This window comes from Lichenihabitans psoromatis (genome assembly GCF_004323635.1).
Lineage (GTDB): Bacteria > Pseudomonadota > Alphaproteobacteria > Rhizobiales > Beijerinckiaceae > Lichenihabitans > Lichenihabitans psoromatis.
The window spans coordinates 1,880,957-1,938,627 of record NZ_CP036515.1; the positions used below are offsets into that span (position 1 = coordinate 1,880,957).

A 57,671-nucleotide genomic window follows, 5' to 3' on the forward strand; every position below is an offset into this window, starting at 1 on the left:
TAGGCCCGGGGCGGGCTGGCGCCCTGGATATGGGTCGGCGCCGAGGTCCATTCACCGGAACGATCCAACCATGTCAGCCTCCTCTGACAAGTCGCTTGGCCTTTCGTCGCCATCGACGATGAGGTTGCCGACCCAGCAAACCGGCCCGACTCCCGATGACCAAGCCTTCCCGGCTCTTCCGGCGCACTGCCATCCAGAGGATCGACGAGAGATGGCCCCGCCCCGAGGTTCGGGATCCAACTCCCTCGACAATGACGGGAGGACGTCGACTCTCCGCCCCTACATCATCGGGCGGCTCGCTTCCCTGAATGCCCATGATCGCAAGTTGCTGCGACTTCTGGAGGACCTCGCCCATTAGCTACCGATGACCCCAAGGCCGTTCTGCTGCGGCCGAATGCGGGAGCTTTGACCGACCAATGGCACTACCAGGGCTCGCGGCGGAGCTTCAGCTCGGCTTCGTCCCATCCCGCCGCCGCCGCACTGGTCCATCATCTGGTACGGTGTCCTGCTTTGGCGAACGCCGCCTCCGGCACGCGTCGCGGAAACGACGTTGGCCACTTACACCGGTCCACAGGGCCTGGAAGGATCGACGATGAGCCGCCTCCATGCCGAGAACCACTTGATCAACCGCGTCGGATGGCTGCGAGCCGCAGTCCTTGGGGCCAACGACGGGATCATCTCGACCGCGAGCCTCATGGTCGGGGTGGCGACGGCGGCGAACTCGTCGAGCGAGGTCCTGCTCACGGGCATCGCCGGCCTGGTCGCCGGCTCCATGTCGATGGCGGCGGGCGAGTACGTGTCCGTGAGTTCGCAGGCCGATACGGAGCGGGCCGACCTCGGGCGGGAGCGCATGGAACTGGAGACGGATCGCGACGCCGAGCTTGAGGAGCTTGCCATGATTTACGTCGATCGCGGTGTGGAGCCGGCGCTCGCGCGGCAGGTTGCCGAGCAGTTGATGGCCAAGGACGCGTTAGGGGCCCATGCGCGTGACGAGCTGGGCATCTCCGAGGCGATCTCGGCGAACCCAATCCAGGCGGCCCTGACCTCGGCTGCAACCTTCGCCGCCGGCGCTGCCCTGCCGATCCTGGCGACGCTCGTAGCGCCCAGGGCCGCCCTGGTGCCGTCCGTGTTCGGCGCGTCGCTGGTCGTGCTGGCCCTGCTTGGAGCGATCGGCGCGAGGGCCGGTGGCGCCGAAATGGTGAGGCCGACGATACGCGTCGCCTTCTGGGGAGCCTTCGCAATGGGCGTCACCGCCGCGATCGGCGCGATGATAGGCAAGTCAGTATAACAGACGCAGTTGACCTTTGTCGCAAAGCCGCGCAGCTGGCTGACCTACATCGTCAGCGAAAACCGGGCGAAGTTCGCCTCGAATGCCATTCGGGGCCGAGCCACTCGGCGACGCCCGCATGCGCGACATATCGAGCCAAGGGGGCTCATTCGGCAACCATTAGGGTCTTTCGCCTTCCTTGGTCAGAAGAGGCGTGAGAGATCGCGCTGCCGGGAACGGCAACGCTATCGAAGGGATCACGGATGGGAGCGGCAAGGCACAAGCACTGGTGCTCTGCCATGCCCGCCATGCTGCATTCCATGGATTGGCAGGGGCAGTTCCTTGCGGTGAGCGACATGTCACTTTCGAAACTCGGCTATGCGCGGCTTGAGAACGGCAGCTTTCTGGATCAACTCCGGAGCCGCTAAAGGTCGTGAATGGGCGCAAAGCCGAACGTCCGCTTCCGGATAAGAACCCAATGTCAACTCCTGGCGCAATCTGGCCGAAACGAGAATGGCCGCTTTCCGCCGTGATAATCTCAGATTTGCTGTTTGTCGGCTCCGTACTTCCGGCCATTGGAGCTAGATAATTGGGGTGGAAGGGCTACAGCGGTCGAGTACTATGGGGGTAGAGGGAGAAACTACCGATCAGACCAACTTGAATTTCTACCAGGTCACTGCGATCGTCGGAACTCGCATGGTGGAGGTCAGGGCCCTCGCGCAAGCCGAGGCGAGCACGGGGTGGGAGGCGTGTGCGACGGGCAAGGCGATGCCGGCCCTCGATGCTTTCACGAGCGAGCCACTACGGCGCCGCGTCGACGGTCGACGCCGGTCCGCGCGAATCGATGATTGCAGGACGGCTCTCGTTTGGGACGGGCGCCTAAAGGCCTGGACTGCCTACGCATGACGGGATCGGAAGCGCGCAAAGCGGCATCGCAGGAGGATACGGACATGCCGCGAACGGTCGATGCGGACGGGGGTCACGGCGGGATCTGTGCGTTTTAGGGGACGCGGGTAAGACCCGATTACATCACGTGCACGGGGTGCGGGGCCACATGGCGGCACCGCGTCACCGCGTGGGGGCTACTGATGATCAGGGGTGTGTGGCCGTCCGGTCTGTTCCTCGGCCTTGTCTCTGTTAGTTTCTTTCGCTCCTTCGGGGCCGCTATTGTTGTGGTGATAGGCGGTACGCTCGAACTGGCGTTCCTTGGTGCCAACCTCAGGACGAGTGCATGGTACCGCTGAACGGCCGAACCGGTGTGCCTGGCCGCCGCATGCACCATTAGCCATTGAGGTTTCGCGTAGCCAAAGTCTTCACGTCCTCGCAAGCGGTGTCAGCCCCCCGGGTGGCAAGCGGCCCCGTCGCACGGTCAGCACGATTTGGATCGCGACGACGGATCCGTAAACCGCGAGCAGGAAGTATAGGCTCAGGCGGTCAACCTGCCAGTCGTGCCAGAGCAGCAGACCGAGGCTGGCGGTGGCGAGAAGTCCGCCGGCGAGCGGGATCGACGGCGACAACCCGATGCGCCCCGAAAGCCGCAAGGCGGAAAAGTTGACGGCGGCAAAGATGACGAGGAACGTCGCGCTCGCGAAGCCCGAGATCGCCGGCAGCGGGACCAGCAGCGCGAAGGCGAGCGACAGGACGGTGAGGGCGAGCAGCGAGACATAGGGAACTGGACGGGTGCGCTCCTGGAGGGCAAAAACCTGGGGAAGCGCATGTTCCTCGGCCATCACCATGGCAAGCCGTGCGGCGCCGAACAACGTCGCGTTGATGGCGGACGCGGTTGAGAGCAGCGCGGCGATGCCGATCAGCACGAATCCGGCCTCCCCCAAGGTCGGCCGCGCGGCCACCGCGAGCACGTATTCCTGGTCCTGCTGGATCTGCGCCGGAGTAAGGTTGCCGAGTGCCGCGACAGCGACGACGATGTAGATGATCGTGGTGAGAACGATCGCGATGACGATGGCGCGGCGCAGGTTGTGTTCCGGATCCGCCATCTCGTCGATCGCGTTGGGAATGAGTTCAAACCCCTCATAGGCCACGAATATCAAGGCAACTGCGACCAGGGGCGAAGCTATGCCGCGATCGAAAAGTGGGACGAAATGGGCGGTGTGAATGCCGATGAAGCCGGCGGCGGCGAACACGGCGAGGATAACCAGCTTGATGGCAACGACGCCAAGCTCGACGCTGCCCGACGTGCGCGCGCCACGGAGGTTGATGCCGAGAAACCCAATGAGCACCAGCCCCACTAACACCGCCGTGACCGGCCGTGCGCCGCCAAGACCGAACAGCGTCGCACCATAATCGCCGAACGCCGTCGCGTAGAGCGCGAGCGTTCCGACGTAGCCTACGACCAAGAGCCAGCCGGCGCAGCCCGCGACCAAGGGTGAAGCGAAGGCCTTCTCAATGTAGGTGAAGCTGCCGCCGTCGCCGCGAAAGTGAAGGCCGAGATGGGCGTAGGAGAGGCCTGTCAGAAGGGCGATCACACCACCGCCCGCAAGCGTCAGGACAACGGCATGTCCCGCGGTGGCGATGGCCAGGCCAAGCACCGCGAAGATACCCCCGCCGATCATGCCGCCGATGCCGATCGCGCTGACCTCGGCGAGATTCAGCTTGTCCTTGTCGACCCTTGCCATGCTTCGGTTTCCTGGCTGCGGCCGGCGACGGCGCGATCACGTCGATCAGGAAGCGACATTGATGCGCCCAGGCGGGTTTCTTGTCGACGAGGACGATCGGCGTCACGCGACCCGACGCAGCGTAATTCGGATAAGTTCCGGCGGGCGCCCCAACCGTAGCGCGAAACCGGGCCACAGGGCGCTGCCGTTGTTGACGTAGAGCGTTATTCCGTCGACGTCGTAGCGCCCCGACACGAACCCGTCGTTCATGCGCGCGACGAGGCAGTCCAGGCCCCGGATCATGCCGCCGAGCGTATGCCAGTTAGGACAGTGCAGCGAGACGCCACGCGCGGCCGCCGCCCGGGCCTTCCCCGGTTGATGGTACAGGAACACGATCGGGACCCCTTTGGGGGCTCCGGCGAGCGAGGCGGTTAGGTCGGCTCCCGGATTGCCCGTACCCGCCGCGGATCGGTCCGTCACCCCAGCGAGAACTAATCGTCCCTCAGCCCGCGTGAGGACCGCATGGTCGTTGAGGAGCATGGTCATTCCCATCCCGGCGAGGTGCCCCATCCATTCGCGATAGCCGAAGTAGTATTCGTGGTTGCCCGGGATCGCGTCGACGCCGTCCGGTGCGTGGAGACCGCGCAGGGGCTCGACGTCCGCCCGCCGCTTGGCGAGGGTGCCGTCGATGAGATTCCCGGTGACGACGATCAGGTCGACGCCAAGCGCGTTTGACCGCTCGACCAGCCTGCGGGTCCAGGACGCCGGAAACAGGCGGCTACGACATCGTGGGTATCCCGCCGATCGAAGTGCGGCCTGGCGATGCGGGAAAGACTCCGACAGAATCGTGAGACCGATTGCTCACTAAAAAGCTGCCGGTCGAACACGACGACCGGCAGCGAAAGCTTACTCCAAAGGTGAGCTTGAAAGGCCCTTTCGGACCTTCGCGATCACTTAGGCATCAGGACGCTGTCGATGACGTGGACAACGCCGTTCGATGGGAAGACGTCTGCAGTCTCGACCAGCGCGCCGCCACCCTTAGCGTCGATGAGCGCGACCTTGTCGCCGTCCATCTTGGCCGTCAGGGTCTCTCCCTCGACCGTCTTCATGTTGTAGCTGCCGCCGCCCGCCTTGATGCCCTTGACGATTTCGGCGGCGTCAACCTTACCGGCGACAACGTGATAGGTCAGGATCTTGGTGAGGTCGGCTTTCATGTCGGGCTGCGTCAGCTTCTCGACCGTGCCCTTAGGCAGCTTGTCAAACGCGGCATTGGTGGGTGCGAACACCGTGAACGGGCCGGGGCCAGAGAGCGTCTCGACGAGACCAGCCGCCTTCACGGCCGCGACCAACGTGGTGAGGTTTTTGGCCTGTGAAGCGTTCTCGACAATGGTTTTGCTCGCCATCATCGGCGCGCCACCGACCATAGGATCGGCGGCATATGCCATGGATACGACGCCGGTCGCCAGCGCCGTCGCGAGGGTCAACGTGCGAAGTCCAATGAAGATTTTCATGTTTCTCTCCCTTCAACGCCACGGCCTAGTCGGACGTGACTTGAAATAGAGCTACGAATGTCGGCGATATGGGTTTCTAGTATGGGCAAAACTTAACGTTCGTTGACGGCCTTTGCTGGGATGCCGCGCTGAGTCAGAACCGTTTCGATCGTGGTGGCGCTCTGGGCGAGCACAGTGAACATCACGACCATGTATGTGGCGGCGAGGATGACTGAGGGACGGCAGGTAGGCTCAACGCCGCAGCCACCGATATCCCGCCCACAAGCCCCCCCCAAATCAGCGCTTCCCGGTGCTCGGGAGCCCAGGTGAGCGGGGGGGCGAAGTGCCCTGAGAGGAGGCATAACGGGCACGACGCGACCGCAGCCAGCCTCTCCATCATGACGAATTCCAGCGGTGCATGCATCACGGCGCGCACGTGATCGCCCGAGCGTTATCTTCGTCCAGCCCATAGAGGGCATTCACATCTCGATCAGGGGCAGGAATGGCGGTTACCGTCGTAGCCCAGGTAAGTGCCGCTTGAGCGATCGTAGGACTTGAAGCGCCTTTCGCAGTAAGCCGTTACATCCCCACCCGCATAACGGGCTTGGGAATTAGCGACTGCGCCTCCGATCAAAGCGCCTGCAGCAAATCCAGCGATCCCAGCTCCGATCCCGACCCCTCCGTCAAACCTTCGATGTCCACCGTACCCGCCTCGGAAGCCGCGTCCGCCATACCCGTGATGGAAACTCCCGCGACGAAATCCGCCGTGATGGAAGCCCCCATGACGGAAGCCGTCACCGTGGAAACCGCCGTGATGGAAACCCCCGTGATGGCCGCCGCCATGGAAGCGCATGCCGCCACGCGCTGAGGCTGGCGTCACGATCGGGAGGGCAAGCAGAACGGCTAGCCCGGCACTCAGTAAAGCTCGCATAGTTCACGTCTCCGTTCTCTGACTTATACATTCGAGCAAGGCCCGATTATGTGAGAGGCAGGTTTAAAACGTTTCAAAGGGGAAACTGTTCGACGGCAATGCCGAACCGGTTAGCCACTGGGATGATGCGGGGCACAGTGCGCAATTCCTACATTCCGCACGGGACTGAACGGCGGCTTCGATCGCAATCGCGAGAAGTGGCATGGCCGGGACGGGCGCGAAGCCGCGCAGCCCTATCCCAGGCTGCACTGAAGTCCAGATCTCTGTCCGTTCTGAAAGCGTCAAAGCGTCGTCGATAGCCGGCCGGAGCGCACGGCTTGGGCCATCTCGCGAGCGACGAAATATCCGGGGGGCGCGTGGAGCAGGTGGGGCTCCCTGTGGTCTACCGCGATCAAGCGAGTATCGCGAAGAAGCCGGGCAGCGGTCGACCTGCCAAGGTTCGCCGGAACAACCCGAGTGTGAGCCACGTCCAGCCGGCGGCAGCGACGCCGGCGAGGACCAGCGCAACCGTTGGTGGGAGCAGCCACGATCCTACCAGCGCGATGGCAGGTACGGCCTGCATGATGTGGGTCCCGAGGAAATGGGCAGGCCGAAGGTCTGCGGCGTTCACTGTCCATCCCGTCAACCACATTGTCCGTGGCGTCGCGGGCGGGGGCCCCGCGTAACGGCTGTTTCGTGAGCCCATCCGGAGCGTAATTAGCAGCGTCAACCCGGCCCCCACGATGAACGCGACAGGTACGGCCAGTCGGAGCGCGGGCGGCCACGCCGGAGGAGGCGATAGCGCCGCCACGATCCCGACCACCACGGCCGGTGAGAGCACCAAAAGCGCGCCAATCCCCAGCGCTGCATAGATCGCGGCCTCGATCCGCGTGTCCTGGTTGAAGTGAGACCGCCGCTGCCGACCCGCCTGCACGGCGATGTAGCCCACTTCGATCACGGCCGCTCCAACGGACAGCCACGCGACAGTGAGCAGAACGATACCGTCACCGAGAAAACCAGCAACCGACGCGAAGGTGGCGAAGTGCAGGGCGAGCGAGATGCCGAACTTGGCCGGCTTGTTCCAGACGTTCTCGCCATCCAGTCGACGCTGATCGACGCGCCCTGCCACGAGGGCGACGGGTGTCGAGGCAGCGAAGCCGGTGGCGGCATACCAGTAGAGGTGCGTGGGATCCACCATCGGTTCTACTCCGTGGCCCAAATTGCGCGAGGAGACTCTCGGCGGTTCCCCGGGGCAGTGGGCCGTTGCGTGATCGAATGATTGAATGGCGCCGGCGACCGCTGCGCTGGCTCGTTAAGGTTCGAGGGGAGGCACTGTCCCTCGCGAGGCGCGTGCCCCGGCAGTCGGGCCCGGGCAATCATACGGCGAGCCCCAACCGCGGGGCGACGAGGAAGCGCAGAGCCAGGAACGCAAAGAGGCCGACCGGAGGAAAGTCAGCAGGAGACACGGTAGGATCACAAGCGGCGACATGTCCGCATCGAGCCCGGCCTGCGCAACCCAAGTACCCACAAACAAGTCGAACGCGATGTAGTGCAACCAGCCGGCCGCGAGCGCGGCGTCGTTGGCAAAGAGCCGTCGGACAGACGCAATCGAGCCGAAGCCGCCGCCGGTACGGGCGCGCAAGCCCTGGGCGAGCAGAAGGGCGTAAGCCAGTCCGACGAGGACAGGTACGACAAGTGCCGTCCCGGCCCAAATGGGCACCCGGAGATTGTCGGGGACGAAAAGGCTCGCCGCAAGGCTGAACCATGACAGCGCCGCGACGCCGCCGTAGATCGAGAAGGCACGATCGGGGCTTGGCATCCTTCAACCTCTCTTCGTTCAGCCGATCTGCTGCCGGCCATCGCCGTAGGCCGGTGTCTCGCGATCAAGGTTCCACAGACGCCGATCATCGGAACCGCAATCGCTGACGCTTGCAGCGCTAGATTGTACGCGTATTTTTAATAGAACGCGTACGCAAAATTGGCGAGCCCTTGTTTCCTCGCATTCGGTCGTGAAGCCGGTTGACGCGCTGGCACTCGACCGGCCGAACTGACTGTTCACCCTCAGCGAGGCGGATCATGCCGACGCTGTTAAACATCCATCGGAGGCTCGCTGCTGGTTCGGACGACCCAGCGCACCGAATGTCACAACGTCGCGATGGTTTCGAATGCCATTCGCGTCTGCTCATGCCTGTTTCCCGGTCAGGGTAGGAATGATCCGGGACACGCGGGGTCTCGTGCCGGACGCAGCGGTCGCGCGCCTCCGCTGCGCGGCACCGGTTGATCCGACGCTCGCCGTGCGCATGCCCGGTTGACTTGAGGTGTCGCCAAATTCCGTGCGTCGTTAAGAAGAAGCGGGGACGCGCGCGCGATGTAAGCGGCAAGCCTGCGGCGCGACGGCGACGGCGTCCATCCCGCCGTACCCGCGATGCTGTAGGGTCCGCGCTAGCTTCGGAGTACGAGAGGATCAAGAATGATGCCAGCGCCGTACTCTAGTCCTCAGTTCCGCCGCGAGCGGCAGCGCTCAGCGTTCCGCGAGGACATCCTCGCCGAGGCGCGTGCGATCCTCGCGGAAGAGGGACCGGATGGGCTAAGCATGCGCAAGCTGGCGCATCGCATGGGCTGCGCGCCGATGAGCCTGTACGCGTACTTCCGCGACAAGCACGACCTCCTGACCGCGCTGGCGCATCGGGGCTTTGGCATTCTGGCCGAGCGCCTCGCGGCCGAGCCCGGGGAGGAGCCGCTTGCTGCCCTGCGCGCGGTGTTCCTGACCTACGCGCGGCTCGGGTTGGAGCGGCCGGACGACTACCGCGTGCTGTTCATGACGCCTCAGGTGCAGCTGGTGCGCGAGTTCGAAGGGCCGGAGGAGATCGCCCGGGAGAGCCCGGCTTTCGCCATCGGCCTGGATCGCGCCCAAGCTTGCGTCGCGGCGGAGATGCTGGAGGGCGACGCGCACGCCATTACGACGCTGCTATGGACCGCGGTGCATGGGGCGGTCGCGGCGGTTCTTACCTTCCCTGCGTTCCCGTTCGGCGACCGCGACACCTACGTCGCCCGGGTCGTGGACTGGACGATTGATGGGCTGAGAGCCACCAAGGTTGCGCCGCTCGCGTAGCAGGGACGCGGACGAGCGCAATCGAGGTGCACGGATTGTGCGCGTCCCGCAACGCTTTTACCGAAGCTGGGGGAAGTGGATGATCCGAAACGCATCGCTCATCCGCGTGCGAAATCTCGCAAGTCGCCCGCAATGGAATGTCTGCTTCTGGGAAAAAGCCGGAAACTCTTGAATGACGGGGATGGGCGCAATGCCGAATGTCCCCTATTCTGCGCCCGGGCAACGGCCGCTCCCGGCGCAAAGCCGAATGTCCAAGCAGGCACCTTACGTTCGATCATGAGCCGATAGACGCCTCGCCTCAATTGACGGCGTCAACAAGAACAAGCCTGAAGCGTTATGCAAGGCCGAAGGCAGGGAGCTTCTCTATCTCAGTCTTGAGCTGCGCAACGCCGGGAGAGAAATAACCGTCACTGGCATCCCGTCGCTTATTGTGGCCAGTGATAGCGTTGCTGTGCCGCTTCGAAATCCCCGCACCTTCGGCTCGTGTCACAAAAGTGTGCCGCCAAGAGTGATTGGGACTGAGCCCAGGCTCGAGATCGGCCTGCGTCCTGATCCAAGCAGCAAGCTCGGCCGCCCGAAGCTCCTGGGGGCTCCGGCTAGCGCCAGGTTTCTGCGCGACATCACCGACGAACAGAAGACCGCTTCCGGATGACTCGACGAAACGGATCAAGCCTTCACGCTCAAGTTCGCTGTGGACCGGAACGACACGCGCGAACCCGTCCTTGGTCTGTGGAAAGCGCATGACCCAGATGCCGGCCTGGCACCAGATGTCTTCCTTACTCAACCAGCACACTTCCTGAATGCGCGCTCCGGTATACGCGCAAATCCATGGCGTCCATCGACGCGATGCGGACGCTTTGGGATAACGAGGATCGCGATTGACGGCGCGAGCCGCGAGCAGAATCGTTCTGATCTCGTCGGGACGAAAGGTTCGCTCGCGAATCGTCTGACGTTTCGGCAGCTCCAGCTTGACCCCAACGACCGGGTTATCCAGTCGCAGCCGACCACCATCCCTCGTCATCGCCCAGCTAAACAGCGTTGCAGCAGCAACGAGATCGTTCCCGTTCACCGTGCCAGCGCCGATCCCTTCGACATCGCGACGATGCTTCGCCCAGTCGTGCATGTCATCTTGGGTCACAGCGCGGATGTCGCGCCCTTTTACGAACTTATTGAGACTGGCGACGGATGGGCCGTAGCGCCGGATCGTGCTGGGCGCGCGCTTGTCAGCGTATTCTGCCTTCCACCGTTCAAAAAGGCCGGCAATAGTCTCACAACCAGTCAGTCCAGGGACTTGCGATGGCGGAGCGGCGAAGGGCGGAAACCGGCTTAAATTGACGTCGGGGGAATAATCGCCATCGCTGTTGCGCCCCAACTTGCCGATCAACAGGCGATAGCTCTGCCCGATCTGATCGAGAAGCTTGCGTCGGGTCACTCCGTCAACGAGCACGCCCTTTTCGGCGCAGATGCGGTCAGCCCGCCACCCGAACAGATCTTCCATGGCTTGCTCAAGCGTCATGCTGACGCCGAGATAGTCGATGTCTTGCTGAAGCTTCCAGGCCAGCACCTGAGGTCCGTTGGGGAAAGAAGCGGTCGCCAGGTAGATCGATTGTCCTTCGGAGTCCTCACACGTCGGATCGCCCAAACCTTCGTGCAGAGCCGCGACCATTTGCTTGAAGGTGGCCCGCGCCCCGTTGATGCCGTCGGGCACCATATGCGGATCGCTGTCAAAATGTTCGGAGCGATCCCGATAGACCTCGCCTGCCAGCGCGACGATTTCTTTGTGCGTCAGTGCCTTGGGCCCGGCTCGCATACCGGCGAGCTGTCTCATCAAGTCGCCGTAGGCCCGCGTGAAGCGCTCCTTGGCGAGGGCTGGGTCCTTTGTCCTCAATGAGCAGAAAACCTTATCGGTCACCGCCGTGGTGACCGTCGCGGCTCCCACGGTCAGCATGACGACGGCACCCTTTACCCGCGGTGGCAGGTCAACCGGCATGCGAACGTTCAAATAGAACGTGCCGTTCTTATGCTCGAAAGGTCTGGGCATGGGGAGGGCCATGTGTGAAACCGCTGTGTGAAAGCGGGTGTCCCAAAAGCCCTGATCTACCAGTAAGATCTTGCCAAACCATCAAAAAATGATGGTGCCCTGGAGAGGACTCGAACCTCCACCACTTGTGATGACTGGTACCTGAAACCAGCGCGTCTACCAATTCCGCCACCAGGGCCGCAGGTCGCCCTTCTACGGGGCGGGGTGTTGCATTGTCAACGCCGCTTTTGCCGTTGGGGCGGGCGAGACGCGATTGGTTGTCGCGTCGCGGTCGATCGGCTGCATCGATCTGTACAGCAATCTCCCATTTGACTATGCGTGTCTGGCGCGCCAGTGGCGCGCGGACTTAGACCGATTGCGGTTGCGGTCGGGGCGGCCTACGGGCGGCCGGGTCGCGACGAGGCTTGAAAGAGGGCAACATGGCCGGTGTCGATATCGCTCACGACCGGATCGTCACGGTGTTCGGCGGCTCGGGCTTCCTGGGCCGGCATGTCGTGCGGGCGCTCGCCCGCGACGGGTGGCGCATTCGCATCGCATCACGGCGGCCCGATCTCGCCATTCACACGCAAACCACCGGTCGCGTGGGGCAAATCACGGCCGTGCAGGCCAATTTGCGCTATCCGGCCTCGCTCGCGGCGGCACTGCGCGGCGCCGACGCGGTCATCAATCTGGTCGGCATTCTGGCCGAGCAGGGAAAGCAACAGTTCGAGACGGTTCACACCGCTGGCGCGGCGGCGGTTGTCAAGGCGGCGCGTGACGCCGGCATCGGAACGCTCGTTCATGTGTCGGCCATCGGCGCCGATCCGGAGGGCGCGTCCCAATATGCCCGGTCGAAGGGCAAGGCCGAAGCCATCGTGCGCGAGGCTTATCCGGATGCGGTGATCCTGCGGCCCTCGATCGTCTTCGGCCCGGAGGACGAATTCTTCAATCGTTTTGCCGCCATGGCACGGATTTCGCCGGTCCTCCCGCTGGTTGGCGGCGGGCTCACGCGGTTTCAGCCGGTCTATGTGGGCGATGTGGCTGAAGCGGTCGCGGCCGCCGCCATCGGCACGGCGCGCGCAAGAGGCACCTACGAACTCGGCGGTCCTGCGGTGCGGACCTTCAAGGATTTGATGGAGTATGTCTGTCGGGTCACCGGGCGCAAGCGCCTGCTGGTTCCCATTCCGTTCGATGCAATGCGGATCCCGGCCGGTCTGACGGAATTGGCCGACAGCCTGCTGCTCGGCGCCTTTCCCAAAATGCTGTTGATGACCCGCGATCAGATCACGCTGCTGCGGTCCGACAATGTTGTGTCGCCATCCGCGATCGCCAGCGACCTGACGCTCAAGGGGCTTGGCATCGAGCCGCGCGCGATGGAAAGCATCGTGCCGAGCTATCTTTACCGTTTTCGCAAGACCGGCCAGTTCGATCGGGGGCGTATCGCGCCCTAAGCGCGTTCGCCTCGGCGAATTCGCTTCAAAAGAAGCGGCGTTCGCCTTGGCGAATTCGCTTCACGGGACAAGCCGCGCTCGCCTAGGTGGCGCTGTGTTAGCGTGGCCGGAGGATCTGCCGAAGCGCGAGCCGCTTGTGGACCCGGACCATCAAGGCGGTGGCGAATAACGGCGTCAGCAAATTGAGGATCGGCACCGAGAGGAAGAGCGCGATCCAGAGCCCTGCCGCAAAGATCGTTCCGGCATGGGCGTTTCGCATAGCCCGCGTCTCTTCCGGACTGCGGAACCGCAAGGCTGCGAACTCGAAATATTGCCGACCCGAGAGGTAGGCATTCGCCCCGAGGAACGCGAGCGCGTTGATGCCCGGCACCAACAACAGCGCGAGCGCCACGATCATGACCGCGAGTGACAGCAGGGCGAAGCGGACCGACAGCCAGAGTGCGCTTCCGATCGGCAGCGCGCGACCGGGGGCTCGGGCTGGATCGATGTCGCGTTCGACCAAGCCCGCGAGATCGTCGATGAAGAAGCCTGCGACCAATGCCGACATCGGCGCAACGAGAAAGATCCCCGCGACCGCGAGGCCAAGTCCCTCGAGGATCGTCACAACCATGCCAAGCCACGGCGACGGAATGGTGACGAGACCACTCAACCAGGCGTGAGCTGCCGCGGCCGCCATGACGACGAGCGCCAGCGTGAGGCCAAGGATTTTGGCCGCAACGGCTCGGAACGGCGGCGTCCACATCTCCCGAAGAGCCGCAACGGCGTCGATGACGCTTGGAAGCATGATGTCCTATCGCATTATTTGCGCCGCTGCGGTGTCCGGTGCGGCACCGCAGGGGTCGCGGCTCAAAAGCCCGGTAACCCGGAAGTAATGATACCTAATTAGATTGTTAAAATTGTTAGCAACCCGGGGTCGGCATCGGCCGTTCGTCTTCCATGACTCAAGATGTCACAACTCAAAGAGCCTGCACGGTTCTCGTCGTCGAAGACGAGTTCCTGGTGCGTGAACTTGCGGTGTGCGAACTCGAAGAATCCGGGTTCCATGTGATCGATTTCCCAACCGCGGATGCGGCGCTGGTGCATCTCGAAAGTCATGTCGGAGAAACCGCCGTCGTGTTCACCGATGTGCAGATGCCCGGACGCCTGAACGGCCTCGATCTCGCCGACATCGTGAGCCGCAGTTGGCCGAGCATCGGGGTTCTTGTGACCTCGGGTGGACCGTTGGTCAATCCAACCAAGCTGCCGTCATGCGCGCGGTTCGTGGCTAAGCCTTGGCGGGCCGCCGACATCGTCAGTCGGGTGCAGGTGATCGCGACCCGGTGCGCCGGACATCCAGCGGCGTTGTAGCGACGCGCGACACGATACGCGAGCTGGCGCCTCGCGAGATCGCCAAACGACAACGGCCGGACACCATGATGGCGCCTGCCGAACGTCGTCGGGAAACGTGACGGGATGCGGTGGTTTTAGCCGGCCACCTTGCGAAGGGCGGCTTCGACGCTGCTTGAAATCGCGGCGCTCTTGTCGGCTGCCGGGATGCCGGTCACAAGCGCCTGGCGCGCAGCCTGGACGTCGGATTCGCGCTGCTTGACGACTTGTGAGCGGAGCGCGTTCCAGTGCTGGGCCACGAGGGTGCTGATCGCCTCGCTGAGAGCAGCATAACCCGGATGGTCGGCCTGTTCGGTCCACGACACAGTCACCGGGCCGGGCTCCGTCACGTCGGAGGGGAAGGACGAGATCGTTTCCAGATCGTCCAGCTTGTCCGCCAGGGCGCGGAGAAGGGCGGCTTCACTCATCATACTCTCCCATGCGACCGAGGGGCCGGAGATGGCCCAAAGGGCCGACACCGCGACGTGCGGCATGTTCAGGGCCGCGCTGTGCGGCATGCCCTTAAGGTGAAGCTGGAATGTAAAAGAATGGTTAAACGCGAGTTAAAGACATCGCATCAAGGCCGCAGAGCCGTTTCGACGAGCCGTCCCCAAAAGCTGATCCCATAGGGCAGGGCGGTGTCGTCGAAGTCATAGCCTGGGTTGTGCAAACCGGCGCTATCGCCATTGCCGATGAACAGGAAGGCGCCCGGCCGCTCCTCGAGCATGTAGGAGAAATCCTCCGCGCCCATCATCGGAGGGATCGCGGGGTCGACGTTTTGAGCTCCCGAAACGTCGGCCGCGACCGTGGCGGCGAAACGCGCCTGATCGGCATGGTTGACCGTGACCGGGTAACCATGCGCGTAGTTCACCGTGGCGTCGACGCCGCTGGCGGCCGCGACGCCCGCCACGATCTCGCGCAGGCGACGCTCCGCCAACACGCGGGTTTCCGCCTTGAGGCTCCGCACCGTACCACCGAGCCGGGCCGACTGCGGAATCGCATTGCCGGCGGATCCCGCGTTGAACTGGGTGACCGACACGACACAGGCGTCCAACGGATCCACGTTGCGGGCCACGATCATCTGAAGCGCCGTGGTGATCTGTGCGCCCGCCAGCACGGGATCGATGCAAAGATGTGGGTTGGCGGCGTGACCTCCGCGGCCGTCGAGGCGGATCTCGAATCGATCCGCCGCTGCCATGATCGGGCCGGGCCGGAGAGCGAAATGACCCACAGGCAAACCCGGCAGGGAGTGCATCCCGTAGATTTCGTCGATGCCGAAGCGGGCCATCAGCCCGTCCGACACCATCGCCTTGCCGCCACCGCCGCCTTCTTCCGCCGGCTGGAAGACCACCACGGCTGTGCCGGCGAAGTTGCGCGTCCCGGTCAGATATTGGGCGGCGCCGAGAAGCATCGCGGTATGACCATCGTGACCGCAAGCATGCATCCGGCCCGGCGTCGTCGAGGCATGCGGCAGCGTCGTGTTCAACTCGGTGATCGGAAGAGCGTCCATGTCGGCGCGCATCGCGATCGTGCGCGGGCCGGGCCGGTTGCCTCGGATGATCCCGACCACGCCGGTGCGGCCGATGCCGGTCACAACCTCGTCGCACCCGAAGGCGCGCAACCGATCGGCCACCAGGCCTGCCGTGCGGTGGACGTCGTAGAGGAGTTCAGGGTGGCGGTGGAAGTCCTGCCGCCACACTTTGACCTCTTCGGTCGCCTCGGCCACGCTGTTAATGACGGGCATGCGGGCCTCCTAGGACGAACGGGGACGTCGAGATCCCCGACATGGCGCCGGAACCGCTGACGCGTCAATGCGACAGCGCAGCTGAATCGTAGGTCGCTCATCGGGTGAGACGTAGTTACCGCTTGAACACGACGTCGTCGCCGTGTTTAGCAAAGACGATGAAGCAGATGAAGGTGCCCGAAAAGCGGACGCAGGATGGGCAGTCGTTTGCTCTCATCCGCAGATTGCTGGCCGAACATGGTCGCCATCACGGCTCCGCCTATGCGATCGCGCTCGGCCTGATGGCCGTTGCGGCGGGTACGACAGCTCTCTCCGTGTCATTGCTGGCCCCGATCGTTAATGGCATGACGGGGTTAAGCGTCGCCGAAGGGGGCGCGTTCAAACATCTGCGTTTTCTCGCTCTCAGCGTCGGTGCGCTCTACATCCTGCGGGGCTTGGCGACCTTCGGCCAATTGGTGATCATGTCGCGAACCGGCAACCGGATCGTGGCCGCCATCCAGGCGCGCGTCTACGATCACCTGCTGCGTCAGCCGGTCGCCTTCTATCAGCAGCGCCACTCGAGTGACCTGATGGCGCGTTTGGCGCTTGCCGCCAACAGCGTGCGCGACGTCGTTCAACTGCTGGTCACCTCCGCCGGGCGCGACGTGCTGACCCTGCTCGCGCTGCTCTGCGTCATGGTCTACAACGATCCGCTGATGGCCTTGATGCTGCTGGTTCTGATGCCGGTCGGTGCCCTGCTGCTTGGCCGCCTCATGCGGCGCGTCCGCAAATATGCGCGGCGGCAGTTCGATGGCTCGGCCCGCATCATGCAGACGATTCAGGAGACCGTTCAGGGCATCCGGATCGTCAAATCCTTCAATCTCGAAGAGGTGATGCGCGGACGCATGGCCGCGTCCATCAACGAGGTCGAAAAGGCAGCCAATCGGATGGCCAAGGGGGTCGCCATGGCGAGCCCCGTGAGCGAGACGCTGGGCGGCGTCGCTGTGTCGGCGCTGGTTCTTTACGGCGGCTGGCGCGTCGCCGTCGCGCATGCGGATCCGGGATCGTTCTTCTCGTTCATCGTCGCTATGCTGGCCGCCTATGAGCCCGCCAAGCGCCTCGGTAAGCTCAACCTCGATCTGCAAAACGGCCTCGTGAACGCTCGGATGATCTACGATCTTCTGGACGAGCCGCTCGCCGATGCCGACGATGACCTCAAGCCGCCGCTGGTCGTGACCCGCAGCCGCATCGTTTTCCAGGATGTGGGGTTCAACTATCGTCCGAGCGAGACGGTGCTGAAAGGTCTCGATTTCGTGGCCGAGCCGGACACCACCACGGCCTTGGTTGGTCCCTCGGGCGGCGGCAAGTCGACCATCATCAGCTTGATCCAGCGCTTCTACAATCCGCAGTCCGGGCTGGTGACGATCGATGGCCAGAGCGTCATGGATGTGCGGCTCGGCTCCTTGCGCGACAACATCGCTTTCGTGGCGCAGGACGTCTTTCTGTTTCGCGGCACGATCGCGGATAATATCGGGCTTGGCAGGCTGGGTGCGAGTCAGTCCGAGATCGTCGCCGCGGCCCGCAAGGCGCATGCTCACGATTTCATCACCGCCTTGGCCGATGGTTATGCAACCCCGGTCGGTGAGCATGGCAACAACCTCTCGGGGGGCCAAAAGCAGCGCATCGCGATCGCACGCGCCTTCCTGAAGGAAGCGCCGATCCTGCTGCTCGATGAGCCCACAGCGGCCCTCGATTCCGAGTCCGAGCGCGAGATCCAGAAGGCGCTCGACGACTTGCGGATCGGCCGCACCACGATCGTGGTGGCGCATCGGCTTCAGACGATCGTGGATGCGGATCGCATCTGCGTGATCGAAGGGGGCCGCGCGGTTGAGACCGGCACCCATTCCGAATTGATGCAGTTGCGGGGAGCGTATCACACGTTTTTCGCGACGCAATTCGGGGAGCGGCCGCGCCGCATCGCCTGACTAGCGCGCGAGTTCGGCCGGATGAGCGACGCAATTTCACAAAAGTTTGGCCCAGATTCTGCTTCTGTCTTTCGCGCGAACCGCTGCTGGTCAATACTGCGAACCGAAGGACCCGGATCGCTTGTTCGATCTCGCAGGGGTCCACGATTTGGGAAGGAATACTTGATGCGTAAATTCGTCCTCACGGCCGCTGCGGCCCTCTCGGTTTTTGGAGCCGCAACGCTTCCCGCCGTGGCAAAGGACTGGAAGGTGGTGACGATCGCCACCGAAGGCGCTTACGAGCCTTGGAATTTGACCAAGCCGGATGGCAGCTTCGATGGCTACGAGCCCGAACTGCTCCGCAATATCTGCGGTCGGATGAAGATCGAATGCAAGATCGTCTCGCAGGATTGGGACGGCATGATCCCGGCCCTGCAGGCCGGCAAGATCGACGTCATCATGGACGCGCTGTCGATCACGGACGAGCGCAAGAAGACCATCGATTTCACGATTCCCTATGCGGCCACGCCCGGTGTGTTCGTCTCCGACAAGAACGGCCCGCTCGCCAATGCGCCTGGCTCCGGCACGACCATCAAGCTCAGCAACGATGGCCTGACGCCGACGATGGACGACCTCCGCAAAGCCTTCAAGGGCAAGACCATTGGGCTGCAGACCGCCACCGTCTACGAGCCCTTCGTGGTCAATAACTTCAAGGATGTCGCGACCATTCGCGAATACAAGACCGCGGCCGAGCACGATATCGATCTGGTGACGGGGCGTATCGACCTCGCGTTTGACGATGCCACCTACTTCACCGCCGCCTTTGCCAAGCCCGACAACAAGGACATGGCCTATACGGGCCCGCAAATCGGCGGTGCTGTTTGGGGACCGGGTGAAGCTTTCGGCATTCGCAAGTCGGATGGTGACCTCATCGCCATGTTCAACACGGCTTTGACCGACGCCATCAAGGACGGAACCGTGAAGACCCTGAGCCTCAAGTGGTTCAAGATCGACGTGACCCCCTGAGGCAGGCGATCGAGCCGCCGCGCCCGTGAGCGCTTTCACGCAATTCGGCTTTGGGCCGACGGGATGGGGCGGCTTCCTGCTTCTCGGCGCGGGTGTCACGGTTGCCGTGACACTGGCGTCGCTCGCCATCGGCGCGGTGCTCGGCTCGGGTGTCGCAGCCGCCAAGCTGTCGCAGAGCCTGGCTCTGCGCCTCGTCGGCGACGTTTACACGACCGTGTTTCGCGGCGTGCCCGAACTCCTCATCATCTATCTCTTCTACTTCGGCGGATCGTCGGTGTTGTCGGCGATCGGCCGCCTGTTTGGCCATGAGGGTTTCGTCGGCGTGCCGACGTTCTTGGCCGGAGCCTTGGCGGTGGGCATCATCTCCGGCTCCTATCAGGCGGAGGTGTTCCGGGGCGCATTCCAGGCCGTGTCGCGCGGCGAGATCGAGGCGGCGCGCGCGGTCGGTATGAATGGGTTCCTCCGGTTTCGGCGCATCATCGCGCCGCAAGTGTTTCGCTTCGCTCTGCCGGGGCTTGGCAATGTTTGGCAGTTGAGCCTCAAAGATTCGGCTCTGATTTCGGTGACGGGCCTTGCCGAACTGATGCGGAATTCGCAGGTCGGAGCCGGTTCGACCCATGATTATTTCGGCTTCTACGTGGCGGGTGGTGCGCTCTACCTGCTGATGACGGCGGTCTCGAACCGCATCTTCGACGCCGCCGAGGTGCGGACCGGCAAATCCTTCCGCCGCCCCGTGCATACGGCATGACGATGGGTCTCGATTTTCCCTTTCTGCTCGATACGATGGAACGGCTGATCGCGGCTTTGCCGCTGACGTTGGCGCTGTTTGCGCTGTCGATCACGTTCGGGGCCTGTCTGGCGGTCGCCCTGACGGCGATGCGGGTCAGTCGCTATAAAGTGCTCGACAGGATAGCCCGGGCCTATGTGTTCGTGTTTCGCGGCTCGCCGCTGCTGATCCAGATGTTCCTGGTCTATTACGGCATCGCGCAATTTCCCGCCGTTCGCCACAGCATCGCCTGGCCGCTGTTGCGCGACCCCTTTTCCTGTGCCGTGATTTCGTTGGCGCTCTGCACCGCCGCCTATGCGACCGAAATTTTTCGGGGTGGTTTGCTGGCGGTGCCGCCCGCGCAGATCGAGGCGGCGCGCGCCTGTGGCATGTCGGGATTCCTGCTGCTCCGCCGGGTCATCGCGCCCATCGCTCTGCGGCGCGCGCTGCCAGCCTATTCGACCGAGATGATCCTGATGGTGAAGTCGACGTCGCTCGCCAGCATCATCACGGTGACCGAGGTCAGCGGCGTGGCACAGCGGATCATCGCGCAGACCTACCGGACCATGGAAGTGTTCCTCTGCGCGGCGCTGATCTATCTGTTGATCAACTTCGTGCTGGCTCGCTTGATCGCCTGGCTCGAACATGCGCTCTCGCCCGACCTGAGGGCGCCCCCCGTCGCGCTGATCGCGGCCGGAGCCGCCGCACCGATCGAGACGACGCTGCTGCACTGAAGCAACGACGTCGGTGCCGTCAGAACGGCGCCGAGCCGGCCATCATCGCGGCAGCGCGCCCAAAATCCTGCCCGAGCGGACGATCATCGGCATAAGGCGGAACGACGGCCCGGAGGCGGGCCGCTATTGCGGCCGAAACGGGCGAGCGGCGCGCGGCGACGGGATCGGTCGCCTGGATGGCGGCCAGCACTTCGATCGCCAGGATCGATGCGGCATTATCGATGATCTGGAGCGCCTTCAGGCTGGCCGGCGTCGCGTGGGCGAGATGATCCTCTTGCAGCGCCGATGTGACGCCGCCATCGAGGCTGGCGGGTGCGGCGAGCCGCCGGTTCTCGGCCACGAGCGAGGCGGCCGTATATTGAGCGATCATGAAGCCGGAGCGGCTGCCCCCCGCGGCGGCCAGAAAAGCCGGCAGGCCGCTCACCAGCGGATTGACGAGCCGATCGATGCGCCGCTCCGCCATGGCGGCGACCTCAGCGGTGAGAATCCCCAAGAGGTCCATGGCGAGGCCGACACCGGCGCCGACCGCATGGGCCGTGGAGGCGGCACGCGGCCGATCGGGTGGGCCGAGCAGCAGTGGGTTGTCGGTCGGCGAGGCGAGTTCGCGATCCACCACACCGGCGACATAAACCAGCGCATCGCGGGCGGCCCCATGCACCTGCGGCACCGCGCGCAAGCTCAACGCCTCCTGGGTGCGACCGGCCCCTGTCGCCGCGATGGCGCAACTGCCCGCGAGGACATGCCGGAGGCGGGCCGCGACGGCGCGCAACCCTGGCGAGGCATGCAACGCCATGCTGTCTTCGGCGAAGCAGGCGGGGTCGCCGGCGAGCGCTTCGAACGAGAGAGCTGCGCTCGCGTCAGCCCAATCGAGCAGCCGTTCGACTCGCGCCAGCGCCAGCGCCGCCAAGCCGGTGGCGCAGGGCGTTCCGTTGACGACGCTCAGGCCTTCTTTCGCGTCGAGGACCAACGGCGTCCGCCCGGCCCTGGATAAAGCCATCGCACCGGTCAGCGTTTCCGCACCGCATATCGCAAAGCCCTCGCCGATCAGCACGAGGCCGATATGCGCCATATGGCTGATGTAGCCGACGGAACCGCGTGACGGCACGAGCGGGATGCAATCCGCCGCCAGCAGCGCCAAAAGCGTGTCGACGACATCGATCCGCACGCCGGAATAACCATGCGCCCAATTATTGACGGCTGCCGCCATGATGGCGCGAGTTTCGGCTTTGCCGAGTGGAGCGCCGACCCCGACCGCATGGCTCATGACGATGTTCCTCGACAGCGATTGCTGATGATCGCGGTCGACGATGACGTCGCAGAGCGCGCCGACGCCGGTGTTGACGCCATAGGCCCGGATCGAGCGCACCACGATGGTGTCGACCAGGGATCTCGCCGCGTCGATGCGGGAGGTCGCGGCGCCTGAGCCGAGCAGGGGGGCTCCGTCGGCAACGGCCGCCACCATCCGCCATGTCAGCGGCGCATCGAGGATCACGGCCGCGACCGGGTCGCCGACCACCGGGGCGCTTGTCAAAGTGTCGCTTGTCCGCGCGGCAGCGGCGCGATGGACGGCTCGAGCCGGGCCATCGGGCGGCTGGTTCGATACTGGCCGCGCACGACCGTCGCGAAAGCGAGCGCCACGACGCCGAGCAGTGTGACCCACCACAGTTGCGTGGTGTCGAGGCCGCAGAACGCGATGGTCAGCACCGCGACGAATTCGGCGAGCACGAAAGGCGCGACGGTGGGCGACAGATGTCCGATGATCCGGAACGCGCTGAGTGAGAGCACAGCCGCCAGGACGGCGCCGATGACGCCAAAATTATACCAGATCTCGAACAAGAGGCTCTTGGGTGTCTGCGGTGGCAGAAAGCCGCTCAGCGGCGCCAGCGTCGCCATATCGAGACCGTGACCGGTGATCAGCCGGACAGGCTCGCTCACGACGATCGTGGCCCAGATCCGCATGGTTTCAGTCGCGGTCGTGAGGTCGGGGAGCCGATCACCAAACAGGGCGAGCAGCCCCTTGAATAGAAGGCCGACGCCGAACGGCACCGCGGGCGCGAACAGAAACAAGACTGCGACGATGACGCCGAGGAGGCGCCCGATGCGACCGGGGTCGATCGTCGCGATCGCAAAAGTCAGCGACCCGAGCGCCAAGGCCGCGAGCGCGACGGAGGTCCAGGCCGCCATGGCCGCGACCGCGACCGCGACGACGATCAAGCCTGCGGCCATCCAGCGGTCACGAATCGCCAATGCCCCGAGCGAGGGCCAAACCAGCACCACGAGGCTGACAACGGCACGTTCGAGGGTCGAGTCATCGGTCTGAAAGCTGAAGGCGCCCGGCGCACCGAGCGCGGTCGCGAGCGTGAAGGCGACGGCGGCCACGATGCCCAGCGGAAAAAGATTGAGGTTAGAGGTGCGGGTCCGCTCGGGAAGGAACGCGGCCGTCACAATCACGAGCAGCAGCGTCCCGCCGATCTTGGCCAGCCGCTCCGCCGCGTCGATCCCGACCGGGCTCCAGACGAGCGACAGCGCGCTCCAGGCGAGGAGCCCCAGGCCGCTGAGCCCGGCTGTCGAGAGCAGCGTGGTGCGGAGGCGGCGCAGGAGCGAGCGATCGGAGAGCAGCAATCCGGCCACAAGCAGGAGTCCCGCCCCGATCGGCACGAGGATGAACAGCGCCCGGCGCGACAGCACCATGCTGATCGGCACCGCCATCGCCAAAACCGCTAGTCCGATGCGGAGAAGCAGCACCGCCGCGTCTTCGGCCGGGTCCTCGTTAAATTTCTGCGTCGAATTGGGCATTCGTGGTCTGCACGAGCGGAAGTTACCCCGTTCGCCCCTGAGCGTGAGACGCCATCCTAAAGGTGCATGCGGCGGAGTTCTGTGCGAGTTTCGCCACACTTGCCGACGAAACGGTCCCAACGGCAGCCGGGTGCCCGCTCATTCGTCACGTGTCGTGTTGCGGCGCAAGGTTTTCACGACCGAGCGACGGTCTTTCGTTTCGAGTCGACGTTTCTTCGACGCCAAGGTCGGGCGCGTTGGCCGGCGGATCGGTTTGCGGATCGTGGCATCGCGGATCAAGTCGATCAGGCGGTCGAGCGCTTCCTTGCGGTTGAGCGCTTGGGAGCGATGCGTCTGGACGAACAGCACGATCACGCCGTCCTGGGTCATGCGCTGGCCCGCGATGGCGGGGAGGCGATCGCGCACGAATTCGGGCAGATTGGGCGAGTTGCGCGCGTCGAAGCGCAGCTGCACGGCCGACGAGGTCTTGTTGACGTTCTGACCGCCCGCGCCCGAAGCGCGGACAAAGCTCTCGTCGATCTCGTCCTCATCGATCGAGATGAGCGGCGTGATGGGGATCATGGCGCTCATGTGTCTGCTCCGATCCCACCCACTCGGCCACCTGCTCATGGACCCGTTCATTAGGCCGCTTGTGGGTCGCACGACAAGAGCTCTGATCGATGGCCTTGGTTAAGCAATCGTAGAGAAAGCGGGTCTAAGGCTCGCGGATCAGCCCCCGATATCGTTCAGGATCAACCGTGGCGTTCTCGTTATCCCGACCCACCCGGTCGCTAACCGCGCGCTCCGTCGTTGCGCCGTCGTTCTACCGGCGGGGGCTGCGGCGCCCGCGACACACGTCTCGTGTCGAGTATGCTCCGACAACGCTGCACCGCGAGGCGAGCGTGCCAACCGCGGACCGATCAGCCCTCGGCATCGCGGCCATTCTGGCGAGCACCATGGCGTTCCCCCTGTCCGACCTCGCGGCGCAATCGCTCATGACGTCGCTGCCACCGCTCGAGGTCGCGTGGCTCCGCTATGTCGTGTTTCTTCTTGCGACCCTGCCTCTGCTGGCTCGCGGTCGGCGGTCGGTCACGGCGGTGCGGCCCGGCCTGCAACTGTTGCGGGGCGGCATGGCTGCGCTATCGACCTTGGCCGCCATCCTGTCGTTCAAATATCTGGCCGTTCCCGAGACGACGGCGATCGGTTTCGTGGCGCCCGTCATGGTCACGGCCCTTGCGATGATCTTTTTGGGCGAAAAAGTCGGCATCAGACGCTGGAGCGCCGCCATCGCGGCGCTGATCGGCGTGCTCATCATCGTGCAGCCCGGTGGGAGTTCGTTTCGACTGGCCGCGCTGATCCCACTCGCGGGGGCGGTGGCGAGTGCCGTCGCGGTCATCGGCACACGCCTCAACAAGCAAGACACCGCGAGTACCTCGATCCTCTATTCGGCCTTGATCGGCACCGTGATGCTGTCGGCGCTCGTCGTCTTCGACTGGACGACGCCCGACCCGGCCCAAATCAAAGTCGTGATCGCTGTCGGCCTGTTCGGCGGCCTCGGCAGCCTGATGCAGGTCGTCGCCTATCGGTTCGCGCCCGCCTCGCTGCTCGCCCCGTTCACCTACATGCAATTGCTCTGGGCCAGTGGGCTGAGTTTCCTCTTTCTCGGCACGGTGCCGACCGTCGGTATGGTGGTTGGCAGCGCCATCATCGCCGCAAGCGCCATCTACACGGCTTACCGCGAGCGTGTGAAAGGCGTCGTCACCTGAGCATCGGCTCACGTCAGTCCTGACTCTTGCCGTAATTTCGCGACGATCGCGTTGCATCAGCCGATTGCGTCCTTCGCAATGAGGCGAGGCGCGGTCGAGGACTGCCGTGCTCAATCCGGTTCGCCGTTTGCTCTCGATGCCCAATCCGCGTGAGACCGTCACGCGGTTGATCGATCGAGCCGATCGGGCCAATGCGGCGCGCGCTTGGAGAGAGGCCGAGGCCGATTACGCGGCTGCGCTCGCGATCGATGCCGCGCAACCCGCGATCTGGGTGCAATATGGTCATGTGTTGAAGGAGCAGGGCTCCTTGGCTCAGGCCGAGGATGCTTACCGCTCCGCGCTCGCGCAGGAGGCGGGCGCAGCCGAGACGCATCATCACCTCGGCCATCTGTTGCTCGCGCGACATCGGGTGGAGGACGCCGTTGCGGCGTTTCGTCAAGCCTGCCTGCTCGATCCCGATGCCGCACAGAGCCGGGCGATGCTGGATCATCTCGGGGGGACGGTGGCGCAGGAACGTTGCTGCGAGACGCCGCTGCGGGATATCGACGACTTGCCGCCGCTTCAAGGGCGCGATCCGGAGGTTGCAGTGCCGGTTGAAACCTCGACGGATCGATTTCGCCTCGCCGTGGTGCCGCGACTACGCCGGCTTCCGGGCCCGCGCGCGCCCGCCGCCGTGGCCTTCATCCACTTGCAAAAGACCGGCGGTACGACGCTCTATGACATGCTGCAGCATGCTTTTCCGCCCCATCGGGTCTGCCCGGTCCACGACGATTTTCTGAACCTACACACGGCGGACGAAATGGCGGAATTCGATTATTTTTCCGGTCATTTCGACGTCGCGTCGCTTCGCCTCATTCCGAAGCGGCCGCTGCAGGTTATCAGCGTTTTTCGCAATCCGACCGATCGTCTGATTTCGGTGTACCGATCCCACCGCTCGCACGAGGTCACGTCCAAGGCCGGGGTGAACCCATTCGTTCGTCTCGCTAACGCGCTCTCTGCCGAGGAATTCTTCGAGCACCCCGCCGTTCGGAGCGCGCCCGAGATTTTCAACCATTATCTCGCGGCGTTCGGGCTTGGCTTTCGTCAGATGAAACAAGCCCATCGCGTTACCCGCGACGATGTCCCGGCGGTCGCCGTCGAGAGCGCGGTCGCGCGCATACGCGGCCTGGATGCGATCGGCATTACGGAGAAGTTCGAGGCAACGGTCGCGTTGATCTATGAGAGCCTGAACCTGCAGCCGCCGAAGGTGGTCCGTCCCCGCAATGTCACCGACGCGCTCGCTACGAAGATGAAGGGCGCTCCGACGCCGCGCGTCGACAAGACCCCGCGATTGCTCGCCGCCATGGCGGACCTGACCTGCTTCGACGAGACCCTCTACGCGGCCGCCTGCGAGGAAGCCGACCGACGCTTGAAAGCGCGCCGTGCGTGACGCATCGACCCGGGAGGTGCCGAGAGCCGCGAGGAGTGCGGCCAGCATCGTCAGGACTAAAGTCACCATTAACGCCGCTGTAATCAGCTGATCGCACATGCCGGTTTCGTCTCCCTAGCCCGGCGCAACTGTGCTCCCAATTTAGTCCAAGTCGATTCAATCTTTAACGAAAGGTTAACGCTCGCGACGGAGGGCAACGACCAGACCGCGTCGCTATGGATCGCCTATTCGGCCGCTTCCTGAGCGAGCGCTAGAGGATCGTAGTTGAGGATCGGCGACAGCCAGCGCTCGACCTCGCGGAGCGGCATTCCCTTGCGGACCGCATAATCCTCCGCCTGATCTCGCTCGACCTTGGCGACGCCGAAATAATGCGCCTCTGGGTGTGCGAGATAAAGGCCAGAAACGGACGATCCAGGCCACATGGCCACGCTTTCGGTCAGCCGCACCCCAACGGCATGTTCGGCGTCGAGCAAGCGGAACAAGGTGAGCTTCTCAGTATGGTCGGGCTGCGAGGGGTAGCCCGGCGCGGGGCGGATGCCGCGATAGGTCTCGTCGAGCCGCTGCTGGTCGGTCAGAACCTCGTCGGCCGCATAGCCCCAGAATTCGCGGCGCACCCGTTCGTGCATAAACTCGGCCGCCGCTTCGGCAAAGCGGTCCGATAAGGCTTTGACCAGGATCGAGGAATAATCGTCATTGGCCTGGGCAAAACGGGTCGAGATCGCGATCTCCTCAGAGCCGGCCGTTACCACGAAACCACCGATGTAATCCCGCTTGCCCGCCGTCCCGGGTGCCACGAAATCGCTGAGCGCTGTATTGGGGCGTCCGTCGCGCTTGCTCAATTGCTGCCGCAGCGTGAAGAAGGTCTCGCTGCGCGCGCCGGTTTCATCGTCAAACAGGTGGATATCGTCGCCGACCGACTGCGCGGGCCAAAAACCGATCACGGCGCGCGGCGTGAACCACTTCTCCTCGATGATGCGTGCCAGCATGGCTTGCGCGTCCGCGAAGAGATTGCGAGCGGCTTCGCCCTGCTTTGGATCGTCGAGAATGGCCGGGTAGCGGCCTTTCAGCTCCCAGGTTTGGAAGAAGGGAGTCCAGTCGATGAAGCCCGCCAGGGTCGCAAGATCGAAAGTCCTAAACGTCTGCGTGCCGAGGAACGATGGTCGTGGGGGCTCGTATCCCGACCAGTCGATCTTGAGCGCGTTGGCGCGCGCCTTGGCAAGCGGGAGCCGCTGCTTGTCGCGCTCGTTCTTGGCATGAGCGTCGGCGACGCGTCGATATTCGCCCCGAACGGTCTCGACGTAGCTCACCCTGGTGTCGGGCGACAGCAGCGCCGAAACGACACCCACGGCACGGCTCGCATCCGTGACATAGACGGCCTGACCGCGCTCGTAATGCGGATGGATCTTGACGGCCGTATGGACGCGGCTCGTCGTGGCGCCGCCGATCAGCAGCGGCAGGTCGAGCCCTTGGCGCTCCATTTCGGCGGCCACGAAGCACATCTCGTCGAGCGACGGCGTGATGAGGCCCGACAAGCCGATCGCATCCACTTTCTCAGCGATCGCGACGTCGATGATCTTCTGCGCCGGAACCATCACGCCGAGGTCGATGATCTCGTAATTATTGCAGGCCAGGACCACCCCGACGATATTCTTGCCGATGTCATGCACGTCGCCTTTGACGGTCGCCATCAGGATCTTGCCGGCCGAACTTCGGCCCGATCCGCCACCGCTCGCAAGCTTCTCGGCTTCCATATAGGGCAGCAGCACCGCCACCGCCTGCTTCATGACGCGGGCGGATTTAACCACCTGCGGCAGGAACATCTTGCCGGTTCCGAACAGGTCGCCGACCACGTTCATGCCGGACATCAGCGGCCCCTCGATGACGTCAAGCGGGCGTTTGGCCGCGACGCGCGCCTCCTCCGTATCGGCGTCGACGAATTCGGTGATGCCGTTGACGAGCGCGTGTTCCAGCCGCTTGGCGACCGGCGCCTCGCGCCATGTCAGGTCCTTAGCTTTGGCGACCTGGCCATCCTGGCCCTTATAGAGTTCGGCCAGGGCGAGCAGCCGCTCGGTCGAGTCGGCGCGCCGGTTCAGCACCACGTCCTCGCAGGCCTCACGCAAGTCGGGGTCGATCTCGCCATAGACCGCGAGTTGCCCCGCGTTGACGATGCCCATGTTCATGCCGGCCGTGATCGCATGGTAGAGGAACACGGCGTGCATCGCCTCGCGCACCTTCTCGTTGCCGCGGAACGAGAAGGATAGGTTCGAGACACCGCCGGAGATATGCGCGTAGGGCAGGTTGGCCCGGATCGCACGTGTCGCTTCGATGAAGTCGACGCCGTAATTGTTGTGTTCCTCGATGCCGGTCGCGACCGCGAAGACGTTCGGATCGAAGATGATATCCTCGGGCGGGAAGCCGACTGTCTCGGTCAGTATTTTATAGGCGCGGGAGCAGATCTCGATCTTGCGCTTCTGCGTGTCGGCCTGGCCTTCCTCATCGAAGGCCATCACGACCACGGCCGCACCGTAGCGGCGCACGATCCGCGCGTCGGCGATGAATTTCGCCTCGCCTTCCTTCAGCGAGATCGAGTTGACGATCGGCTTGCCCTGCACGCATTTCAGGCCGGCCACGATGATGCCGAACTTGGAACTATCGACCATCACGGGGACGCGGGCGATATCCGGCTCGGCCGCCATGAGGTTGAGGAAGTCGACCATCGCCTTTTCGGAATCGAGCAGGCCTTCGTCCATATTGATGTCGATGATCTGCGCGCCATTGGCGACCTGATCGCGTGCGACGTCGAGCGCCGCCGCGAGATCGCCCTCGCGGATCAGCTTGCGGAAGCGGGCCGATCCCGTGACGTTGGTGCGCTCGCCGACGTTCACGAACTTGATGTCGCTCGTCAGCGTGAAAGGCTCGAGGCCGGACAGGCGCAGCATCGGCTCGATGGTCGGCACGACGCGGGGCGCGAGGCCCTTAACGCGTGCCGCGATGGCGCGGATATGGGCCGGCGTGGTGCCGCAGCAGCCGCCGATGACGTTGACGAGGCCGGATTCGGCGAATTCGCCGACCAGCTCGGCCATATAGTCAGGGCTCTCGTCATACATGCCAAATTCGTTCGGCAGCCCGGCATTGGGATAGGCGCAGACCAGCGTATCGGCGGCCCGGCTGATTTCGCTGAGATGCGCGCGCATTTCCCGAGCGCCGAGCGCGCAATTCAGCCCCACGGTGAAGGGCGAGGCGTGCCGCACCGCGTTCCAGAACGCCGTCGGGGTCTGGCCCGACAGGGTGCGGCCGGAGAGATCCGTGATGGTGCCGGAGATCATCACCGGCAGAGTGCGCTCGATCTCCTCGAAGATTTCGTCGATCCCGGCCAGAGCCGCCTTAGCGTTCAGCGTGTCGAAGATGGTTTCGACGATGATGATGTCGGCTCCCCCTTCGATGAGGCCGCGCGCCGCGTCCCCATAGGCGATCCGCAGCTCATCGAACGTGACGGCGCGGTAGCCGGGGTTGTTGACATCGGGCGAGATCGACGCCGTGCGGTTGGTCGGCCCGATCGCGCCTGCGACGAACCGTTTGCGGCCGTCCTTCGCTTCGGCGAGATCGGCCGCTTCGCGGGCCAGCCTCGCGCCTTCGCGGTTCAGTTCGACCGCGATCGCCTCCATGCCGTAATCGGCCTGGGCGATGGTGGTGGACGAAAACGTGTTGGTCTCGACGATATCGGCGCCGGCCAGAAAATATTGCAGGTGAATGTCGCGGATCGCATCCGGTTGGGTCAGCGTCAGCAAGTCGTTGTTGCCGCGCAGGTCGCTCGGCCAGTGCTTGAACCGCTCCGCTCGAAAGGCCGCTTCGTCAAAACGGCGCTCTTGGATCATCGTCCCCATGGCACCATCGAGCACCAGAATGCGCTCGGCGGCTGCGTCACGAAGGGCTTGGGCTGTGGTGGTCACGGGCGGAACCTCTGCATGTGGTCGCTTTGTTGCTCGATCGGTCCGATCCCGCTTCAGGCGGCGGCTTGATCGAGCCTCGGTCGCAGTCCCAGAAGATGACAGATCGCGTAGACGAGATCGGCCTTGTTCATCGTGTAAAAATGGAAATCGCGGACCCCGTAATCGACGAGATCGAGGACTTGTTCGGCCGCCACGGCGGCTGCGATGAGCCGCCGCGTCGCCGGATCATCGTCGAGCCCCTCGAACCGATCGGCCAGCCATTGCGGCACCGAGGCGCCGGTTCGGGCCGCGAAATTCGCGGTTTGCTTGAAATTCTGAACCGGGACGATGCCGGGAATGATCGGGATTGTGATGCCCCGCGCCCGGACCCGCTCGATGTATCGAAGATATAACGCGTTATCGAAAAAGAATTGCGTTATGGCGCGCGTCGCACCCGCATCGACCTTCGCGGCCAAGACGTCGAGATCCACATCGATGTTCGGGCTTTCGGGATGGGCCTCAGGATAAGCCGACACGGAAACCTCGAAGTCGCCGGCGCGGCGGATCCCGGCAACGAGATCCGCCGAGGTCGCGTAGCCACCCGGATGGGGCGTGTAGGCCGTGCCGACGCCGCCCTGCGGATCACCGCGCAGCGCCACGATATGGCGCACGCCAGCGGACCAATAGCCGGCCACCACCTCGTCGATCTCGGCCTTGGTGGCGCCGACGCAGGTGAGATGTGCGGCCGGCTTCATCGTGGTGTCGCTGACGATGCGCGCGACAGTGGCGTGGGTCCGCTCGCGCGTTGAGCCGCCGGCCCCATAGGTGACGGACACGAAATCTGGCTCGAGCGGCTCGAGCCGCGTCACCGCATCCCATAAGCCCACCTCCATCTCGGCGGTTTTGGGCGGGAAGAACTCGAACGACACTTTGATGGGCGTCGCCTTCACGAGGCTATGCGAGCGGCTCGGGCGATGATCGGGCAGCATCAAGCAACCTCCTGATGGGGAAAGGCGAGCGGGGCATCCGACAAGGTGCGACGATCACGGCCAATCCAGATCGACACCGTCAGCGTATCGGCTTCGCCGTCTTTCGGCGTCAGGTCGCGATGCTGTTCGCTGGCGAGGCCCGCATCGGCCATGAAACCGTCGATCTCCTGCCGCGAGAAGCCGAGCCGGCGGTGAGCGTGATGGTCCCGCAAGGACTCATGGTCATGCGGTGCGAAATCCACCACGACGAGGCGGCCGCCCGGCCGTAAGGCTCGAGCCGCCTCGCGAAGGGCGCGGGACGGGTCGTCGAGGTAATGCAGCACCTGATGCAGGATGACGAGATCATAGCCGTCGCGCTCGACCGGCGGCGCATAGATGTCGCCCTGGCGGAGGTGGATATTCCGCAGACGGCTTCGCTCGATCCGGGTCCGCGCGATGTTGAGCATCGCATGGTTTTGGTCGATCCCGATGGCGCGGTCGGCCAAAGGCGCCAGAAGCTCCAGCATCCGGCCGGTGCCGGTGCCGAGATCGAGCAGGGCGCGAAACGGCCCCGGCCCAACCGCCTCGAGAATAGCGGTCTCGACGCGCTCCTCGGCGATATGCAGCGAGCGGAGCCGATCCCATTGGCTTGCCTGAGTAGCGAAATAGCGCTCCGCATTCTGATTGCGGGCCGTTCGAACCTCGCCGAGCCGGGCCCGATCGGCAACCAGAACCGGGTCATCGGGGTCGAGCCGCCGCACCAGGTCGCGGCCGCAAGAGGCCGTCGGCGTCCGAGCCATGCAGGAAAAGAACGCCCATGCGCCCTCGCGATGGCGCTCGACGAGGCCGGCTTCGACCAGCAGCTTCAGATGCCGAGACACGCGCGGCTGTGATTGACCGAGGATCGAGACGATCTCGGTCACGGTCAATTCCGCTTCGACCAACAGCGCGAGAAGCCGAAGGCGCGTGGCTTCCCCGGCTGCTTCAAGCGCCGCGAGGGCCGAGCCAAACGAGAGAGGGACCGCATTCGTCATCAAACAACCAGATCACACGAGATATAAAGATATCTTTATGCGTGTGTTTCTCTTTTAGCAAGCGGGATCGTGGTCGCGGGTCACCCGGCCGCGAGGTCTCGCCACAACAGATAAAGCGCAGGCTCGTCGTCCTCGATCGTCATCGGGCCGAACGGCTCCAGGAAGTAGTTGTCGGTCAGGTCGTCGTTGACTTCGCTGATTTCTCCGACCAATGACGTCCCGGTCCCGGGAATTCCATAAAAACGATGTGCCTGCAGCGGCGGCAGCGTCAGGCTCTCGCCCGGTGTGAGCACGACGGTTTGTCGCGCCGCGATGGTCGAGCGAGCGCCATCGACCAGGATCTCGACCGGTGCCTCGATCGGCTTGCCGGCCGCATCCACGTTGACGAGATCGATGCCGAGCGAGCCGCCACCCCGCACCAGCATGTCCTCCGTTTTGGCGCGGTGATAATGATAGGGCGCTTCCTGTCCCTCCCGCATCACGATGGCCTTCTCGGCATACACGCGCTGCCCCGCGCGCCCCGCGACACCATTGCGCGCAACCAGCAGGATGAGGCCCTGACGGAAAAAATCCCCGCTGCCGAAATCGGTGATGATCCAACCCATCTGATGTTCGGCACAGAAGTGCCGACGGGCGGGATCGGCGTCCCATTGCGCTGGCGACCAGGTGGCCCAGGGCGGCGGCACATAGCCGTGCCGCGCGAATGTCGCGTTGGCGTCGCGCATCTGCTGGTTGATAAAGGAGCGTTTCATGGTGAGGTCCCTCGGCTTATCGCGCCGGCTCGCCGAGCCGGTAGAGACCGCGATAGCGTCCGTAGGCTTCCGCGTAGAGGGGCACGAGCCGCGCATTTGGCTCGATGGTGCTTTGCACGGGTGGCGGCGTCATGATCGAGGCCGGGTCCGCCCCGGTGGCAGCCGCCATTGCGAGCCGGGCGGCGCCGAACGCCGCGCCCACATCCGCCTCGGCCGTGAGATCGAGCGGGCGATCGAGCACGTTGGCGAGGATCTGCAGCCAGGCGCGCGATTGCGCGCCGCCGCCGACCGCGAAAGCCCGCGCGAAGTCGGTGCCCGCATCGGCCAGCACGCGCTGGCAATCCTTGAACGCGAACGAGACGCCTTCGAGCACGGCCTGTGTCAGCGCGCGCCGATCCGTGCCATGCGCCAGTCCGGCCAGGAGCCCCCGCGCGGCCGCATCGTTATGCGGCGTCCGCTCGCCCGAGAGGTAAGGCAAGAAGGTCACGGGAGAGGGGCCATCCAACGCCTCGCCGACCTCGGCCGCGAGCGCCGGCGCGGGTTGCCCGACCAGCTTCGCCAGCCAATTGAGGCTATCGGTCGCCGACAGAATGACGCCCATCTGGTGCCAGGTCCCCGGTAGGGCATGGCAGAAGGCATGCACAGCACCCTCGGTGTTGGGCGAAAAGCGCGCATTCGAGACGAACAGAACGCCGGACGTGCCGAGCGACACGAAAGCAGAGCCGGGCACAACCGCGCCGATGCCGCAAGCCGAGGCGGCATTGTCGCCGGCGCCCCCCGCCAGCACCGGAGCCTTGGTCATCCCCCATCGCGCTTGGAGATCGGGGCGCAGCCGACCCGTCGCGTCGGTGCCTTCGGCCAGCGACGGCATCGCGCCAATCTCGAGACCCGTCGCGCTCAGCAGGTCGCTCGACCAGCGGCGTGCGCCAACGTCGAGCCAATAGGTGCCCGACGCGTCCGACATGTCGGACACATACTCGCCGGTCAGGCGCAGCCGGACATAATCCTTCGGCAGCAGCACCTTTCGGATCTGCTCGAACAAATGCGGCTCGTGCCGGCGCAACCAAAGCAGCTTCGGGGCCGTGAAGCCCGGCATCGCGATGTTGCCGGTGATGCGCCGCGCATCGGGGCAGGCGGCTTCAAGCTCCAGGCATTCGGCGGCCGCACGTCCGTCGTTCCACAGGATCGCCGGGCGCAGCACCTGGTCGTCGGCGCCGAGCAAAGTCGCGCCATGCATCTGGCCTGATAGACCGATTGCTTCGACGGCCGCCATCTCGTGCGGATGGGTGCTGGTGAGCTTGTCGAGCGTGGCGCAAACCGCAGTCCACCAATCCTCTGGCGCCTGCTCCGACCAGCCCGGATGCGGCCGGGTCACGGCCAGGGCGTGAGTGGCGCTCGCGAGCACGGTCTGCTTCGCATCGACCAGCACGGATTTGACCGAAGTGGTTCCAATGTCCACGCCAAGGAACATGCATGCCTCCCGTTCGCGCCAGCGCGGCGCTTGATTTGCTTGGTCGAGCCTTATCTACGCTTTTCGCCGAAACGGAACACCTGCTTCTCCCGATTTGTCTCGCTCACGCGCAAGGACCCCCATCATGCGTCAGGCCCTTCACCATCTCGTTCAACAAACGCGGCGCAAGGGCCTCTACGAGATCACGCGAGAGGTTGTGGCCTGGACCGACCTCCAAGCCGTGTCGACCGGGCTGTTGACGATCTTCTGCCGGCATACCTCAGCGTCGCTGCTGATCCAGGAGAATGCCGACCCGACCGTGCAGCAGGATCTGGCGCAGTTCTTCGAGGAGATCGCGCCCGAAAGCGCGACGCGTTACATCCATAACGACGAGGGGGCGGACGATATGCCGGCCCACCTCCGCACCGCGCTGACGCAGACTCAGCTCTCGATCCCGGTCGAGCGGGGGCGGCCGGTCCTCGGCACGTGGCAAGGCATCTATCTCTTCGAACATCGCAGCCGGCCGCATCGGCGCGAGGTCGTGCTCCATCTCATCGGGGAATGACCTTGACCTCGGCGGCAGCGCAGCCACCGGATCCGTGCCGTTGACAGGATCAACAGGCCGCTTGAGCATGGCGGCGGAGCACAAGCATGCTATTGGCCCTGCCCACCCCGCTTGTGCCGCGAGACCACCTTGAACGACAAACCCATCGATGCAAAAGCCAAACGGCTCGACCTCGCGGCGCGGGCCGGGTGGCTTTACTACATTCAACGACGGACCCAGGACGAGATCGCGATCGAGCTGAACGTTTCGCGCGCCAATGCCCAGCGCTTGGTGGCGCTCGCGATCAGCGAGGGGCTGATCAAATTCCGCCTCGACCATCCGCTGTTGCAGTCGATGGAATTAGCCGAGCGGATCCGGCACCGATTCGGCCTGCAATCCTGCGAGATCGCGCCGAGCGTGGAGGGCGATGGCGATAATCGGCTCGGCGTCGGCATGGTGGCGGCCAAGCTTCTCGAGGGCTATCTGAGCTCCCGCGACCCCAAGGTCATCGCGCTCGGCACTGGACGCGCTCTGCTCGAGACCGTGCGTCAAATGCCGTCGATGTCACGGCCCGAGCATCGGATCGTTTCCGTGGTCGGCAACCTCAGCCGCGACGGCCGGGCCAGCCCCTATGACGTGGCCATGCGCCTGTCCGACCGGGTCGGCGCCGAATGCTATCCGCTTCCGCTGCCTGTCATCACCGACACCCAAGCCGAATGCGACATCCTGCGCTCGCAGCGCGGATACCGGAAAGTTGCCGATCTCTACGAGAATGCCGATGCCGTGATGCTTGGGGTCGGTTCGATTGGAGGGCGGGCTCCCATCCTGGTCGATGGATTCGTCAACCGCGACGAGATCGACGCGCTGCTCGACGATGGAGCCGTCGGTGAATTGATGAGCCGCAGCTTCGATGGCGCGGGTGTCCCCATCGACAATGCCGTCACGGCGCGGCTGACCGCGTTGCGGCTCATCGCCAACCCGCAGCGGATCGTCGTGCTCGTGGCGTCCGGGGCTGACAAAGTCAGGCCCATGATGGCGGCGCTCGAGGGCCGATACGCGACCGGATTGGTGACCGACGAGCGGACCGCGACGGCGCTCCTGGCGCAGGCCGGTTCTGACCTTGCCTGACCGGACGCGCCTGCTAGGCTCGTCCAAATATTCCTTGACAAACGAGGGCTCACGGTTGAGTTTTTGCTCCGACGGTGAGCATTTAAGCAACATCACCGAGGGAGGAAACAGGATGCGTTACGCTCGTTTTTACGGGGTGGCGATGGCCGCCCTAATGGCCGGCGCCACAGCCGCCAGGGCTGACACAACGCTGACGATCGCGACCGTGAACAACGGCGACATGATCGAAATGCAGAAGCTGTCGCCGCAATTCGAAAAAGACACCGGCATCAAACTCAACTGGGTCGTGCTCGAAGAGAACGTCCTGCGTCAGCGCGTCACCACCGATATCGCCACCAAGGGCGGTTCATTCGACGTCATGACGATCGGGGCCTATGAGGCGCCGATCTGGGGCAAGCAGGGTTGGTTGGTGCCGCTCGATGATTTCGGCGCCGATTACGATTATGCCGATATCGTGCCGCAGGTGAAATCGGCTCTGACGGTCGATGGCAAGCTGTTCGCGGCGCCGTTCTATGCGGAAAGCTCGCTGACCTTCTACCGCAAGGATCTGTTCGAAAAGGCTGGCATTACGATGCCGGAGAAGCCGACCTATCAGCAGATCGCCGAATATGCCGCTAAGCTGACCGACAAGAAGGATGGCATCTACGGCATCTGCCTACGTGGCAAGCCGGGCTGGGGCGAGAATATGGCGTTTCTCGGCGCCGCCGCTACCGCATTCGGTGGCTCGTGGTTCGACGAGCAATGGAAGCCGCAGTTCACCTCGAAGCCTTGGGAACAGACGATCGCCTGGTACCTCGACGTGATGAAGAAAGACGGGCCGCCCGGTGCGACCGCCAACGGCTATAACGAGAATCGCGCGCTGTTCTCGACCGGTAAATGCGGCATGTGGATCGATGCCACCGTGACGGCCGGTTATCTCTACAACCCGAAGGAAAGCCAGGTCGCCGATAAGGTGGCGTTTGCGCCCGCGCCGATCACCGAGGCCAATACCAAGGCCAGCGGCTGGTTCTGGTCGTGGAACCTGGGTGTTCCGACCTCCACCAAGAATGCCGATGCGGCCAAGAAGTTCGTCAAATGGGCGACCTCGAAAGACTACATTAAGCTCGTGGCGGCCGATCAGGGCTGGGTTTCGGCTCCTCCCGGCACGCGTCTGTCGACCTACGCCAACGAGGACTACAAGAAGGCTGCGCCCTTCTCGGCTTTCGTGCTGAACGCCATTCAGACCACGAACCCGGCGCACCCGGCTGTGATGCCCGTCCCGTATGTCGGCGTGCAGTTCGCCGCCATTCCTGAATTCCAGGGGATCGGCACGACGGCTGGCCAGGATGTCGCGGCGGCTCTCGCCGGGCAGGACACCGGCGCCCAGGCGCTGACCAAGGCGCAGGCTTCCGCCGAGCGCACGATGAAGCAGGCCGGCTACCCCAAGTAAGCCGCCGATCGGCTTAGCAAGACGGTCGGGCAGTAGCCCGGCCGGTTCCATTTTCCTCCGCCGAGGTTGGTCGACATGACGACGTCTGTGACCGTATCGCCAAAGACCGCACGGTTCTCGATGCGACGCGCCGCGAGCCGCGCCGTCGATACGAGGCCCTTGCTGTGGCCGAGCATCGGCGTGTTGCTGATCTGGATGATCGTCCCGCTCGTCCTGACGCTGTATTTCTCGTTTCGGAACTACAATCTCGTCGACCCGACGATGACCGGCTGGGCCGGACTCGACAATTACACGTACTTGCTGACGGACCCGTCGTTCCTGACCGTGATCGTCAATACGGTGGTGCTTGTCGTTGGCGTGCTCGCCGCCACCATCGTGTTCGGCACGCTGTTTGCGGTCTTGTTCGACCAGGAATTTTGGGGGCAAGGCGCCGCGCGCCTCTTCGTCATCGCACCCTTCTTCGTCATGCCGACCGTCGCGGCGTTGATCTGGAAAAATCTGCTGATGCATCCGGTGAACGGGCTCATCGCCTATATCACCTCGTCGCTGGGTCTTGGCGTGTTCGACTGGTTCAGCCAAGCGCCGCTGTTATCCGTCGGGATCATCGTGGCGTGGCAATGGGTTCCGTTCGCCACGCTCATCCTCCTGACCGCCATGCAGTCGCTGGACCGCGAGCAAATCGAGGCCGCCCGGATGGATGGCGCGAAAGCAGTGGCGCGTTTCCAGCACATCATCGTGCCGCATCTTTTGCGGCCCATCACCGTCGTGGTGATGATCGAGATGATCTTCCTGCTCGGCATTTTCGCCGAGATCTACGTCACGACGTCGGGCGGCCCCGGCGATGCCTCCACGAATCTGCCGTTCCTCATCTACAAAACCGCGATCCTGAACACGGATATCGGTGGCGGCTCGGCCGGCGGTATCGTGGCCGTCGTGCTGGCCAATATCGTGGCGTTCTTCCTGCTCCGCGCCTTCGCGCGCAACCTCGACTGAGGACGACACCATGAAGGCGACACCGCGCGACAAGGCGCTCATGACGCTGCTCGGCTGGGGCGTGGCGTTCCTGGTTTTCTTCCCGATCCTGTGGATGGGGCTCGCGTCGATCAAGTCCGAGCTCGATGCGGTAGCGACGCCGCCAAAGATCTTCTTTCAGCCGACGCTTGAGAACTATAGCGACATCAACCAGACCTCGGATTACGTCCACTTTTTCTTGAACTCGGTGATCGAGTCGGTGGGCGCGACGATCGTCTGTATCCTGCTCGCCGCGCCGGCCGCCTATGCGATGGCGTTCTTCCCGACGCGACGCACCAAAGATATCCTGATGTGGATGCTCTCCACCAAGATGATGCCGACCGTCGGGGTTCTGGTGCCGATCTACCTCATCGCCATCAAAACGGGATTGCTGGATAGCCGATGGGGCATCGTCATCGTCTATACTCTGATGAACCTGCCGATCGTAGTGTGGATGCTCTATTCCTTCTTCCGCGAAGTCCCGAAGGAGATACTCGAGGCGGCCCGTATGGATGGCGCGACCCCCATGCAGCAGATGTTCGCGCTGCTGCTGCCGCTATCGCTGCCGGGTATCTTCTCGACCGCGCTGCTGTCGATCATCATCTGCTGGAACGAAGCGTTCTGGAGTCTGAATCTCACGGCCGCCAATGCGGCGCCGCTGACCGCCTTCATCGCCCGCTTTTCCAGCCCCGAGGGCCTGTTCTGGGCTAAATTGTCGGCTGCGTCTTTTCTTGCCATTGCGCCGATCCTGGTGTTCGGCTGGCTTACCCAGCGTCAACTCGTGCGCGGCCTCACCTTCGGCGCCGTGAAATAGGATCCTTCGATGGCCACAGTCGCACTCAAGAATGTCAAGAAGAGCTACGGCGATGTGTCGATCATCCAGGGGGTCGACCTCTCGATCGAAGATAAGGAATTCGTCGTCTTCGTCGGTCCGTCCGGTTGCGGAAAGTCGACCCTGCTTCGGATGATCGCGGGCCTCGAGGAGATCACCTCCGGTGACCTGTCGATCGACGGGCAAGTCGTCAACGATGTGCCGCCGGACGCGCGCGGCCTCGCCATGGTGTTCCAGTCCTATGCGCTCTACCCGCATATGAGCGTCGAAAAGAACATGGGCTTCGCACTGAAGCTCGCCGGGGTGCCCAAAACCGAGCGGGACGCCAAGGTCATGGAGGCGGCCAAAATCCTGCAGCTCGAGAAGCTTCTCGATCGCAAGCCGGGGCAATTATCGGGCGGCCAGCGCCAGCGCGTCGCCATCGGCCGCGCCATCGTCCGGCAGCCCCGCGTGTTCCTCTTCGACGAACCGCTGTCGAACCTCGACGCCTCGCTCCGCGTGCAAATGCGGATCGAGATCGCGCGCCTGCATCAGGAACTCGCGACCACGATGATCTACGTCACCCATGACCAGGTCGAAGCCATGACGATGGCGGATCGCATCGTGGTGCTGCGCGCCGGCAAGATCGAGCAGGTCGGCACCCCGTTGGACCTCTACCATTTCCCCGCCAACATCTTCGTCGCGGGCTTCATCGGCTCGCCCAAGATGAACCTGACACCGGCGAAGCTGAAAGCGATGTCGCTTGAGGGCGCCACCATCACGTTGCCGGGTGGTGGTGAGGTGGTGATCCCGGTCGAAGCCACGAATTCGGCGGCGCCGGGCAGCGACGTGACGCTCGGCCTCCGCCCCGAGCAATTGTCGATCGCCGAGGCCGGCCCTCTGTCGGGACATGTCGCCGTCGTCGAGCACCTCGGTGGGGAGACGCTGGTCTATGTCGACGTCGGAAATAAGCTGCTGGTCACGGTCAAGACCGCCGGCAATGCCGCCGTGCAGGTCGGCCAGATGGTCCACCTCGCCGTGGTGACGACGGAAGCCAACCTGTTCGACAAGGACGGTGTGGCGATGACCCCCATGCGCCGCCGCAACGCGGCCGCGAGCCTCACCAAGGGACACTGAGTATGTATCTGGACCTCTTTCGCCTGCAGGGAAAAACCGCCGTCGTGACGGGCGGCGGCGGTGCGATCGGCCTTGCGACCTGCCATGCGCTTGCGGAAGCGGGCGCCAAGGTCATCGTTGCCGACATGCTGGGCGATGCGGCTCGCAAAAGCCAAGCGGAGTTGAAAGCGGCCGGGCATGCGGCCGACATGATCGAACTCGACGTCACGAAGCCCGATCAGGTCCGCAAGGCCGCCGACGATCTGAACGCGACCTATGGCGCTGTCGACATCATGATCGCCAATGCGGGGATCGCGCGGTCGGGGACAAACGGCGAAGACGTGACGGACGAGCATTGGCTGAACGTCATCGACGTCAATTTGAACGGTGTCTTCTGGTGCTGCCGCGATTTCGGCAAGCATATGCTGAAGCGCGGGCACGGCAGCATCGTCACGGTCGGCTCCATGTCGGGTTTCATCGTCAATAAGCCCCAGCCGCAATCTTACTACAATGCCTCGAAGGCGGCGGTGCATCACCTCACCAAGTCGCTCGCGGCCGAATGGGGCCAGCGCGGCGTGCGGATCAATTCGGTGGCGCCGACCTATATCGAGACGCCGATGACGACCTTCGGCGGATCGGCTCCGGGCATGATGGATACTTGGCTCGAGATGACGCCGATGCACCGCATGGGCCAGCCGCGCGAGATCGCGTCGGTGATCTTGTTTCTGGCCTCTGAAGCCGCAAGCCTGATGACCGGGTCGGTCGTGGTCGCGGACGGCGGCTACACGGCCTGGTAGGCCGGGACCTTACAGTCCGAGCATCGTGGGGGCGGGACGGACTACATCACGCCCCAGCAAGGAATGGACGCGGAGCGGTGCCCGCGTCCCGCGGATCGTCACAGTATCGACCGCCATGAAGGCGAAGCGGTCGCCGGCGGCCTTGCGGATTGCGTCGCTGACCAGGATCGTGGTGCCGTAATCCTTGTTCAGGGCTTCGAGCCGCGCCGCGACATTCACGGTGTGACCCAGCACCGTGTAGCTGATCCGGTCGGCCGACCCGACATGCCCGACCACCGCGTCGCCCGTATGCAGTCCGAACCGGGTCTGCAGGGCCGGCAAGCCCTCCTGGCAAAATCTCTCGTTCAGCTCCCCGACGCGCTTTGCCGCGGCGAGCGCGCCGACGCACCCCCGTTCGATATGATCGGCCTGCGGCTCCGGCGCGTTCCAGAACACCATGACGCTGTCGCCGATATACTTGTCGATCGTCGCGCCCGAGGCGATCAACTCGCCCGCCACTGCCTCGAAATAGCGCGACATCTGCGCCATCAGGATCTCTGGATCGAGGCTCTCGGCGAGCCGGGTAAAGCCCGCAATGTCTGCAAACAGCACGGTGACGGGCTGACGCGCTCCTCCGAGCGCGGGGGATGCTTGATCGGCGACGATGCGGCGCACGATCTGGTTCGGCACGTAGCGGACGAAATTCTGAAGCGCGAGATCGAGCGTCACCACCGCCCCGGCGAGGTCTCTGATTTCCCTGATCCGCGATGCATTCGGCCGATGAACGATTGGCCGAAACGCCATGATGCTGGACAGGTCGCGGGTGATCCGGCCGAGTGGCTGGGATAAGCCGCGTGCGGCCACGACCCCGACGAGAGCCGCGACCAGCACGGCGACCAGCCCGAGCTCCAGCGACCGCAGGCGCAATCGGTCAGCCGGACCGAGAATATCGGCAGCCGGGACCGTGAGGCCGAGCATCAAGCCGGTGCCGGGCATCGCGTTTTCGACCCGGCCGACATAGGAGGCGCCATCGACCCGGAACGAGAGATCGCGGCCGCTCCCCTCGCGTTGATAGGCGTCGGACAGTGACGCGAGGCTGGCAGAGCCAAGCGTGGTGAGGCGCGGCATGGCCTCGGGGCTGGTTGGTGGCGTCGGCAGCACGGACCCGAGCGGCGCGGCGCGCGCCACCACGGTTCCGTCGCTTTGGAAGATCACGAGATCCTGCCGGGGCGACGATTGCATCTGGGTCAGAGCTCGATCGAGATTGGCCAAGGTGACGTCGAGGCCGAAAACGACGTCGGAGGCGCCGGCTGCGCGACGCGCCAGCGTGATGCCGATCTGCGGCATGTTGGTGAAGTGGTAGGGCGGGATCGATACGGTCCGGTTCTGGCCCAGGGCCGCCCGATACCAGGGACGCTCCCGCGCATCGAGGCTGGTCGGTGTCGGTTGACCTTGTCGCAACGTCGCTCCGGCATCGTCATAGAGCGTCCAGCGGAGCGTCATGCCATTTGGCGTTCGCTCAACCAGTTCGGCCGAATAGGCATGCGACTGTTCGGCCGCCAGCATGGTGTCGCTGGCGGGACCGTGCTGCACCAGGACCATGCTGCCGTCAGGGCGACCGATCTCGATGGCCATCACGGCGGGCGCCGTCGGCTCGATCGAGCGAAGAATCGACAGCAGCAAAGCAGCGGTTGCATCGGGCGTGTCGTCGGTGTGTGTCGTCAGCGCTGTGATGTCGAGCGCGATCGTCGCGGTCGCGAGGGGCGCCTCCGTTTCGCGCCGGACCTGCTGGGCCAGGGCGCTGAAGCGGGCGCTGGCTTCCTGTCGCGCCAAGGCAGAGACTTGGCGGTGGTTGAACCAGACGAGGCCACCCGCGGTTGCCACGATGATCGAGCAGAAAACCGCCGCGAGCACGACCCGAAGGCCGATCGAGCGAGGGTGTCGGGTGCTTGGCGGAGCATGCTTCTGCAAATCGATCATCGGCCCCTTCGGGGCCGATGTGTCTCAGGTCGAACGCCGCCGCGCAAGGCCGAACGGCTGAACGGTTAAAGCGCGAGCGCGCTCCGCGCCGAGGCGGGCCAAGCGGCGGGATCGAGGCCGTGGGTCCAGAACAGCGCGACCGCGAGCCGATCCATGCCAAAAGCGACGCAGCCGGTATGCGCGACGTTGCCGTCGGCATCCTCGATGTTCCAGGTGGTCCCGAAATGATCGCGATGGGCATTGAAGCTCATGCAGGCGGTGGGCGACTCGACCGATTTCAGCGGCACCACCAGTTCGAACTTCAGCGCCTGGTGCAATTGGCTGAGCGCCATCACCTGACCGATCCGGCCGAAAAACGGATCGCTCGCGGTTTCGACGCGGCAGGGGAGCGCCAAGGCGTCGGCCATCTCGTGTGCGCGGACCATCCAACGTTCCCGGAACGCATTCACGTCCTGCGGCGCGCCGATGCAGACATATTCGCGCATGCGGAAAGACTGTAGCCGGTCGAGATGCGGGGATGGCTCGTGGCGGAAGCAATCGCAGGCGACATCGAAGATCGCGCCACCCGCCGGCAACGGCCCCCGAGCCGCCACGATCGGGTAGACGGGGTAGCAGGCGGCTGGACTCAGCACGAGATCGGACGGCGAGAGCGCGCTCGTCCAATCGCCACCCTGCATGTGGCGGTCGGCAGCGGCCGAAATTTCGGCATCCGTGCCGTGCAGCGCGCAGACGCAGCCGAGCAGGTTGGGGAAGCTCTTCAGGTAACCATGCCGTTCGAGGTCGCGGCGGCTCATCACCGGCGGAAAGCGCAGCACCTCCGTGCCGGCTTCGCGCTGGCTTGAAATATAGGCCGCGAGCCGCTCGACTATCCCTTCATAGAGGCCGGTCCGGGCATATACGCCATCGACGCCCATGGGCTGGAACAGCGCGTCCTTGATGGTGTCCTGCGTTCCCGTCGGGGCAACGAAGCCAAGGTGGCTAGGCCGCAAGGGAGCGTTCATGGGGATCTCCGACATGGATGGATGAAGGGCGTGGCGTTCAGCCGCCGAGTCCGGTGGGGACGGGCGTCATCAGGGTCGCGCTCGACAGGCTTGCGAGGATGCGATCGTTGTTGATCATCAGCGGCGACGACAGAATATCGCGCAGCTGCCGGCTCACAGACGCTTCGCCGTCGTTCCGATAGCCGGACAGGCCGCAAGCGCGGAGGGCCGCCAGAACGGTCGCCACGGCGAGTTCGGACGCGTCGACCTTGAGGAGCGTGATCGCGGTCTGAAACACCATGGAGGTCATGATCGCATCGTCACGGATGGCGTCCTCGTAGCGACGCGCCGACGAGGAGACTAGCGTTCGCAGCATGTTGAGCGTTGAGCTTGCCTTGGTGAAATGCGCGGCCCCAGGCGGCAGTTGACCGCTCGATTGCCGCATGGCCCGGCGGGTAAAGGCCTGTGCGCGCTCGACAGCCGCGGCTGCGATGCCGGCCCAGACGCCGGACCAGACGAGATGAGCGACCGGCGTCATGGTCTGGCCGTGGATGCGGTCGTAGGGCACCGGAAGGATCTGGTCCGCCACGCCCGACGCCATCATGTCGAAACCGACGCTGCACGTGCCACGCATCCCCATCGTGTCCCATCCGCTACCCTGGACGAGGTCGTAATCCGCCTTGAGGAAAACCGCGAGAACCTGATCGGAATGCGCCGCATCCTCAGAGCGGCGCGCCGTCGTCACGATGGCGTCGGCCTGCGCCCCATAGGAGATGACACTGGCATTGCGGTGAAGCGTGATGCGATCGCCGTCGCGGCAAATCGGAGCCACGCTGGATCGGACGTTGCCGCCGCCCTGACCCTCGGTGGTCGAGGAAGCGAACAGCAATTGGTCGGTGGCGAGCCGCGCCAGCACGGCGCGCTGCCAGGCATTGTCGCCGGCATGGCGCACCACGCAGGCGGCCTTCGTCTGGTGCATGGCATAGATCATCGCGGTCGAGGCGCAGGCGCGACCGAGGCGATAGCAGACGTCGACGACGGCGGGCAGGTCGACCTCTTCGCCGCCGAGATCGCTCGGGACGAGGATGCCGAACAGCCGTTGAGTGCGGATCGCCTCGATCGCTTCGGTTGGAAAACGTCCGTTGCGGTCGACGTCGACGGCATGAGCGGCGGCGATTTTGGCGACCGCATCGGCGCGCTGCGCCAGCGTGAGCGCCGGCACGGCGATGTCGGTCGCGGCGACGGGTTTGGTCTCCGGGGCGCCGATCGGATCTGTCACAGCAAGGTCGAACATGGTCATGCCTGGTAAGAATACGGGCCGGCGCCGGCAGGAAGAACCGAAGCTACGGAGCAGCGCTCGCGACGGCCTACCTTAAGGCTTAGAAAATGAGGAAAATCAAATCTGCGCCCGCTTATACGCAACCGATGCTGCTTGCGGTTAAGCAATGCTTATCAAAAGCTGAGCGTGAGCGTGAATCCGCCGCAAGCCGCTCGAGGCCGCTTCAAGCGGGTTTACAGAAACTTAGGCTGAACATGCTTTGTGGTTTGTTCGACGAGCGCGGCGGAGGTAGCCGACAGGCTCTGACCGAAGCGGCTTTGAGGACGTGACGATGGATCAAGCGGTTGAAACGACGGTCGGCCGTGTCGAAGCCGTGGTGGCCCGCATCCGTGCCGAAGGCGGCAAGACCACGCCGGTTGCAATCGACGATCGCCTCGTCGACGCCGGAATGACGTCGATGGATATGGTGTCGCTCATGCTGGCGATCGAAGCGGAATTCGACGTGACCATCCCGCCGAGCGACATTACTCCGGCCAACTTCCGCTCCATCGCGACGATCGTGGCCATGATGGACCGTATCGGAGCCGCCTGACGGATCGCTGCGTTAGCTCTGGCTCAGGGACGCTGGCACGCGATCGGGGTGGGCGTGCAGGCGATCCCCGGGGTCGAACAGGTCGCGGGGCCAGCGGCCGTGGCCGTGCAGGTGACGCAGCTATCGCTCCAGGCCTTGCACTGCGGGTTCTGCTGGCCGAAGGCCTGCACCGAGGTCCGAGGTGCGGCGGAGGTCGCCGAAAATCCATCGCCGAGCACGAGGCCGGGCGGCCCGAACACCATGAAACAAAGCAACGACAGGCAGGGCATCATGGGGATTCGGCCTCGATTGGTCTACCGCGACGTTGGAGCATGATCGGGGCCGAAAGTCAGGCGCTTTCGTCCGTGCTGCTCCTTGGCGATCGTGACGCGAGCCCCCGGCGGCGTGACAGGGTCGTCCCGGCATGCTAGCCGACGGAATGCTCGAAGGTCTTCCCCCCAACAACGCCGCCCACCTGCTTCGTCTCGTCTGCGACGAGCATACGGCGCGCGCCGTGGCCGATGCGGTCGTCGAGACGTTTGATCCCGCCGAGACTGCGGCCGCCGCCTTTGAGGACGAGGGCGACCCGTCGGTCAACAAGGCCTGGACCGTTGAAATCTATTTCGGCCAAGCCCCAGACCAGGACCGCATCCGCACCCTGATCGCTGCCGTGGTCGGGCCGGAGGCGGCTGCAGGGCTGACATTCGGACAGGTCGCCGAGCAGGATTGGGTCGCGGCCTCACTCGAAGGGCTTGGCGTCGTTCGGGCCGGGCGCTTCATCCTTCATGGGAGCCATGACCGTCACCGCGTCCGCGCCAACGACGTGCCCCTCGAAATCGAGGCTGCTTTGGCGTTTGGCACCGGCCATCACGGGACGACACGCGGCTGCTTGCTGATGCTGGACGCGATCCTCAAGCGGCGTCGTCCGCAGCATATTCTGGATGTGGGGACCGGCACCGGTGTGCTGGCGATCGCGGCCGCCAAGGCTCTCCATCAACGCGTGGCGGCCGGCGATATCGATCCGGTCGCGGTTCATGCCGCCTGGGCCAATGCCAAGCTGAACGGCGCCGCGCCCTATGCCCGCCCCGTGGTCGCGACGGGCTTACGCAGCCCAGCGCTTCGCGCCGGCGCGCCTTACGACCTCATCTTCGCCAATATCCTGGCTAAGCCGCTGCGGCTGCTGGCGCCCTCGATCCGGGATGTCGCGGCGCGGGGAGGCGACCTCGTTCTGTCTGGCCTGCTGGCCCGCGACGTGCCCGGGATCCTGTCGAGCTATGCGTCGCAGGGCTACGCCTTGCGGCGGCGCATCGATCTCGAAGGGTGGGCGACGCTGCTGCTCGGCTAAGCGTATGACGCTTAACCGATGCTCATCAGGCTGGCATTGCCGCCCGCCGCCGCCGTGTTGGTGCTGATCGAGACTTCTTCGACCAGCCACTCCAGCGGGAATGTGTCGTTTTGATCGACGAGCATCGTCCGCGACACGGCATGGACCGGCACGATCGCACCGGATTTGTCGGCGATGCTGTGGTTGAGACGACGCAAGTCGTCGCTGTCGCCCTCGAAGAGTACGGCCGCCACGTCGAGGCTCGCGATACTGTCCTTCGCCGCAGTGATCCGCCCGGCTAACGAGGGCGGCAGCGTTGCGAGAACATCCAGCACCGCAGCGGGTGCTGTGACGACAGTCGCGTTGCCGGTCGCCAGGGCGGCCGAAACGGCCGCAAACAATCCGGCTTCCGTCTGGACATGCGCCAATAGGGTGCCGCGCGCCTTGAACCCATAGATGTTCCGCTCGCCCACCGCCCCCGAGAGCTCGACGCGGGTCCCGAGCAGCGACCGCGCGATCGCCGTCGCGCAGCGATCCGCGTCGGCTTTGCGGCCGGTCTGAACGAGCCAGGCGTGAAGCGGCAGAGCCGGATTGCCGGCTCCCGTCTTTGGAGCGATCGGTGGCGCGGCCGGCACATCGGCCAGGAGGCGACGCATGTAGAGAGGGCCGCCCGCCTTTGGGCCAGTGCCCGAAAGTCCATTGCCGCCGAAGGGCTGCACGCCCACCACGGCACCGATCAGGTTGCGATTGATATAGAGGTTGCCGGCGCCGATCCGGTCGGTCACGCGGGCGATCGTTTCGTCGATGCGGGTATGGAGCCCGAACGTCAGCCCGTAGCCGCTGGCGTTGATCCGGTCGATCAACTCGTCGAGATCCTCGCGACGGTAGCGCAACACATGCAAGACCGGCCCGAACACCTCGGGGCCGAGATCATCGATGCGACCGATCTCGATCAGGGTCGGGGCCACGAAGGTGCCACGCGCGCAAGCCTCGCCGAGCGGCAGGGCGTCGATCATGAAGCCCTTCTGGCGCATCGCTTCGACATAAGACGTGATGCCGTCCCGCGCCTCGGCCGAGATTACAGGCCCGATATCTACCGCGAGGCGGTCCGGGTTGCCGACCTGCAGTTCAGCCATCGCGCCTTTCAGCATGGTCAGAACGCGGTCTGCAATGTCGTCCTGCAGGCAGAGCACCCGGAGGGCCGAGCACCGTTGTCCGGCTGAATCGAAAGCCGACAGGAGGACGTCGCCGACGACCTGTTCGGCGAGGGCGGAGGAATCCACGATCAGGACATTCTGGCCGCCGGTCTCGGCCACGAGCGGGATCGAGCCCCCTGAAGTGCTCAACCGATCCGCCAATTGCTTTTGGATCAAGCGGGCCACGGCGGTCGAGCCGGTGAAGAGAACGCCAGCCGCCCGAGGGTCGGCCACGAGCGCCGCGCCGATGTCGCCAGCGCCGGGTAGCAGCTGGACCGTGCCGGCCGGAACACCGGCTTCGCGAAGGATCTCGATCGCGCGGGCGGCAATCAGCGGGGTTTCTTCGGCTGGTTTGGCCAGGACGGGGTTGCCGGCCGCGAGGGCTGCCGCAACCTGGCCGGTGAAAATCGCCAGCGGGAAGTTCCACGGGCTGATGCAGACGACCGGACCGAGCGGCCGATGGGTGTCGTTGGCGAAGCTCGTGGCGGCTTCTTGCCCATAGTAGCGCAGGAAATCGACAGCCTCGCGGATTTCCGCAATGGCGTTGGGCAGAGATTTTCCGGCTTCGCGGACGATGTCGCCCATCAGGCTCGGCATCCGCGCTTCCATCAGGTCCGCGGCCTTGGCGAGGCAGGCGGCGCGATCGCTCGGCGGTGTCGCGGCCCAGATCGGCGCGAAGGCGGCCGCACCCTCAAAGGCTTGACCGACATCGGCCGGGGTCGCGTCGACCACATATCCGACGATGTCGCGACGGTCGGCGGGGTTCTGGACCGGACGACCCACCGAGCCCTGATCCTGTCGGTCCGCGCCGAGCATCGGCATGGCTCGCGACTGCGTTCCGGCCCCGGAGAGCAAAGCTGCTGAGAGCGACGCCAAGCGTTGCTCGTTCGAGAGGTCGAGGCCAGCGGAATTCGCCCGCGATCCGGCAAAAAGGTCGCGCGGCATCGCTATGCGCGGATGCGGCGCACCGACCTGCTCCATATCAGCCGCTTGTGCGACCGGATCGGCCACGAGGTCCTTCACCCGAACGTTGGCGTCCGCGATGCGGTTGACGAAGCTCGTATTGGCGCCGTTCTCGAGCAGACGCCGGACCAGATAGGCCAGCAACGTCTCATGGGTCCCGACCGGAGCGTAAATACGGCAGGGGCGGTTCAACTTATCCTTGCCGACCACCTCGTCGTAGAGCGGCTCGCCCATGCCGTGCAGGCATTGGAATTCATATTGGCCGGCGTAGAAATTCTCGCCCGCCATCGCGTGAATGGTAGCCAAAGTCTGCGCGTTGTGGGTGGCGAACTGCGGGAAAACGGCATCGGGTGCGCGCAACAGCTTGCGGGCGCAGGCGAGATACGACACGTCCGTGTAGAGCTTCCGCGTATAGACCGGAAAGCCTTCGAGCCCGTCGACCTGGGCGCGTTTGATCTCGCTGTCCCAATAGGCGCCTTTCACGAGTCGGATCATCAGCCGGTGTCGGCTTCGACGCGCGAGGTCGATGATGAAATCGAGCACGAACGGGGCGCGCTTCTGATAGGCCTGAACCACGAAACCGATGCCGTTCCACCCATCGAGTTCAGGCGTGAAGCACAGGCTCTCCAGAAGGTCGAGCGACAGCTCCAGTCTGTCGGCTTCCTCGGCGTCGATGTTCAGGCCGATGTCGTAGTGGCGCGCCAGGATCGCCAAAGCCTTCAGCCGATCGAGCAACTCGCTCATGCTGCGCTCGCGCTGGGCACGAGAATAGCGCGGATGCAACGCCGATAGCTTGATCGAGATGCCGGGGCCTTCGTAGATGCCGCGTCGCGCCGCGGTCTTGCCGATCGCGTGAATGGCTTGTTCGTAGTCGCGATAGTAACGGTCGGCATCGGCGGCCGTCGTGGCGGCTTCGCCCAACATATCATAGGAGTAGCGGAAGCCGCGCGCCTCGGCCTTGCGGCTGTTGGCGAGAGCCTCGGCGATGGTCTGCCCCGTGACGAACTGCTCACCCATCATCCGCATCGCCATATCGACGCCCTTGCGGATCAACGGCTCGCCGCCCTTGGCGATCAGCCGCGTCAACGCCGTCGACAAGCCGGTCTCGCTCGTCGTGGTGGTCAGGCGGCCGGTGACCACAAGCCCCCACGTCGCCGCATTGACGAAGAGCGAGGGGCTGCGCCCGACATGGGAATGCCAGTCGCCGATCGAAATCTTGTCCCGGATCAAGGCATCGCGTGTGCCGCGATCCGGGATACGGAGCAAAGCCTCGGCGAGGCACATCAGCGCCACACCCTCAAAGCTGGACAGCGAATATTCCTGCACCAGCCCTTCGACGCCGCCGCGTTGACCCTTGGCGCGCAGAACCTCGACCAGTTTCTTGGCGGTATTCTTCGCCTCTTCGACTTGGCTCTTGGGCAGCGTCGCATCCGCGATCAGCAGCGGCAGGCACTCGGGCTCGGGCACGCGATAGGCCGACGTGATCTTGGCCCGCAGCACGCTCTGCGGTTGCACCGATCGCGCAAAATCGAGGAACGGGCGAGGCGCAGAGCTTCCGGAGAGATCGGCCGGCGCGGACGCACCCTGGTCGTGACGGTCGAGCGCCGTCAGGATCGACTGCTTGATCAAGCCGTGCGAGGTCCGACCCTGGGAGACGGCCGCATCTTTGATCCGCTCGCGCAAAGCCCCGTCGAGTTTCACGCCGATAGTAGTATTGGCCATGGTTTGGATGTCCGCGACTGCGCCGATATCCCGTTTTGTGTGAAGAAGGCGCAACCGTCAAGCGGCGGGGTGCAACCCGGATGTTTGACGGGTCCGAGGTCCGAGATCTGGCAGGTCGTCGGCGACGATTTCATCGACTGTGCAGACGCGATTGCGGCCCCTTTCCTTCGCGACGTAGAGAGCACGGTCCGCTTCCTCGACAAGCGATTTCAGGCTCGTCACTCCGGGGTGGCGCGTCGTGGCACAACCGATGCTGATCGTCAGCACGCCGGTGTCGGACGGCGCATGCGGAATATCGAGTGCGACGATCGACCGCCGCATCCGCTCGGCGAGGTGCCGCGCGCCGACACTGTCGGTTTCCGGCAGCACGACCACGAATTCTTCACCGCCGTATCGCGCTACGATATCGGCGGGACGTCGGACGAGATGGCGAAACGCAAGTCCGACGGCCCGGAGGCATTCGTCGCCCGCAGGATGTCCATAGCGATCGTTGAATTGCTTGAACCAATCGACGTCTACCAGCAGCAACGAGAGGCTTGTGCCCTCACGGTTCGCCTTGGCCCATTCAAACGCGATGACTTCGTCGAAGTAGCGACGGTTGTACAAGCCTGTCAGCCCGTCGCGCGTCGCCTGAAGCTGTAGCCCGTCGTTGGCCCGCGCCAAAACCTGGAACAGACGGGTGATATCGTAAAGTTGCGAGCTCAGCACAGTCAGCGACGTGAAGAGGCTGCCGCATTTGGCGACATACCAGCCGAGAGCGAAACGGTCGGTCCCCTGCAGCGTCAGCCACAAGTCGAAACAGGCCGCCACCATGCCGACCGAGAGCCACAGGTCGGTGGTCGAGGCTCGCGCGTGGCGGAGGCAAAGCCCCAAGGATCCGATATTGATCAGCACGATCGAATAGGGCAGCAGGGTATAGGGCGCTGCAAAAAAGGTCCGCCCGTTCGGCACGACCGGCGGCAGAAGCGACAGACCATTGCAGGCCAGAAGCGTCATTGCGGTCACGACGGCACCGACCACCGCAATATAGGCCGAGATCGGCCAAGCTGGCCGGTTCCGCTTCGCCCGTAACGCGTACCAGCCGATCGACACGACAAAGCCCAGATGCCAGAAGCACCACAGCCACACGGAACTGCCGCTCGATCCGATGATCGAGCCCGAGACGAAGCCGTCACGAAAACTGAGCAGCAGCGGCACGAAGATGACAGCGACGAATAGATAAGCGGTCGCAAGCCGGATCAGGTCGCCGTTCCGCTCGGCCACGCCTCGATTATACAGCAGGGTCGCAAGGAGAAAATTCACCACCACCATGGCGGTGCCAAAAGCCGTCATATAGCCGGGGATGGGTTGAAGCGGCGTGTTGGCAAAGGGCGTCGCCACCGCGCTTGCAACAACCAAGCCCACCGAAACCACCAACGCGAAAGCGGTTTGCGATCGTCGTGGTAAACTGAGGAAGGATCGAGCGCTTGAGATCTCGCTCCGCGCGGAGGCGCTGCGTGCGTAGAGATATCGCGTCGTGTCGTCAGCCTCCATCAGAATCCACCATCTGTGACACCGACGATCAGATTTGGATCGAACGAGAACCGGTCGAATCGAGGCGGCCATGATCGCCTCGCTTGTTTAAAGCCGGATTAACGCGGTGTTAAGTCGGATCGAAACGGGTCGCTGTCTCGGATGATCTTGAACGCTGCCGTCGCTTTTTTGAGGACCATATCGGTATCGGGCGCCGCGCCGGACAAGACGCCCGCCGCGAACATGATCCGCGGACCGGCCGCATTGGCCGGGTCCCATCCAAGACATTCAGCATGGAGCAGATCGTGTTTGGCGTCATGGTCGTGCAGGAGACCGAGGCTGGCCTGCAACTCCTCCAAGCCACGTTGCAGGCCCTTGTAAGATTTCGATCCCTTGCCGACGCCGGTGACCTCCTCGAAGAACTCCAGCGCATACCGCAATTTCTTGGCGCGGATGCGGATGAGGTGACGCTCATGCGGCGGAAGCTCACCGAGGCCGCGCCCCTTGCGGACCAGTGACCTCCAGCGGGACCGCAGACGCTGCCGGGCGAAGTCCGCCAGAGTCTCCTCCGGCGCGGAGGGATCGGCTGCGGCATGGTGCGTGATCCAAGCCCCGTCGGCGATCCAGGCGATCAGATCGGACAGCAAACGCCGCCAGCGCGGTGAGCGAAGACCCTCGGCGAGTGCCGCATGCGCGTTCCGTTGCTTCTGCCGCATGTGATCCGCGAGATCGCGGGCCCCGAGGATCGCGGGATCTTCTGCAGCCGGGTCGAAGATTTCGCTCTGGAAGACATCGCAGTCGCGCGCGACGCCGAGCAGATCGGACAGCCACTTCAGCTCGAGGCGCAACGGCTCGCGTTTGGCATCCTCGGTCCGGCTTTCGAAGAGCGTCATGGCAGCGCGAAGCCGCCGCAGCGCGACGCGGCCCCGATGCACCGCCTCGATATCGCCGCCGGGCGCGAAAGCCGCGAGATTGAGCAGCAGGTCATGCAGGCACGCCTCGAGCAAGGTCTGGACGGCCGCGACTTGCGTCATGTCGGCATCGAGCACGGGACGCGCCGCCTTGACGGGATGCCCCCAGGTCCTGTCGAGCAAGCGGAACCCCCGTTCCGACTTGCTAACGAGGCTGAGCGTCAACGCAACGTCGTGCACGAGATGCGACGCAAGATCGAAAAGGTCGGTGGGGCGGCCCTGTTTGAGCTCGAGTTCGATTTCGCTGATCGGAATATGTCGCCCGTCGGCCTCGACCTCGCCGCGATCGATCGCGACTTCGATATCAGACTCGCCCCAGCGCAGCATTTTGGTGGTCCGCTCGACCGTCACGGTGAAGACCGGCGCGATCCTGTCCTTGAGATCCACCTCGTGCTTCAAAGCGCCGAGAGGCGTCTCCTGCAGCCGTTCGAGACTCGGGACGATATCGTCGGTCTCGAACTCCCACTCGCCACGATCGAGCGTCGATGCGCTGGTCTGCTTGACCGTCTCGACCTTGGCGCCGTTCTTATCCCGGATCCGAAGCGTCAGGCCATGACGGCGGAGCGTCTGATCGGGCGTATCGAAATAGGTCGAGACCAGTGTTGCCGATGTCGGGGCCGATCGACCCAGCGCAAAGGTCGGATGGGACGTCAACGCCGGCACGGCGTCGGGTGCGATCGAAAACTTCAGTTCGTACTCTCGTTCATCCGGCAAGAGTGGCCTCGTTCGATCAAGCCGGCGTCGAGACGACGCGGTCATTCCGCAGGGGCATGCGGTCGGACGTGGCTTTCTGGTCGTCGGCCAGGATAGAAGCCCGGTCGTTTCGCGCAAGAGGCACGATCGAACGGGCGTCCGCGGTCAGACTTTGGCTCAGCCGCTGGTTCTCAGCCGAGGATGCCGGGCAGATCGAGGCCCTTCTCACGGGCGCAGTCGATGGCGCTCTCATAGCCCGCATCGGCGTGACGCATGACGCCGGTCGCCGGGTCGTTCCACAACACGCGCTCGATCCGCTTGGCGGCTTCGGCGGTCCCGTCCGCCACGATCACCATGCCGGCATGTTGCGAAAAGCCCATACCGACGCCGCCGCCATGATGCAGCGACACCCAGGTCGCGCCGGAGGCGCAGTTCAGCAGGGCATTCAGCAGCGGCCAATCCGACACCGCATCCGACCCGTCGCGCATGGCTTCGGTTTCGCGGTTGGGGGAGGCGACCGAGCCGGAATCGAGGTGGTCGCGGCCGATCACGATCGGGGCTTTGAGTTCGCCGGACGCCACCATCTCGTTGAACGCGAGGCCGAGCTTGTGGCGATCGCCGAGACCGACCCAGCAGATGCGCGCCGGCAAGCCCTGAAACTTGATCCTGGCCCGTGCCATGTCGAGCCAGTTATGCAGATGGGTGTTGTCGGGAAGGATCTCCTTCACCTTGGCGTCGGTCTTATAGATATCCTCGGGGTCGCCCGACAGGGCGCACCAGCGGAACGGACCGATGCCGCGACAGAACAGCGGCCGGATATAAGCCGGAACGAAGCCCGGAAAATCGAACGCGTCGGCGACGCCATCCTCCAGCGCCATCTGCCGAATGTTGTTGCCATAGTCGACGGTCGGCACGCCCGCCTTATGGAAGTCCAGCATGGCCCGGACGTGGGTCGCCATCGAGTGTTTCGCCGCTTTGGTGACCTCGGCGGGGTTGCGCTCACGCGTGCTTTCCCACTGATCGAGCGTCCACCCTTTCGGCAGATAGCCGTTGACGGGGTCGTGGGCGGAGGTCTGGTCCGTCACGCAATCCGGGCGCACGCCGCGCCGGAAAAGTTCGGGGAACACATCGGCTGCATTGCCGAGTAGCGCGACCGAGATCGCCGTCTTGTCGGCCTTCGCTTTGTCGATGATCGCGAGCGCGTCGTCGAGATCCTTCGCCTGCACGTCGACATAACCGGTGCGAAGCCGGAACTCGATGCTGCTCTGGCGGCATTCCACCGCGAGGCAGGAGGCGCCCGCCATGGTCGCGGCGAGCGGCTGTGCGCCGCCCATGCCGCCGAGGCCGGCGGTCAGGATCCAGCGTCCCGCGAGATCGCCGCCGTAATGCTGCCGGCCCATCTCGACGAAAGTCTCGTAGGTGCCTTGAACGATTCCCTGCGTGCCGATGTAGATCCACGAGCCGGCCGTCATCTGGCCGTACATCATGAGGCCCTTGCGATCGAGGGCGTTGAAATGGTCCCACGTGGCCCAATGCGGCACCAGGTTCGAATTGGCGATCAGTACGCGCGGCGCATCCGCATGGGTGCGAAACACCCCGACCGGCTTGCCGGATTGGACCAACAGGGTCTGGTCGGCCTCCAACGTGGTCAGAGCCGCCACGATCCCGTCGAAACTCTCCCAGTCGCGCGCCGCCCGGCCAATGCCGCCATAGACCACGAGCTCGCCGGGCCGCTCCGCGACATCCGGATCGAGGTTGTTCATCAGCATCCGCAGCGGCGCTTCGGTCAGCCAACTTTTCGCCGTCAGGGTCGTGCCGTGGGGCGAGCGGATCGTGCGGGCATTGTCGATGCGGGTCATGGTGGACCTTTGTGGCGAACGGGAAGGGCGTCTCTCAGTCTAGGCGGGTTCGGTTCAGTCGGCGAGATCGGGCAGCGCGATCGAGGCGGCTGTCGCGACCGCACCGCTACGCACCAGCGCGATCGCCTTTTCCATGTCTGGATGGATATGCCGGTCGTCGTCGAGCCGAGGCACCTCGGCCCGCAGCAGCGCCCGCACCGCGTCCAGCCCGGCGCTCGAGGCGAGCGGCGCGTGGAAATCGCAGCCTTGCGCGGCAGCCAGAAGTTCGATGCCGATCACGGCGGTGGCATTCTCGACCATCGGGATCAGCCGTCGCGCGCCATGCGCCGCCATTGAAACGTGATCCTCCTGATTGGCCGAGGTCGGGATGCTGTCGACGCTGGCCGGATAGGCGCGTTGCTTGTTCTCCGACACGAGCGCGGCGGCCGTGACCTGCGGGATCATGAACCCCGAATTGAGGCCGGGTTTCGGGGTCAGGAAGGCCGGGAGCCCCGACAACGCGGGGTCCACCAGCATGGCGATCCGGCGCTCGGCGAGCGAGCCGATCTCGCAGACCGCGAGCGCGATCATGTCGGCCGCGAAAGCCACCGGCTCCGCGTGGAAATTCCCCCCGGACAAAGCCTCGTCAGTGTCCGGGAAGATCAGCGGATTGTCGGACACGCCATTGGCCTCGGTCAGCAGCAGGGCGGTGGCCTGACGCAGCACGTCGAGGCACGCGCCCATCACCTGGGGCTGGCAGCGTAGGCAATAGGGGTCCTGCACGCGCTCGTCGCCGACGAGATGCGACTGGCGGATGGCGCTGCCGGCCATCAGGGCGCGGAGGGCGTCAGCGGTTTCGATCTGTCCGCGATGTTTTCGCAAAGCGTGGATGCGCGGATCGAACGGCGCGTCGGAGCCCTTGGCGGCGTCGGTCGACAAGGCGCCCGTCACCAGAGCGGAGCGAAACAGGATTTCGGCCTCGAACAAGGCCGCAAGCGCGTTGGCGGTCGAAAACTGGGTGCCGTTGAGAAGCGCGAGCCCCTCCTTGGCGCCGAGCGTCACCGGCCGGAGTCCAGCTTGGTCCAGCGCCTCGGTCGCGGGCAAGCGGCCTTTCGGGGTGAAAGCCTCGCCGACCCCGATCATGACGGCCGTCAAATGGGCCAGAGGCGCGAGATCGCCCGACGCACCGACCGAGCCTTGGGCTGGAACGACCGGAATGACGTCGCGCGCCAGCATGGCCGCGAGGAGATCGAGCGTCGCGGGCTGGACGCCCGATGCGCCCTG

Annotated in this window: 47 protein-coding genes, 1 tRNA gene and 1 pseudogene (1 of these 49 cut by a window edge); 21 read left to right on the forward strand and 28 right to left on the reverse strand. The window is 64.4% G+C overall.

Annotated features, from left to right (window positions below; all coding sequences use genetic code 11):
- Nucleotides 1–592 precede the first annotated feature (592 nt).
- Together EY713_RS08745 and EY713_RS23320 are read left to right on the forward strand one after the other, a co-directional pair.
- Nucleotides 593–1,288 (forward strand): VIT1/CCC1 transporter family protein, encoded by a 696-nt coding sequence (locus EY713_RS08745; protein WP_131114452.1) that lies wholly within the window; start codon nt 593–595, stop codon nt 1,286–1,288.
- Nucleotides 1,289–1,566: 278 nt separating this feature from the next.
- Nucleotides 1,567–1,695, forward strand: coding sequence for a hypothetical protein (locus tag EY713_RS23320; RefSeq protein WP_281015372.1), 129 nt, complete (start codon nt 1,567–1,569; stop codon nt 1,693–1,695).
- Nucleotides 1,696–2,580: 885 nt separating this feature from the next.
- Here the strand turns inward: EY713_RS23320 and EY713_RS08750 are convergent.
- The 4 genes and pseudogenes from EY713_RS08750 to EY713_RS23545 all read right to left on the reverse strand — a co-directional run bounded on the left by EY713_RS08750 (nt 2,581) and on the right by EY713_RS23545 (nt 6,003).
- Nucleotides 2,581–3,900: an APC family permease gene (locus EY713_RS08750; RefSeq protein WP_131114453.1), complete on the reverse strand. Its 1,320-nt coding sequence runs from the start codon at nt 3,898–3,900 to the stop codon at nt 2,581–2,583.
- Between the two features lie 102 nt (nt 3,901–4,002).
- A pseudogene (locus EY713_RS23145) lies at nt 4,003–4,659 on the reverse strand (metallophosphoesterase); the annotation flags it as partial.
- A 170-nt stretch (nt 4,660–4,829) separates the two neighbouring features.
- Entirely contained in the window at nt 4,830–5,390 is a 561-nt protein-coding gene (locus EY713_RS08765) for a fasciclin domain-containing protein (RefSeq protein ID WP_131114456.1), read from the reverse strand.
- 469 nt (nt 5,391–5,859) lie between these two features.
- Complete coding sequence (locus tag EY713_RS23545; protein WP_425374349.1) at nt 5,860–6,003, reverse strand: BA14K family protein; 144 nt, start codon at nt 6,001–6,003, stop codon at nt 5,860–5,862.
- A gap of 60 nt (nt 6,004–6,063) precedes the next feature.
- Between EY713_RS23545 and EY713_RS23550 the strand changes: the two genes are divergently transcribed.
- Nucleotides 6,064–6,237: a hypothetical protein gene (locus EY713_RS23550; protein WP_425374350.1), complete on the forward strand. Its 174-nt coding sequence runs from the start codon at nt 6,064–6,066 to the stop codon at nt 6,235–6,237.
- Nucleotides 6,238–6,691: 454 nt separating this feature from the next.
- On the opposite strand, the gene EY713_RS08775 is transcribed toward EY713_RS23550, so the two are convergent.
- Nucleotides 6,692–7,477, reverse strand: a complete 786-nt coding sequence (locus EY713_RS08775; RefSeq protein WP_131114458.1) for a hypothetical protein — start codon at nt 7,475–7,477, stop codon at nt 6,692–6,694.
- Nucleotides 7,478–7,591: 114 nt separating this feature from the next.
- Entirely contained in the window at nt 7,592–8,098 is a 507-nt protein-coding gene (locus tag EY713_RS08780; protein WP_131114459.1) for an abscisic acid-deficient protein Aba4 family protein, read from the reverse strand.
- Nucleotides 8,099–8,749: 651 nt separating this feature from the next.
- On the opposite strand from EY713_RS08780, the gene EY713_RS08785 reads away from it, so the two are divergent.
- Nucleotides 8,750–9,391: a TetR/AcrR family transcriptional regulator gene (locus EY713_RS08785; RefSeq protein WP_131114460.1), complete on the forward strand. Its 642-nt coding sequence runs from the start codon at nt 8,750–8,752 to the stop codon at nt 9,389–9,391.
- Between the two features lie 334 nt (nt 9,392–9,725).
- On the opposite strand, the gene EY713_RS08790 is transcribed toward EY713_RS08785, so the two are convergent.
- Complete coding sequence (locus EY713_RS08790; RefSeq protein WP_165491076.1) at nt 9,726–11,432, reverse strand: tyrosine-type recombinase/integrase; 1,707 nt, start codon at nt 11,430–11,432, stop codon at nt 9,726–9,728.
- Nucleotides 11,433–11,524: 92 nt separating this feature from the next.
- Nucleotides 11,525–11,610 (reverse strand) — tRNA-Leu (locus EY713_RS08795).
- Nucleotides 11,611–11,851: 241 nt separating this feature from the next.
- On the opposite strand from EY713_RS08795, the gene EY713_RS08800 reads away from it, so the two are divergent.
- A complete protein-coding gene (locus EY713_RS08800; RefSeq protein ID WP_131114462.1) occupies nt 11,852–12,862 on the forward strand; it encodes a complex I NDUFA9 subunit family protein in 1,011 nt (336 codons plus the stop codon).
- A 97-nt stretch (nt 12,863–12,959) separates the two neighbouring features.
- Here EY713_RS08800 and EY713_RS08805 read toward each other — a convergent pair whose 3' ends face one another.
- A complete protein-coding gene (locus tag EY713_RS08805) occupies nt 12,960–13,646 on the reverse strand; it encodes a sulfate transporter family protein (RefSeq protein ID WP_131114463.1) in 687 nt (228 codons plus the stop codon).
- Nucleotides 13,647–13,798: 152 nt separating this feature from the next.
- Here EY713_RS08805 and EY713_RS08810 point away from each other — a divergent pair, with 152 nt between their 5' ends.
- On the forward strand, nt 13,799–14,209 hold the full coding sequence (locus tag EY713_RS08810) for a response regulator (protein WP_131114464.1): 411 nt from the start codon (nt 13,799–13,801) through the stop codon (nt 14,207–14,209).
- A gap of 116 nt (nt 14,210–14,325) precedes the next feature.
- Here the strand turns inward: EY713_RS08810 and EY713_RS08815 are convergent, their stop codons facing one another.
- A complete protein-coding gene (locus EY713_RS08815; RefSeq protein ID WP_210215320.1) occupies nt 14,326–14,721 on the reverse strand; it encodes a hypothetical protein in 396 nt (131 codons plus the stop codon).
- A gap of 83 nt (nt 14,722–14,804) precedes the next feature.
- Entirely contained in the window at nt 14,805–15,971 is a 1,167-nt protein-coding gene (locus tag EY713_RS08820; protein WP_131114466.1) for a M20 aminoacylase family protein, read from the reverse strand.
- Between the two features lie 167 nt (nt 15,972–16,138).
- Between EY713_RS08820 and EY713_RS08825 the strand changes: the two genes are divergently transcribed.
- The 4 genes from EY713_RS08825 to EY713_RS08840 all read left to right on the forward strand — a co-directional run bounded on the left by EY713_RS08825 (nt 16,139) and on the right by EY713_RS08840 (nt 20,440).
- Nucleotides 16,139–17,935, forward strand: coding sequence for an ABC transporter ATP-binding protein (locus EY713_RS08825; RefSeq protein WP_245572949.1), 1,797 nt, complete (start codon nt 16,139–16,141; stop codon nt 17,933–17,935).
- 165 nt (nt 17,936–18,100) lie between these two features.
- Complete coding sequence (locus tag EY713_RS08830; RefSeq protein WP_131114468.1) at nt 18,101–18,940, forward strand: transporter substrate-binding domain-containing protein; 840 nt, start codon at nt 18,101–18,103, stop codon at nt 18,938–18,940.
- 25 nt (nt 18,941–18,965) lie between these two features.
- Entirely contained in the window at nt 18,966–19,688 is a 723-nt protein-coding gene (locus EY713_RS08835; RefSeq protein ID WP_131114469.1) for an ABC transporter permease, read from the forward strand.
- A gap of 2 nt (nt 19,689–19,690) precedes the next feature.
- Nucleotides 19,691–20,440, forward strand: coding sequence for an ABC transporter permease (locus EY713_RS08840; protein ID WP_131119470.1), 750 nt, complete (start codon nt 19,691–19,693; stop codon nt 20,438–20,440).
- A 19-nt stretch (nt 20,441–20,459) separates the two neighbouring features.
- Here the strand turns inward: EY713_RS08840 and EY713_RS08845 are convergent, their stop codons facing one another.
- The 3 genes from EY713_RS08845 to arfB all read right to left on the reverse strand — a co-directional run bounded on the left by EY713_RS08845 (nt 20,460) and on the right by arfB (nt 23,797).
- A complete protein-coding gene (locus EY713_RS08845) occupies nt 20,460–21,902 on the reverse strand; it encodes an HAL/PAL/TAL family ammonia-lyase (protein WP_131119472.1) in 1,443 nt (480 codons plus the stop codon).
- 65 nt (nt 21,903–21,967) lie between these two features.
- Entirely contained in the window at nt 21,968–23,236 is a 1,269-nt protein-coding gene (locus EY713_RS08850) for a peptide ABC transporter permease (RefSeq protein WP_131114470.1), read from the reverse strand.
- Between the two features lie 138 nt (nt 23,237–23,374).
- A complete protein-coding gene (gene arfB / locus EY713_RS08855) occupies nt 23,375–23,797 on the reverse strand; it encodes an alternative ribosome rescue aminoacyl-tRNA hydrolase ArfB (RefSeq protein ID WP_131119474.1) in 423 nt (140 codons plus the stop codon).
- 320 nt (nt 23,798–24,117) lie between these two features.
- Between arfB and EY713_RS08860 the strand changes: the two genes are divergently transcribed.
- Together EY713_RS08860 and EY713_RS08865 are read left to right on the forward strand one after the other, a co-directional pair.
- Nucleotides 24,118–24,981 (forward strand): DMT family transporter, encoded by an 864-nt coding sequence (locus EY713_RS08860; RefSeq protein ID WP_131114471.1) that lies wholly within the window; start codon nt 24,118–24,120, stop codon nt 24,979–24,981.
- A gap of 106 nt (nt 24,982–25,087) precedes the next feature.
- Nucleotides 25,088–26,410 (forward strand): sulfotransferase domain-containing protein, encoded by a 1,323-nt coding sequence (locus EY713_RS08865; protein ID WP_131114472.1) that lies wholly within the window; start codon nt 25,088–25,090, stop codon nt 26,408–26,410.
- Between the two features lie 224 nt (nt 26,411–26,634).
- Here the strand turns inward: EY713_RS08865 and metH are convergent, their stop codons facing one another.
- The 5 genes from metH to xylB all read right to left on the reverse strand — a co-directional run bounded on the left by metH (nt 26,635) and on the right by xylB (nt 34,564).
- Nucleotides 26,635–30,360 (reverse strand): methionine synthase, encoded by a 3,726-nt coding sequence (gene metH, locus EY713_RS08870; RefSeq protein ID WP_131114473.1) that lies wholly within the window; start codon nt 30,358–30,360, stop codon nt 26,635–26,637.
- Between the two features lie 53 nt (nt 30,361–30,413).
- Nucleotides 30,414–31,328: a methylenetetrahydrofolate reductase [NAD(P)H] gene (metF, locus tag EY713_RS08875; protein ID WP_131114474.1), complete on the reverse strand. Its 915-nt coding sequence runs from the start codon at nt 31,326–31,328 to the stop codon at nt 30,414–30,416.
- Nucleotides 31,328–32,341 (reverse strand): metalloregulator ArsR/SmtB family transcription factor, encoded by a 1,014-nt coding sequence (locus tag EY713_RS08880; RefSeq protein ID WP_131114475.1) that lies wholly within the window; start codon nt 32,339–32,341, stop codon nt 31,328–31,330. Before EY713_RS08880 ends, metF begins: the two co-directional genes overlap by 1 nt.
- Before the next feature lie 80 nt (nt 32,342–32,421).
- On the reverse strand, nt 32,422–33,093 hold the full coding sequence (locus tag EY713_RS08885; protein WP_131114476.1) for a D-lyxose/D-mannose family sugar isomerase: 672 nt from the start codon (nt 33,091–33,093) through the stop codon (nt 32,422–32,424).
- Nucleotides 33,094–33,109: 16 nt separating this feature from the next.
- A complete protein-coding gene (xylB, locus tag EY713_RS08890; RefSeq protein ID WP_131114477.1) occupies nt 33,110–34,564 on the reverse strand; it encodes a xylulokinase in 1,455 nt (484 codons plus the stop codon).
- 124 nt (nt 34,565–34,688) lie between these two features.
- Here xylB and EY713_RS08895 point away from each other — a divergent pair, with 124 nt between their 5' ends.
- The 7 genes from EY713_RS08895 (at nt 34,689) to EY713_RS08925 (ending at nt 41,379) form a co-directional block, all read left to right on the forward strand.
- The gene (locus EY713_RS08895; protein ID WP_131114478.1) at nt 34,689–35,108 is read left to right on the forward strand and encodes a secondary thiamine-phosphate synthase enzyme YjbQ; all 420 of its coding nucleotides are present in this window, start codon (nt 34,689–34,691) and stop codon (nt 35,106–35,108) included.
- A 129-nt stretch (nt 35,109–35,237) separates the two neighbouring features.
- Nucleotides 35,238–36,215: a sugar-binding transcriptional regulator gene (locus EY713_RS08900; RefSeq protein ID WP_131114479.1), complete on the forward strand. Its 978-nt coding sequence runs from the start codon at nt 35,238–35,240 to the stop codon at nt 36,213–36,215.
- Between the two features lie 112 nt (nt 36,216–36,327).
- The gene (locus EY713_RS08905; protein ID WP_131114480.1) at nt 36,328–37,644 is read left to right on the forward strand and encodes an ABC transporter substrate-binding protein; all 1,317 of its coding nucleotides are present in this window, start codon (nt 36,328–36,330) and stop codon (nt 37,642–37,644) included.
- A gap of 120 nt (nt 37,645–37,764) precedes the next feature.
- Nucleotides 37,765–38,637: a carbohydrate ABC transporter permease gene (locus EY713_RS08910; protein ID WP_210215347.1), complete on the forward strand. Its 873-nt coding sequence runs from the start codon at nt 37,765–37,767 to the stop codon at nt 38,635–38,637.
- A gap of 10 nt (nt 38,638–38,647) precedes the next feature.
- Nucleotides 38,648–39,469 (forward strand): carbohydrate ABC transporter permease, encoded by an 822-nt coding sequence (locus EY713_RS08915; protein WP_131114482.1) that lies wholly within the window; start codon nt 38,648–38,650, stop codon nt 39,467–39,469.
- 9 nt (nt 39,470–39,478) lie between these two features.
- The gene (locus EY713_RS08920) at nt 39,479–40,603 is read left to right on the forward strand and encodes an ABC transporter ATP-binding protein (RefSeq protein WP_131114483.1); all 1,125 of its coding nucleotides are present in this window, start codon (nt 39,479–39,481) and stop codon (nt 40,601–40,603) included.
- 2 nt (nt 40,604–40,605) lie between these two features.
- Complete coding sequence (locus tag EY713_RS08925; RefSeq protein ID WP_131114484.1) at nt 40,606–41,379, forward strand: SDR family NAD(P)-dependent oxidoreductase; 774 nt, start codon at nt 40,606–40,608, stop codon at nt 41,377–41,379.
- Between the two features lie 9 nt (nt 41,380–41,388).
- On the opposite strand, the gene EY713_RS08930 is transcribed toward EY713_RS08925, so the two are convergent.
- From EY713_RS08930 to EY713_RS08940, 3 genes are all read right to left on the reverse strand, one after another.
- Entirely contained in the window at nt 41,389–43,338 is a 1,950-nt protein-coding gene (locus EY713_RS08930) for an adenylate/guanylate cyclase domain-containing protein (RefSeq protein ID WP_131114485.1), read from the reverse strand.
- Nucleotides 43,339–43,403: 65 nt separating this feature from the next.
- Nucleotides 43,404–44,339 (reverse strand): amino acid--[acyl-carrier-protein] ligase, encoded by a 936-nt coding sequence (locus EY713_RS08935; RefSeq protein WP_131114486.1) that lies wholly within the window; start codon nt 44,337–44,339, stop codon nt 43,404–43,406.
- A gap of 37 nt (nt 44,340–44,376) precedes the next feature.
- Complete coding sequence (locus tag EY713_RS08940; RefSeq protein WP_245572950.1) at nt 44,377–45,612, reverse strand: acyl-CoA dehydrogenase family protein; 1,236 nt, start codon at nt 45,610–45,612, stop codon at nt 44,377–44,379.
- A gap of 316 nt (nt 45,613–45,928) precedes the next feature.
- Between EY713_RS08940 and EY713_RS08945 the strand changes: the two genes are divergently transcribed.
- Nucleotides 45,929–46,189: a phosphopantetheine-binding protein gene (locus EY713_RS08945; RefSeq protein WP_131114488.1), complete on the forward strand. Its 261-nt coding sequence runs from the start codon at nt 45,929–45,931 to the stop codon at nt 46,187–46,189.
- A gap of 23 nt (nt 46,190–46,212) precedes the next feature.
- Here the strand turns inward: EY713_RS08945 and EY713_RS08950 are convergent, their stop codons facing one another.
- The gene (locus EY713_RS08950; protein ID WP_131114489.1) at nt 46,213–46,461 is read right to left on the reverse strand and encodes a hypothetical protein; all 249 of its coding nucleotides are present in this window, start codon (nt 46,459–46,461) and stop codon (nt 46,213–46,215) included.
- A 146-nt stretch (nt 46,462–46,607) separates the two neighbouring features.
- Here EY713_RS08950 and EY713_RS08955 point away from each other — a divergent pair, with 146 nt between their 5' ends.
- Nucleotides 46,608–47,513, forward strand: a complete 906-nt coding sequence (locus tag EY713_RS08955; protein ID WP_131119476.1) for a 50S ribosomal protein L11 methyltransferase — start codon at nt 46,608–46,610, stop codon at nt 47,511–47,513.
- 11 nt (nt 47,514–47,524) lie between these two features.
- Here the strand turns inward: EY713_RS08955 and putA are convergent, their stop codons facing one another.
- The 5 genes from putA to hutH all read right to left on the reverse strand — a co-directional run.
- Complete coding sequence (gene putA, locus EY713_RS08960; protein WP_131114490.1) at nt 47,525–51,373, reverse strand: trifunctional transcriptional regulator/proline dehydrogenase/L-glutamate gamma-semialdehyde dehydrogenase; 3,849 nt, start codon at nt 51,371–51,373, stop codon at nt 47,525–47,527.
- Between the two features lie 57 nt (nt 51,374–51,430).
- Nucleotides 51,431–52,771, reverse strand: a complete 1,341-nt coding sequence (locus EY713_RS08965) for a sensor domain-containing diguanylate cyclase (RefSeq protein WP_165491077.1) — start codon at nt 52,769–52,771, stop codon at nt 51,431–51,433.
- 233 nt (nt 52,772–53,004) lie between these two features.
- Nucleotides 53,005–54,570 (reverse strand): CYTH and CHAD domain-containing protein, encoded by a 1,566-nt coding sequence (locus EY713_RS08970; RefSeq protein WP_165491078.1) that lies wholly within the window; start codon nt 54,568–54,570, stop codon nt 53,005–53,007.
- Between the two features lie 170 nt (nt 54,571–54,740).
- On the reverse strand, nt 54,741–56,408 hold the full coding sequence (gene hutU / locus EY713_RS08975) for a urocanate hydratase (protein ID WP_131114493.1): 1,668 nt from the start codon (nt 56,406–56,408) through the stop codon (nt 54,741–54,743).
- Nucleotides 56,409–56,462: 54 nt separating this feature from the next.
- Nucleotides 56,463–57,671 carry the 3' portion of a histidine ammonia-lyase gene (hutH, locus tag EY713_RS08980; protein WP_131114494.1) on the reverse strand. It continues 324 nt past the right edge of the window, so only the last 1,209 of its 1,533 coding nucleotides appear in the window; its start codon lies off the right edge, out of view; the stop codon is at nt 56,463–56,465.

Coding starts and splice junctions, on each gene's coding strand:
- EY713_RS08745 (WP_131114452.1), top strand. CDS start 593: ATGAGCCGCCTCCATGCCGAGAACCACTTGATCAACCGCGTCGGATGG.
- EY713_RS23320 (WP_281015372.1), top strand. CDS start 1,567: ATGCCCGCCATGCTGCATTCCATGGATTGGCAGGGGCAGTTCCTTGCG.
- EY713_RS08750 (WP_131114453.1), bottom strand. CDS start 3,900: ATGGCAAGGGTCGACAAGGACAAGCTGAATCTCGCCGAGGTCAGCGCG.
- EY713_RS08765 (WP_131114456.1), bottom strand. CDS start 5,390: ATGAAAATCTTCATTGGACTTCGCACGTTGACCCTCGCGACGGCGCTG.
- EY713_RS23550 (WP_425374350.1), top strand. CDS start 6,064: ATGTCCACCGTACCCGCCTCGGAAGCCGCGTCCGCCATACCCGTGATG.
- EY713_RS08775 (WP_131114458.1), bottom strand. CDS start 7,477: ATGGTGGATCCCACGCACCTCTACTGGTATGCCGCCACCGGCTTCGCT.
- EY713_RS08780 (WP_131114459.1), bottom strand. CDS start 8,098: ATGCCAAGCCCCGATCGTGCCTTCTCGATCTACGGCGGCGTCGCGGCG.
- EY713_RS08785 (WP_131114460.1), top strand. CDS start 8,750: ATGATGCCAGCGCCGTACTCTAGTCCTCAGTTCCGCCGCGAGCGGCAG.
- EY713_RS08790 (WP_165491076.1), bottom strand. CDS start 11,432: ATGCCCAGACCTTTCGAGCATAAGAACGGCACGTTCTATTTGAACGTT.
- EY713_RS08800 (WP_131114462.1), top strand. CDS start 11,852: ATGGCCGGTGTCGATATCGCTCACGACCGGATCGTCACGGTGTTCGGC.
- EY713_RS08805 (WP_131114463.1), bottom strand. CDS start 13,646: ATGCTTCCAAGCGTCATCGACGCCGTTGCGGCTCTTCGGGAGATGTGG.
- EY713_RS08810 (WP_131114464.1), top strand. CDS start 13,799: ATGACTCAAGATGTCACAACTCAAAGAGCCTGCACGGTTCTCGTCGTC.
- EY713_RS08815 (WP_210215320.1), bottom strand. CDS start 14,721: ATGCCGCACGTCGCGGTGTCGGCCCTTTGGGCCATCTCCGGCCCCTCG.
- EY713_RS08820 (WP_131114466.1), bottom strand. CDS start 15,971: ATGCCCGTCATTAACAGCGTGGCCGAGGCGACCGAAGAGGTCAAAGTG.
- EY713_RS08825 (WP_245572949.1), top strand. CDS start 16,139: ATGAAGGTGCCCGAAAAGCGGACGCAGGATGGGCAGTCGTTTGCTCTC.
- EY713_RS08830 (WP_131114468.1), top strand. CDS start 18,101: ATGCGTAAATTCGTCCTCACGGCCGCTGCGGCCCTCTCGGTTTTTGGA.
- EY713_RS08840 (WP_131119470.1), top strand. CDS start 19,691: ATGGGTCTCGATTTTCCCTTTCTGCTCGATACGATGGAACGGCTGATC.
- EY713_RS08845 (WP_131119472.1), bottom strand. CDS start 21,902: ATGGTGGCGGCCGTTGCCGACGGAGCCCCCCTGCTCGGCTCAGGCGCC.
- EY713_RS08850 (WP_131114470.1), bottom strand. CDS start 23,236: ATGCCCAATTCGACGCAGAAATTTAACGAGGACCCGGCCGAAGACGCG.
- arfB (WP_131119474.1), bottom strand. CDS start 23,797: ATGATCCCCATCACGCCGCTCATCTCGATCGATGAGGACGAGATCGAC.
- metF (WP_131114474.1), bottom strand. CDS start 31,328: ATGCTGCCCGATCATCGCCCGAGCCGCTCGCATAGCCTCGTGAAGGCG.
- EY713_RS08880 (WP_131114475.1), bottom strand. CDS start 32,341: ATGACGAATGCGGTCCCTCTCTCGTTTGGCTCGGCCCTCGCGGCGCTT.
- EY713_RS08885 (WP_131114476.1), bottom strand. CDS start 33,093: ATGAAACGCTCCTTTATCAACCAGCAGATGCGCGACGCCAACGCGACA.
- xylB (WP_131114477.1), bottom strand. CDS start 34,564: ATGTTCCTTGGCGTGGACATTGGAACCACTTCGGTCAAATCCGTGCTG.
- EY713_RS08895 (WP_131114478.1), top strand. CDS start 34,689: ATGCGTCAGGCCCTTCACCATCTCGTTCAACAAACGCGGCGCAAGGGC.
- EY713_RS08905 (WP_131114480.1), top strand. CDS start 36,328: ATGCGTTACGCTCGTTTTTACGGGGTGGCGATGGCCGCCCTAATGGCC.
- EY713_RS08910 (WP_210215347.1), top strand. CDS start 37,765: ATGCGACGCGCCGCGAGCCGCGCCGTCGATACGAGGCCCTTGCTGTGG.
- EY713_RS08915 (WP_131114482.1), top strand. CDS start 38,648: ATGAAGGCGACACCGCGCGACAAGGCGCTCATGACGCTGCTCGGCTGG.
- EY713_RS08920 (WP_131114483.1), top strand. CDS start 39,479: ATGGCCACAGTCGCACTCAAGAATGTCAAGAAGAGCTACGGCGATGTG.
- EY713_RS08925 (WP_131114484.1), top strand. CDS start 40,606: ATGTATCTGGACCTCTTTCGCCTGCAGGGAAAAACCGCCGTCGTGACG.
- EY713_RS08930 (WP_131114485.1), bottom strand. CDS start 43,338: ATGATCGATTTGCAGAAGCATGCTCCGCCAAGCACCCGACACCCTCGC.
- EY713_RS08935 (WP_131114486.1), bottom strand. CDS start 44,339: ATGAACGCTCCCTTGCGGCCTAGCCACCTTGGCTTCGTTGCCCCGACG.
- EY713_RS08940 (WP_245572950.1), bottom strand. CDS start 45,612: ATGTTCGACCTTGCTGTGACAGATCCGATCGGCGCCCCGGAGACCAAA.
- EY713_RS08945 (WP_131114488.1), top strand. CDS start 45,929: ATGGATCAAGCGGTTGAAACGACGGTCGGCCGTGTCGAAGCCGTGGTG.
- EY713_RS08950 (WP_131114489.1), bottom strand. CDS start 46,461: ATGATGCCCTGCCTGTCGTTGCTTTGTTTCATGGTGTTCGGGCCGCCC.
- EY713_RS08955 (WP_131119476.1), top strand. CDS start 46,608: ATGCTCGAAGGTCTTCCCCCCAACAACGCCGCCCACCTGCTTCGTCTC.
- putA (WP_131114490.1), bottom strand. CDS start 51,373: ATGGCCAATACTACTATCGGCGTGAAACTCGACGGGGCTTTGCGCGAG.
- hutU (WP_131114493.1), bottom strand. CDS start 56,408: ATGACCCGCATCGACAATGCCCGCACGATCCGCTCGCCCCACGGCACG.